Consider the following 57,671-nt stretch of genomic DNA (forward strand, 5'->3'; position numbering starts at 1 on the left):
TCATACTTTCGCCGGCTGGTTTACCTGCGCGATAGAACAGCGGCGGCATAACCAGCAGGGTGACCAGCATAATGCCGCCGAGCGTCAGCGCAAGGGTAACGTCGAGCAGGCTTAATCCGCAGGTGACCACTACAATCACCACCAGCGCGCCGACCAGCGGTGAAATCACCCGCAGGTAGAGATGATCCAGGGTATCGACATCGGCCACCACCCGGTTGAGCAGTTCACCCTGGCGAAAGCGCGCCAGCCCCGCGGGAGAGAGGGGGAGTAGTTTGCTGAAGGTGAAGACGCGCAGATGCTGCAGCACGCGGAAGGTCGCGTCATGACTGACCAGACGCTCGAAGTAGCGCCCGGCGGTACGGATAATCGCCGCGCCGCGGACGCCCGCGGCAGGCAGCATATAGTTAAAACTGTAGATCCCGGCGACACCCACCACCGCTGAGGCGGAGAGGAACCAGCCGGAGAGCGTCAGCAGGCCGATGCTGGCCAGCAGAGTCACGATGGCCAGCACGACGCCGAGCAGCAGCATCCATTTATGGCGTTTATAGAGCGCCAGATAGGGTAAAAGTGCGCGCATTTAAATCTCCTCCTGACGATGGGCCAGCAGCGCCGAGAAGACCCCACCGGCACGGGCCAGCGTGGCGTAGTCGCCTTGCTCGATAATCTGTCCGTCCTGCATGACCCAGACGGAATCCCAGTCAGCCAGTCCCTCGAGCTGGTGGGTGACCAGCAGCGTGGTTTGCTCGGTGGAGGCATGGGTCAGGGCCTGCATCACCCGTTGTTCGCTATGGGCGTCGAGGCTGGCGGCGGGTTCATCCAGCAACAGCAGGCGGCAGGGCACCAACAGCGCGCGAGCAACCGCGATACGCTGCGCCTGACCTACCGACAGACGACCCGCCTGATCGCCCACGGCGGTATGGATCCCGTCCGGCAACAGGGCGATAAACTCACTGACCCAGGCCTTGTCCAGCGCCAGCCGAAGCTGGGCATCGCTGGCTTCGGGCCATGCCAGCAGCACATTTTCCCGCAGCGTGGCGGCAGGTAGTTGAGGATTCTGTCCCACCCAGCTTAACAGGCGGCGCCAGCGATCGGCGTCCAGTTCGCGCAGCTCTGCGCCGTTCACCTTCAGCGAGCCCTCGTAGGGCAAAAAGCCGAGCAGTGTGTTCAGCAGCGAACTTTTCCCGGAGCCGCTCTGACCCACCAGCACAACGCGTGCGCCAGCAGGCAGTGAAAAGTTAAGCGGCCCGGCCAGGACTTTACCTTCCGGAGATTTGATCACCAGATCGCGCGCTTCCACGCCAATCAGATCGTTATCATTTAAGGTTTTTTCGCCGCGCTCCACCTGGGTCAATGGGGTTTCCATAAACGTTTTCAGGCTGTCTGCGGCGCCCACGGCCTGGGCTTTGGCATGGTAGAAAGTGCCCAGGTCACGTAACGGCTGGAAAAATTCCGGAGCGAGGATCAGCGTCAGGAAGCCTGCCATCAGCGTGACGCCCGCGCCATAGTGGCCGAAGTTCAGCTCGCCAAGGTAAGAGAAGCCAAAATAGACCGCCACCAGCGCAATGGAGAGGGAGGTGAAAAACTCCAGCACCCCGGAGGAGAGGAAGGCCAGACGCAGGACTTCCATGGTGCGTTGGCGAAAATCCTGCGAGGCGTCGCGAATATTATCGATTTCTGCCTGACCGCGGTGAAAAATACGCAGGGTTTCCATGCCGCGCAGGCGATCGAGGAAATGGCCGCTCAGGCGGGCCAGCGCCTGGAAGTTACGCCGGTTGGCATCGGCGGCGCCCATCCCGACCAGCGCCATGAAAAGCGGGATCAGCGGGGCGGTGCCGAGGAGGATCAATGCGGCGGCCCAGTTAATCGGGAAAATAGTGATAACGATCAGCAGCGGCACGCAGGCCGCCAGCGTCATCTGGGGCAGGTAGCGCGCATAATAATCGTGCATATCATCGATCTGCTCAAGGATAAGCGTTGCCCAACTGCCGGCCGGTTTGCCCTGGATCCAGGCGGGGCCCGCCTGCTGGAGGCGGTCGAGAACCTGACGGCGAATTTCATAGCGGATATGCTGCCCGGCCTGAAAACCAACCCGCTCACGCAGCCAGACCACCCAGGCGCGCAGCACAAAGACCAGTACCAGCAGCGTCAGCGGCAGCAGCAGGGCGGTTGCCGGAATATTTTCCATCACCATCCGGTGCAGGATCCGCGCCAGGAACCAGGCCTGCGCGACGATCAGCAGACCGCTTGCCACGCCAAGCAGGCGGGAAATCATCAACCAGCGACGGGAGATAATACTTTGCTGTTTTAACCAGCGGGTTAACTCTTGTTGACGGGTTTTATTCATTGCGCGCTTTGCAGGTATCGTTATGGGAATATTGGGCACGGCAATGTTACATCGCGGCAAAAATAAAGGCGACTTTTCGTCGCCTTCTTTACCTTTGTTACTGACTTGTAAAGATTATTTGCAAGCGTCGGCCAAACCGTCCAGGTAACGCTCGGCGTCCAGCGCCGCCATGCAGCCGGTGCCAGCGGAGGTGATCGCCTGACGATAGATATGGTCCATGACATCGCCAGCGGCAAATACGCCCGGGATACTGGTTTGCGTGGCGTTGCCGTGAATCCCGGACTGCACTTTGATATAGCCGTTTTCCAGTTCCAGCTGACCTTCAAAGATGGCGGTGTTCGGGCTGTGGCCAATGGCAACGAACAAGCCTGCCACTTCCAGAGACTCGACGTTGTCGCTGTTTTTGGTATCGCGCAGGCGCAGGCCGCTGACGCCCATCTGGTCGCCGGTCACCTCTTCGAGGGTGCGGTCGGTATGCAGCACGATGTTGCCGCTCGCCACTTTATCCATCAGACGTTTGATGAGGATTTTTTCCGCGCGGAAGGCGTCGCGGCGGTGGATCAGATGCACCTCAGAGGCAATATTGGACAGATACAGAGCCTCTTCAACCGCGGTGTTACCGCCGCCGATCACCGCCACTTTCTGATTGCGATAGAAGAATCCGTCACAGGTGGCGCAAGCTGAAACGCCACGGCCTTTAAACGCCTCTTCCGATGGCAGACCGAGGTAGCGCGCCGATGCGCCGGTGGCAATGATCAGCGCATCACAGGTGTACTCACCGCTATCGCCTGTCAGACGGAACGGACGGTTTTGCAGATCGACGCGGCTGATGTGGTCGAAAATAATTTCCGTTTCAAATTTCGCGGCATGCTCGTGCATGCGCTCCATCAGCAGCGGGCCGGTGAGATCGTTAGGATCGCCCGGCCAGTTTTCCACTTCCGTCGTGGTGGTCAGCTGACCGCCTTTTTCCATCCCGGTGATCAGCACCGGCTGCAGGTTGGCGCGTGCGGCATAGACCGCCGCGGTGTATCCCGCAGGTCCAGAACCAAGGATAAGCAGTTTACTGTGTTTGGCTGTGCCCATGAGATCCCCATAATAATTGGCATACATTGGGCAGAGATTGTAGGGAATTTGTTGTCGTAAAAAAAGAGCGCAGCGATTTTGTTAACGATGTGTGCAATAGAAGCGACCGATGAATTGGCGATTTTACCGGCAAAGAATATAACTATTTCTACTGTCAGCGGGACAATTATAAGACGAAAAAATGAGAATCAACTAGGGGGGATGATGAATATCTGGCATCTTGTACTAAAAATCGATGTTTTACTTTGACAATCCCCTGTGCTTTTGCGAAAACATTCATGGAAGAAGAAAAGCAGTATTTAGCGTGCGGCGAATTTTCATGCACGCAAATGCCATTTTTATCCGGGTTAACGAAATCTACGCATGGTGTGGACAGACGCCATGCGTGATGTCGGTGACTGCCGTCAGGCAACGGGCTTCTCACGTACCCCTGGGTTACCCATTGTCGTACGGGTAATAACAGGATGGGCTCTGGCAGTGAAGGCACAGAGCCGGAACAGGAGTAGGGAAGGAATACAGAGAGACAATAATAATGGTAGATAGCAAGAAGCGCCCTGGCAAAGATCTCGACCGCATTGATCGTAACATCCTGAATGAATTGCAAAAAGATGGGCGAATTTCTAACGTCGAGCTTTCTAAACGGGTGGGACTTTCTCCGACGCCTTGCCTTGAGCGCGTGCGTCGTCTTGAAAGACAGGGTTTTATTCAGGGCTATACGGCGCTGCTCAACCCGCATTATCTGGATGCATCACTTCTGGTATTTGTTGAGATTACTCTGAATCGTGGCGCACCGGATGTGTTTGAGCAATTTAACGCCGCAGTGCAAAAACTTGAAGAAATTCAAGAGTGTCATCTGGTTTCCGGTGATTTCGACTACCTGTTGAAAACCCGCGTACCGGATATGTCAGCGTATCGTAAATTACTGGGCGAGACCTTGCTGCGCCTGCCGGGCGTAAACGACACCCGTACCTACGTGGTGATGGAAGAAGTCAAGCAAAGTAATCGTCTGGTTATTAAGACGCGCTAACACGGAACAGGTGCAAAATCGACGTAGTTTGATTACACTCCTGTTAATCCATACAGCAACAGTGCCGGGGAGACCCGGCGCTGTTGTCCGTTTTAGCAGCAGGCAGGAAACAGCCTGATACCTGGAGAGCCTTTCTTGAGCCAGGAATACACCGAAGACAAAGAAGTCAAACTAACCAAACTCAGCAGCGGGCGCCGACTCCTTGAGGCGATGCTCATCCTTTGCTCCCTCTTCGCCATCTGGCTGATGGCGGCACTACTGAGCTTTAACCCCTCGGATCCAAGCTGGTCGCAGACGGCGTGGCATGAGCCTATTCATAATTTAGGCGGCGCCCCCGGTGCGTGGCTTGCCGATACCCTCTTTTTCATTTTTGGCGTCATGGCCTACACCATCCCGGTCATCATTATTGGCGGATGCTGGTTTGCCTGGCGGCATCAGGAAAACGACGAATACATTGATTATTTCGCCGTTTCCCTGCGCCTCATTGGCGCGTTAGCCCTGATCCTGACCTCCTGTGGTCTGGCAGCCATTAACGCCGATGATATCTGGTACTTTGCCTCGGGCGGAGTGATCGGCAGCCTGCTGAGCACCACGCTGCAACCGCTGCTGCACAGCAGCGGCGGCACCATCGCCCTGTTATGCATCTGGGCGGCCGGCCTGACGCTGTTCACCGGTTGGTCGTGGGTCAGCATTGCGGAAAAATTGGGCGGCGGGATCCTGTCGGTACTCACCTTTGCCAGCAACCGTACCCGTCGCGATGATACCTGGGTCGATGAAGGCGAATACGAAGATGACGATGAAGAGTACGACGACGAAGAGGCGGCAACCCCTCAGGAGTCGCGTCGTGCCCGTATTTTACGCAGCGCGCTGGCGCGACGTAAGCGTCTGGCCGAGAAGTTTACCAACCCCATGGGGCGTAAAACCGACGCGGCGCTTTTCTCCGGCAAACGGATGGATGACGGTGAAGAGGCGGTGCAATACAGCGCCAGCGGTGCGCCTGTCGCCGCCGACGATGTACTGTTTTCCGGCGCCAGCGCGGCACGTCCCACAGAGGATGATGTGCTGTTCTCCGGCGCCAGCGCCGCGCGCCGTGGAGATTTCGACCCTTACGATCCGTTGCTGAATGGTCATAGTATCGCTGAGCCCGTGGGCGCAGCGGCGGCGGCCACTGCCGCGCCACAGGCGTGGGCTGAATCCGCGGCTGGCCATCAGGGCGCTGCGCCTGCTTATCAGCCGGAAGCGGGTTACCCGCCGCAGGCGTACCAGCCAGAGCCGGCGCCGTATCAGCAGCCGGTTTATGCTTCGCATGCTGGTCAGCCTGCGCCGCAGGCGTATCAGCCAGAGCCGGCGCCGTATCAGCAGCCGACTTACGATCCGTATGCCGCTCAGCCTGCGCCGCAAGGGTATCAGCCAGAGCCGGCGCCGTATCAGCAGCCGACTTACGATCCGTATGCCGCTCAGCCTGCGCCGCAAGGGTATCAGCCAGAGCCGGCGCCGTATCAGCAGCCGACTTACGATCCGTATGCCGCTCAGCCTGCGCCGCAAGCTTATCAGCCAGAGCCGGCGCCGTATCAGCAGCCGACTTACGATCCGTATGCCGCTCAGCCTGCGCCGCAAGCTTATCAGCCAGAGCCGGCGCCGTATCAGCAGCCGACTTACGATCCGCATGCCGCTCAGCCTGCGCCGCAGGCGTATCAGCCGCAAAGCGCGCCAGTGCCGTCACCGGAGCCAGAACCAGAGGTTGCGCCGGAAGAGGTGAAACGTCCACCGCTCTATTACTTCGAAGAAGTCGAAGAGAAGCGGGCACGTGAACGCGAGCTGCTGGCCTCCTGGTATCAGCCAATTCCGGAGCCGGAAAGTCCGATTGCCACTAAACCGCTGACGCCGCCAGCCTCCTCGTCCAAACCGCCAGTGGAGACAACCGTGGTCTCTGCGGTCGCGGCAGGGGTGCATCAGGCAACGGCCGCCAGCGGCGGCGCGGCAGCGGCAACCTCGGCGACGGCCGCATCCGCTGCGGCTGCGCCATTGTTCAGCCCGGCATCCAGCGGACCGCGGGTCCAGGTGAAAGAAGGTATTGGTCCAAAACTACCGCGACCAAACCGCGTTCGTGTCCCGACGCGTCGGGAGCTGGCCTCTTACGGCATCAAGCTACCGTCGCAACGGGAGGCGGAACAGCGTGCGCGGCAGGCGGAGCGCGACCCCCATTATGACGATGAGCTGCTCTCGGATGAGGAAGCGGATGCTATGGAGCAGGATGAACTGGCTCGCCAGTTCGCCGCCACCCAGCAGCAGCGCTATGGCCATCGCTGGGAAGACGATAACGCGACTGATGACGATGACGCCGACACTGCGGCGGAAGCGGAGCTGGCGCGCCAGTTTGCCGCCACCCAGCAGCAGCGCTACGCCGCTGAGCAGCCGCCGGGCGCTAATCCGTTCTCGCCGGCGGATTATGAATTCTCGCCGATGAAAACGCTTGTCAATGAGGGGCCGAGCGAGCCGCTGTTTACGCCGATGCCGGAAGTCCAGCCGCAACAACCGGCCCCGCACTATCAACAACCGGCCGCCGCTCCGCAGCAGGGTTATCAACCTGCGCAGCACCAGCCGGTACACCCTCAGCCAGTGCCGCCGCAGCCTTACCAGACTGCACCGCAGCCCGTGCAGCAGCAACAGCCGGTTGTCCCGCAGGGGCAGCCTGCCGCGCCCGCGCCGCAGGAGAGCCTGATCCACCCGCTGCTGATGCGCAATGGCGATAGCCGTCCGCTGCAAAGACCGACCACGCCGTTGCCGTCGCTGGATCTGTTAACCCCACCACCCAGTGAAGTCGAGCCGGTGGATACCTTTGCTCTCGAGCAGATGGCGCGACTGGTGGAAGCACGTCTGGCCGATTTCCGCATTAAAGCGGATGTGGTGAACTACTCGCCGGGGCCGGTGATCACCCGCTTCGAACTGAATCTGGCGCCTGGCGTCAAAGCGGCTCGAATCTCTAACCTGTCACGCGATCTGGCGCGTTCGCTGTCGACGGTTGCCGTGCGCGTGGTGGAAGTGATCCCGGGTAAACCGTATGTCGGTCTTGAGCTGCCGAATAAAAAGCGTCAGACCGTCTATCTGCGTGAAGTGCTCGACAACGCCAAGTTCCGCGATAACCCATCGCCGCTGACCGTGGTGCTGGGTAAAGATATCGCTGGCGACCCGGTGGTAGCTGACCTGGCGAAAATGCCGCACCTGCTGGTTGCCGGTACTACCGGTTCCGGTAAGTCAGTCGGTGTGAACGCCATGATCCTCAGCATGCTCTACAAAGCGCAGCCGGAAGATGTGCGTTTCATCATGATCGACCCGAAAATGCTCGAGCTGTCGGTCTACGAAGGTATTCCGCATCTGCTGACGGAAGTGGTCACCGACATGAAAGACGCCGCCAATGCGCTGCGCTGGAGCGTCAACGAGATGGAGCGCCGCTACAAGCTGATGTCAGCGCTGGGCGTGCGTAACCTGGCGGGCTATAACGAGAAGATCGCCGAGGCCGCGCGCATGGGGCGTCCGATTCCGGATCCGTACTGGAAGCCGGGCGACAGCATGGATGCCGTACATCCGGTGCTGGAAAAACTGCCGTATATCGTGGTGCTGGTGGACGAGTTCGCCGACCTGATGATGACCGTCGGCAAGAAGGTGGAAGAGCTGATTGCCCGTCTGGCGCAAAAAGCGCGTGCGGCGGGGATCCACCTGGTGCTGGCGACGCAGCGTCCGTCGGTAGATGTTATTACCGGCCTGATTAAGGCCAACATTCCGACGCGCATCGCCTTTACCGTGTCGAGTAAAATTGACTCGCGTACCATTCTCGATCAGGGCGGCGCGGAATCGCTGCTGGGTATGGGGGATATGCTTTACTCCGGACCGAACTCTACCACGCCGGTGCGCGTCCACGGGGCATTTGTACGCGACCAGGAAGTCCACGCTGTGGTTCAGGACTGGAAAGCCCGCGGCCGTCCGCAGTACGTCGATGGCATTACCTCCGACAGCGAAAGCGAAGGCGGCGGCGGTGGTTTCGACGGTGGTGAAGAGCTGGACCCGCTGTTCGATCAGGCGGTCAGTTTTGTGACTGAGAAGCGCAAAGCGTCGATTTCCGGGGTCCAGCGTCAGTTCCGCATTGGCTATAACCGGGCAGCACGCATTATCGAACAGATGGAAGCGCAGGGGATCGTCAGCGAACAGGGCCATAACGGTAACCGCGAAGTGCTGGCGCCGCCGCCCTTTGAATGAGTGCAAAGTTGGGTAAATAAGCGCAAAATCAGCCAATTCTTCTGTTCCGCCGCCGTCGGCGGTCCTACATTAGGGACAGAAGAGGCTCCCGCGTCGGGAGTGACGCACATTAAGGAATAACAATGAAAAAACTCGCAATCACCTGTGCATTACTGTCTGGTATGGTCGTCAGCCAGGTCTGGGCAGATGCGGCCAGTGACTTAAAAAGCCGTCTTGATAAAGTGAGCAGTTTCCATGCCAGCTTCACGCAGAAAGTCACCGACGGCAGCGGTAACGCCGTCCAGGACGGACAGGGCGACCTGTGGGTAAAACGTCCGAACCTGTTTAACTGGCATATGACCCAGCCAGATGAAAGCGTTCTTGTCTCGGATGGCAAAACGCTGTGGTTCTACAACCCGTTCGTTGAGCAGGCTACGGCGACCTGGCTGAAAGATGCTACCAGCAACACGCCGTTTATGCTGATTGCCCGCAACCAGTCCAGTGACTGGCAGCAGTACAATATCAAACAAAACGGCGATGATTTTGTGCTGACGCCGAAAAGCGGCAGCGGTAACCTGAAGCAGTTCACGATCAACGTCGGTCGGGACGGCACCATCCATCAGTTCAGCGCCGTCGAGCAGGATGACCAGCGCAGCAGCTATCAGCTGAAGTCGCAGCAGAACGGCGCCGTCGACGCATCTAAGTTCACCTTTACGCCGCCGAAAGGGGTGACGGTGGACGATCAACGTAAGTAGAGGCGAAAGTGAGCAATCTGTCGCTCGATTTTTCCGACAACGCGTTTCAACCTCTGGCCGCTCGCATGCGGCCAGAAAATTTAGCGCAGTATATTGGCCAGCAGCATCTGCTGGCGCCGGGTAAACCCCTGCCGCGGGCGATTGAAGCCGGGCATCTGCATTCAATGATCCTCTGGGGGCCGCCGGGCACCGGCAAGACCACCCTCGCGGAAGTGATTGCCCGCTACGCCAGCGCCGATGTCGAACGGATCTCGGCGGTGACCTCAGGGGTGAAAGAGATTCGCGAGGCTATTGAGCGCGCGAGGCAAAATCGCAACGCCGGCCGGCGGACCATCCTGTTTGTTGACGAAGTGCATCGCTTTAATAAAAGCCAGCAGGATGCCTTTCTGCCCCATATTGAAGACGGCACCATCACTTTTATTGGCGCGACCACCGAAAACCCCTCCTTTGAGCTTAATTCAGCGCTGCTCTCCCGCGCCCGCGTCTACTTACTGAAATCGCTGACCACCGACGATATCGAGCGGGTGCTTGACCAGGCGATGAACGATAAGTCCCGCGGCTACGGCGGGCAGGATATTATTCTGCCGGAAGAGACCCGCAAGGCCATCGCCGAACTGGTGAACGGCGACGCGAGGCGGGCGCTGAATACCCTGGAAATGATGGCTGATATGGCCGAGAGCGATGACTCGGGCAAGCGGGTGCTGAAGGCGGAACTGCTGACCGAGATCGCTGGCGAGCGCAGCGCGCGCTTTGATAACAAAGGCGACCGGTTCTACGATTTGATTTCTGCTCTGCATAAGTCGGTGCGCGGTAGCGCGCCGGATGCGGCACTTTACTGGTATGCGCGGATCATCACCGCCGGCGGCGATCCGCTGTACGTTGCCCGCCGCTGTCTGGCGATAGCCTCGGAAGATGTCGGCAACGCCGACCCACGGGCGATGCAGGTCGCCATTTCGGCGTGGGATTGCTTTACCCGCGTCGGGCCGGCGGAAGGCGAACGGGCGATTGCCCAGGCCATTGTCTATCTGGCCTGCGCGCCGAAAAGCAACGCCGTCTACACCGCCTTTAAAGCGGCGCTGTCCGACGCGCGGGATCGTCCTGACTACGACGTTCCGGTGCATCTGCGCAATGCGCCGACGAAGCTGATGAAAGAGATGGGTTACGGACAGGAGTATCGTTACGCTCATGACGAACCCAACGCCTACGCCGCCGGCGAGCAGTACTTCCCGCAGGAAATGGCGCAAACGCGCTATTATCACCCGACAAACCGGGGGCTTGAGGGCAAAATTGGCGAAAAGCTCGCCTGGCTCGCTGAACAGGATCAAAATAGCCCGATAAAACGCTACCGCTAATTGAGGCGTTGCGGTAAGGTTATTACTCTATTTCCGTGGTCGTAGTCTGCGGCCACTTTTCTTTATTTAATTCGATAAGCACAGGATAAGCATGCTCGATCCCAATCTGCTGCGTACCGAGCCAGACGCAGTCGCAGAAAAACTGGCACGCCGGGGCTTTAAGCTGGATGTAGATAAACTTCGCGCGCTTGAAGAGCGTCGTAAAGTTCTGCAGGTGCAAACGGAAAACCTGCAGGCGGAGCGTAACTCCCGATCGAAATCCATTGGCCAGGCGAAAGCGCGCGGGGAAGACATCGAGCCATTACGCCTGGAAGTGAACAAACTCGGCGAACAGTTGGATGCTGCAAAGTCCGAGCTGGAAACGCTGCTGGCGGAAATTCGCGATATCGCGCTGGCGATCCCGAATATTCCTCATGATGATGTGCCGGTTGGCCGTGACGAAAACGACAACGTTGAAGTCAGCCGCTGGGGCACGCCGCGCCAGTTCGATTTTGAAGTGCGCGATCACGTGACGCTGGGGGAAATGCACGGGGGGCTGGATTTTGCCGCCGCCGTTAAGCTGACTGGTTCGCGTTTTGTGGTGATGAAAGGCCAGCTGGCCCGTCTGCACCGCGCCCTGGCGCAGTTCATGCTGGATCTGCACACCGAACAGCATGGCTATAGCGAAAACTATGTCCCGTACCTGGTGAACCAGGACACGCTGTATGGCACCGGCCAGTTGCCGAAATTCGCTGGCGACCTGTTCCATACTCGTCCGCTGGAAGAAGAAGCCGACAGCAGCAACTACGCGCTGATCCCGACGGCGGAAGTGCCGCTGACCAACCTGGTACGCGATGAAATCATCGACGAAGACGACCTGCCGATCAAAATGACCGCCCATACGCCGTGCTTCCGCTCTGAAGCCGGTTCCTATGGTCGCGACACCCGCGGTCTGATCCGCATGCACCAGTTCGACAAAGTTGAAATGGTGCAGATCGTGCGTCCGGAAGACTCCATGGCCGCGCTGGAAGAGATGACCGGTCACGCCGAGAAAGTGCTGCAGCTGCTGGGTCTGCCGTACCGTAAGGTCGCGCTGTGCACCGGCGATATGGGCTTCAGCGCCTGCAAAACCTACGACCTGGAAGTGTGGGTTCCGGCGCAGAACACCTACCGTGAAATCTCTTCCTGCTCTAACGTCTGGGATTTCCAGGCGCGTCGTATGCAGGCCCGCTGCCGCAGCAAGTCCGACAAGAAGACTCGCCTCGTTCATACTCTGAATGGTTCTGGTCTGGCGGTAGGTCGTACCCTGGTGGCGCTGATGGAAAACTATCAGCAGGCCGATGGCCGTATTGAGATCCCGGAAATTCTGCGCCCGTATATGCGTGGCCTCGAATATATCGGGTAATTTTTTCTTCCTCTCTTTTAAAAGCGCCTGCGGGCGCTTTTTTTACGCCCTTATTGATACCGGGCAATAATCCATTCTACGAATGCAGTGATACTCCCTTTGGATTAAATCAGCATAAAAAACCAATAATATTTCAAAGCAATATATATATGACTATATAGCGCTTGTCAGTTTATTGTGAGCAACCAAAGCGAGTATCCATGAAAATTAAAGCCCCCGATGCTTTACTGGCTGCTGAGGTAAGCCGCCGTGGTCTGATGAAAACCACGGCAATAGGCGGCCTGGCGCTGGCCAGCAACGCACTAACATTACCCTTTACCCGACTGGCGCATGCCGCCGATACGCCGGCACCCGCCAACGAGAAGGTGGTCTGGAGTGCCTGTACCGTCAACTGCGGCAGCCGCTGCCCGCTGCGCATGCACGTGGTGGATGGCGCGATTAAATACGTCGAAACCGATAATACCGGTGACGATAACTATGACGGTTTGCACCAGGTCCGCGCCTGCCTGCGCGGGCGTTCGATGCGCCGCCGCGTCTATAACCCGGATCGCCTGAAGTACCCGATGAAGCGCGTTGGCAAACGCGGGGAAGGGAAATTCGAGCAAATCAGCTGGGAAGAGGCGTTCGATACTATCGCCAGCAATATGCAGCGGCTGATTAAAGAATACGGCAACGAATCCATCTATCTGAACTACGGCACCGGTACGCTCGGCGGCACGCTGACTCGTTCCTGGCCGCCAGGAAAAACGCTGATTGCCCGTCTGATGAACTGCTGCGGCGGTTATCTGAACCACTATGGCGATTACTCTTCGGCGCAGATTGCCGAGGGCCTCAATTATACCTACGGCGGCTGGGCCGACGGCAATAGCCCATCGGATATTGAAAACAGCCAGCTGGTGGTGCTGTTCGGCAATAATCCCGGCGAAACGCGGATGAGCGGCGGCGGGGTGACGTACTACCTTGAGCAGGCGCGGCAGAAATCCAATGCCCGGATGATCATTATCGATCCACGCTATACCGACACCGGCGCCGGACGCGAAGATGAATGGATCCCGATTCGCCCCGGCACCGATGCGGCGCTGGTATCGGGTCTGGCGTGGGTGATGATCACCGAGAATCTGGTCGATCAGCCGTTCCTCGATAAATACTGCGTGGGATACGACGAGAAAACGCTGCCCGCCGATGCGCCAGCCAATGGTCACTACAAAGCTTACATTCTTGGCCAGGGCACGGATGGTATCGCCAAAACGCCGGAGTGGGCCTCGACGATTACCGGTATTCCGCGCGAACGCATTGTTAAACTGGCGCGCGAAATTGCCACCGCCAAACCGGCCTATATCAGCCAGGGTTGGGGGCCGCAGCGTCACGCCAACGGCGAAATCGCCACCCGGGCTATCTCGATGCTCGCTATCCTGACGGGTAACGTCGGGATCAACGGCGGCAACAGCGGCGCGCGCGAGGGCTCTTACAGCCTGCCCTTTGAGCGCATGCCGACGCTGGAGAATCCGGTTCAGACCAGTATCTCGATGTTTATGTGGACCGACGCTATCGAGCGTGGTCCGGAAATGACCGCCCTGCGCGACGGCGTTCGTGGCAAAGATAAGCTCGACGTGCCGATCAAAATGATCTGGAACTATGCGGGCAATTGCCTGATTAACCAGCATTCTGAGATCAACCGTACCCATGAGATCCTGCAGGACGACAAGAAGTGCGAGATGATCGTAGTCATCGACTGCCATATGACCTCGTCCGCGAAATACGCCGATATTCTGCTGCCGGACTGCACCGCCTCCGAGCAGATGGATTTCGCGCTGGATGCCTCCTGCGGCAACATGTCCTACGTCATCTTTGCCGATCAGGCCATCAAGCCGCGTTTCGAATGCAAAACCATCTATGAGATGACCACCGAGCTGGCAAAACGCCTCGGTGTGGAGCAGCAGTTTACCGAAGGCCGTACCCAGGAAGGCTGGATGCGCCATCTGTATGAACAGTCGCAGAAAGCGATTCCTGACCTACCAGATTTCGACACCTTCCGCCAGCAGGGCATTTATAAGCAGCGCGATCCGCAAGGACACCATGTGGCCTACAAAGCCTTCCGCGAGGATCCGCAGGCCAATCCGCTGACCACGCCGTCGGGCAAGATCGAAATCTACTCGCAGGCGCTGGCGAAAATCGCGGCCACCTGGGAGCTGCCGGAAGGGGATGTTATCGATCCACTGCCGATCTACACCCCGGGCTTCGAAAACTACAACGATCCATTGACGGCGAAATACCCGCTACAGCTGACCGGCTTCCACTATAAATCGCGCGTTCACTCAACTTACGGCAACGTCGATGTACTGAAGGCCGCCTGTCGGCAGGAGATGTGGATTAACCCGATCGACGCGAAGCAACGCGGCATTGCCAACGGCGATCGCATTCGCATCTTCAACGACCGCGGAGAAGTGCATATTGAAGCGAAGGTGACGCCGCGCATGATGCCGGGCGTTGTCGCGCTGGGGGAAGGGGCCTGGTATAACCCGGACGCTTCACGGGTGGATCAGGCGGGCAGCATTAACGTGCTGACCACCCAGCGTCCGTCGCCGCTGGCGAAGGGGAACCCGTCGCATACCAACCTCGTCCAGGTTGAGAAGCTGTAAGGAGTAACCGATGACAACTCAGTATGGATTTTTTATTGATTCCGCCCGTTGCACCGGTTGCAAGACCTGCGAACTGGCCTGTAAGGATTACAAGAACCTGACCCCGGAGGTCAGCTTCCGCCGCATCTATGAGTATGCCGGTGGCGACTGGCAGGAGGATAACGGTGTCTGGAATCAGAACGTTTTTGCTTATTACCTCTCCATCGCCTGTAACCACTGCGAAGATCCGGCCTGCACCAAGGTCTGTCCGAGCGGGGCAATGCACAAGCGTGAAGATGGTTTTGTTGTGGTCAACGAAGAGGTGTGCATTGGCTGCCGTTACTGCCATATGGCCTGCCCGTACGGCGCCCCGCAGTACAACGCCGACAAGGGCCACATGACCAAGTGCGACGGTTGCCATGAGCGCGTCGCCGAGGGGAAAAAGCCGATCTGCGTCGAGTCCTGCCCGCTGCGGGCGCTTGATTTCGGGCCGATTGCCGAGCTGCGCGCTAAGCATGGCCAGCTGGCCGCGGTAGCCCCGCTGCCGTCGGCGCACTTTACCAGGCCGAGTATCGTTATTAAACCTAACGCCAATGCCCGGCCGTGTGGCGATACCACCGGTTACCTGGCGAATCCGAAGGAGGTGTGAGATGGGAAACGGATGGCATGAATGGCCGCTGATGATCTTTACTGTCTTCGGCCAGTGCGTCGCGGGCGGGTTTATCGTCATGGCCCTGGCGCTGATGACGGGCAATCTTTCTCGCGAGCAGGAGCAGCGCGTGGTGGGGAGTATGTTTGGCCTGTGGGTATTGATGGGGATCGGGTTTATCGCCTCGACAATGCACCTCGGTTCGCCGCTACGGGCCTTTAACTCGCTGAATCGCGTGGGAGCCTCGTCGCTGAGTAATGAGATAGCTAGCGGGGCGATCTTCTTCGCCGTCGGCGGGATTGGCTGGCTACTGGCCGTGTGTAAAAAACTGCCTGCCGGCCTGCGTAGCCTGTGGCTGATAGTCACCATGGTGCTGGGCGTGATCTTCGTCTGGATGATGGTGCGGGTATACAACACCATCGACACGGTGCCGACCTGGTACACCGTCTGGACGCCGCTGAGCTTCTTCCTGACGCTGTTTATCGGCGGTCCGCTGCTGGGCTACCTGCTGCTGCGCGTGGCAGGCGTTGACGGCTGGGCGCTGCGCTTGCTGCCGGTGGTCACTTTGTTGGCGCTGCTGGCGAGTATTGTCGTGGTCCTGATGCAGGGGAGTGAACTCGCTACTATTCACAGTTCAATCCAGCAGGCCTCCGCTCTGGTGCCGGATTACGGGTTGCTTATGGCCTGGCGTATGGTGCTGCTGGCGCTGGCCCTGGCCTGCTGGTGCGTGCCGCAGATCCGCGGCCGCAAGCCGGCGGTCTCGCTGCTTAGCCTGGCGTTTGTTCTGGTGCTGGCGGGAGAGATGATTGGCCGCGGCGTATTCTATGGTCTGCATATGACCGTGGGGATGGCTATCGCCAGTTAATCGGCGTCATCATGCCGGCGGTCATACGCCGGCATGATGAAAACGTGCTGTCGATAGATGAAATTTTTCAACTGAAATCAACGTCGACATTTATTAATAAATTAAGAAAAACAACAGTGTATTATCTGTTGCCTCACCTTTACCCATTCTGTGGATAAAAAACTTCTATCGTAGCCTGCAAAACCGCATCACGCCTGATTTCAGGTGGATTGACAATGTTTTTAGCGGTGGCATGATGCGCTCGCGATCTGAACATTCCTCACGGTTTTTTACCCATGACCATCTACACCCGGCCAGTGCAAATGCTGCTCTGTGGCCTGCTTTTATTGACTCTGGCGATAGCGGTGCTGAATACGCTCGTCCCGCTCTGGCTCGCCCATGAAAATATGCCAACCTGGCAGGTCGGCATGGTGGGGTCATCCTATTTTACCGGCAACCTGGCCGGTACGTTGCTGGCTGGTTGGGTGATTAAGCGCCTTGGGTTTAACCGCAGCTATTATCTCGCGTCGTTAATTTTCGCCGTCGGCTGCGTAGGGCTGGGGATCACCGTTGGCTTCTGGACGTGGCTGAGCTGGCGGTTTATCGCCGGCGTAGGCTGCGCGATGATTTGGGTGGTGGTGGAAAGCGCGCTGGTCTGCAGCGGGACTTCCCGCAGCCGCGGCCGTCTGCTGGCGGCGTACATGATGGTCTATTATGTCGGTACCGTACTGGGCCAGCTGATGGTCAGTAAGTTACCTACCGATTTAATGAGCGTCCTGCCGTGGGTGACTGGCCTGGCGCTGGCGGCGATCCTGCCGCTGCTGTTTACCCGTATTATGGGACAGGCTGAAGAGCCGCACGAAACAGTTCGTATCTGGCCGATGCTGAAGCTGCGCCAGGCGCGCCACGGGGTCAATGGCTGTATTATCTCGGGGATTGTCCTCGGTTCGCTGTATGGCCTGATGCCGCTGTGGCTGAACCATCAGGGTGTGAGCGACGCCGGCATTGGCTTCTGGATGGCGGTGATGGTGAGCGCGGGGATCCTCGGCCAGTGGCCGGTAGGGCGCCTGGCTGACCGCTATGGCCGTCTGCTGGTGCTGCGGGTGCAGGTCTTTGTGGTCATTCTGGGCTGTATGGCGATGCTGAGTCAGGCGGCAATGGCCCCGGCGCTGTTTGTGCTTGGGGCATCCGGTTTCACGCTGTATCCGGTGGCGATGGCCTGGGCCTGCGAAAAAGTCGAACATCACCAACTGGTGGCGATGAATCAGGCGCTGCTGATGAGTTATACCATCGGCAGTCTGCTGGGCCCGACCCTGACAGCAATGCTGATGCAGAATTTCTCAGACAATCTGCTGTTTATCATGATCGCCAGCGTGTCGTTTATCTATCTGCTGACCCTGCTGCGTAAAGCCGGGCATCATCCGACGCCGGTGGCGCACGCATAACCATTCTGACGTGCAGCGAAGGCTGCACGTCATCTGTTTCTATCGCATGTTTTCCACTGCAGAGAGACGGCATTGCGCTTTTCATGAGGATCAACGGCGGGGCTGGAATGATTTCCAGTGTCGCTTCGGGCCGGCGTAAGCGCACCACCGACCCTGATGAGGCTCTTAGTACATCACCTTGTGACCATACTGCTCAAGAATGCCTTTCACCCGCTCCATGGTCTCTTTTTTCGGCGGATGAACGCCGTCCAGCTTGTACTCTTCGCCCATCGCTACCCATTTGTGTTTGCCCAGCTCATGGTAGGGCAGCAGTTCAATTTTCTCGACGTTGCCCATATCGCGGGTAAATTCGCCCAGGCGGTGCGCGGAGTCATCATCGTCTGACCAGCCCGGAACCACGACGTAGCGGATCCAGACATTGATATTCTTTTTCGCCAGATACTGGGCAAACTCGAGGGTGCGGTGGTTGGAAACGCCGACCAGGTTCTGGTGGATCTCATCGTTCATCTGCTTAAGATCCAGCATGACCAGGTCAGTCACCTCCAGCAGTTCGTCGATAACCGGATCGTAGCGACGGACAAAGCCGTTGGTATCGAGACAGGTATGAATACCTTCCTTTTTACAGGCGCGGAACCAGTCGCGAACAAACTCCGCCTGCAGGATCGCTTCGCCGCCTGATGCCGTGACGCCGCCGCCGGAGGCATTCATAAAGTGACGATAGGTCACTACCTCTTTCATTAACTCTTCAACGGTGATTTCTTTGCCGCCGTGGGTATCCCAGGTGTCACGGTTATGGCAGTACAGGCAGCGCATCAGGCAGCCCTGGAAAAAGGTAATAAAGCGGATGCCCGGGCCATCAACGGTGCCACAGGATTCAAAGGAGTGAATGCGACCAATAACTGACATTGCGGTGTTTTCTCCAGATGTGGCCCATCCGGGGCCGTGTTGGTGCACAGCTCAGCGGCTGCGTCGAGTCTGTTTTGACAGGTACCCAAAGTATAGATAACTGGCAAAGCAGGCTGGGGCGGGGATCACTTGTTAAAAAGGCCCCACTGATGTGGGGCCTTTATTGTACGCTTTTTCAGTCAGACTGGGAATTACATGGTCTGAGTGAAGGTACGGGTAATAACGTCCTGCTGCTGTTCTTTGGTCAGGGAGTTAAAACGTACGGCGTAGCCAGATACGCGGATGGTCAGCTGCGGATATTTTTCCGGGTTTTCCATCGCGTCGAGCAGCATTTCGCGGTTCATGACGTTCACGTTCAGGTGCTGGCCACCTTCGATGGACGCTTCGTGGTGGAAGTAACCATCCATCAGACCGGCCAGGTTGGTCTTACGAACTTCGTCATCTTTACCCAGCGCGTTCGGCACGATAGAGAAGGTGTAAGAGATACCATCTTTCGCGTAAGCAAACGGCAGTTTAGCAACGGAAGTCAGTGAGGCAACAGCACCTTTCTGGTCACGACCGTGCATCGGGTTAGCACCTGGTCCGAACGGCGCGCCAGCGCGACGACCGTCTGGGGTGTTACCGGTTTTCTTACCATATACCACGTTAGAGGTGATGGTCAGAACAGACTGAGTCGGGATAGCGTTGCGGTAGGTGTGCAGTTTCTGAATTTTCTTCATGAAACGTTCAACCAGGTCAACGGCCATGTCATCGACGCGAGCATCGTTGTTACCAAACTGCGGGTATTCGCCTTCGATTTCGAAGTCGATAGCCAGACCGTCTTCGTCACGAATCGGTTTAACTTTCGCATATTTGATAGCAGACAGGGAGTCAGCAGCAACGGACAGACCAGCGATACCACACGCCATGGTGCGGATAACGTCACGGTCGTGCAGCGCCATCAGAGAGGCTTCGTAGCTGTACTTGTCGTGCATGTAGTGGATGATGTTCAGCGCGGTGACGTACTGTTTCGCCAGCCAGTCCATGAAGTGATCCATGCGATCCATGACTTCGTCGAAGTTCAGGACGTCGCCTTTGATCGGTTCAGATTTCGGACCTACCTGCATTTTCAGTTTTTCATCCACGCCGCCGTTGATAGCGTACAGCATGGTTTTCGCGAGGTTAGCACGAGCACCGAAGAACTGCATTTGCTTACCAACAACCATCGGGCTTACGCAGCATGCGATAGCGTAGTCGTCGTTGTTGAAGTCCGGACGCATCAGGTCATCGTTCTCATACTGCAGAGAAGAGGTATCGATGGACACTTTAGCCGCGAATTTCTTGAAGCTCAGTGGCAGTTTTTCAGACCACAGGATAGTAATGTTCGGCTCCGGAGACGGCCCCATGGTGTACAGGGTGTTCAGGAAGCGGAAGCTGTTTTTGGTGACCAGAGTACGGCCGTCAACACCCATACCGCCGATGGATTCTGTTGCCCAAATCGGGTCGCCGGAGAACAGTTCATCATATTCCGGGGTACGCAGGAAGCGAACCATACGCAGTTTCATGACCAGGTGGTCAACCATTTCCTGCGCGTCTTGCTCGGTGATTTTACCGGCCTGCAGGTCACGTTCGATGTAGATATCCAGGAAGCTGGAGGTACGACCGAAGGACATTGCTGCGCCGTTCTGAGATTTCACGGCAGCCAGGTAACCGAAGTAGGTCCACTGGATAGCTTCCTGAGCAGTCGTTGCCGGACCGGAGATGTCGTAGCCATATTTAGCCGCCATCTCTTTGATCTGACCCAGTGCACGGTGTTGTTCAGAGATCTCTTCACGCAGACGGATGGTCGCTTCCAGATCTTCGCCGCTTTCCAGTTTTTCTTGCAGAGACTGGAACTGAGCGTATTTGTCTTTCATCAGGAAGTCGATACCGTACAGCGCAACGCGACGGTAGTCACCGATGATACGACCGCGGCCGTAAGCATCCGGCAGACCGGTCAGCACGCCGGATTTACGGCAGTTCAGGATGTCTTTGGTGTAAACATCAAATACGCCCTGGTTGTGGGTTTTACGGTACTCGGTAAAGATTTTTTTCAGCATCGGATCCAGCTCGCGATTGTACGCTTTGCAGGAACCTTCAACCATTTTAATACCACCGAACGGGATGATCGCACGTTTCAGCGGCGCTTCGGTCTGCAGACCAACGATTTTTTCCAGACCTTTCTCGATATAGCCAGCGTCGTGAGAGGTGATGGTGGAAGCCAGGGCAGTGTCAAAATCAACAGGCGCGTGAGTGCGGTTTTCCTGTTTTACACCTTCCATTACGGTGTCCCACAGCTTGGTGGTCGCTTCAGTTGCGCCAGCCAGGAAGGATTCGTCGCCTTCATATGGGGTGTAGTTTTTCTGAATAAAGTCACGGACGTTGACTTCATTCTGCCAGTCACCTTTCGCAAAACCTTCCCAGGCTGTGGCTAACTTTTCATTAAGCTCGGACATGTAACACCTACCTTCTTAAGTGGATTTTTTATTTACTGCCTGAAACAACCCTTAGTGATGGTCGTTGCCACGCAGGTAAATGACCCAGTATGTCAACCCGACCAGCAAACCTCCGCCGATAATGTTCCCGATAGTCACCGGAATCAGGTTATCAGTGATGAAGTTCATAACGGTCAAGTGTGAGAAACTTTCCGGAGTTGAACCGATAGCGGTCCAGAATTCCGGGCTCGCAAAATTGCGGATTACGATACCCATCGGGATCATAAACATGTTGGCGATGCTGTGCTCAAAGCCGCTGGCAACAAACATCGCTACCGGCAGGACCATGATCATCGCTTTATCCATCAGGCTACGACCGGAATAGCTCATCCATACGGCGAGACAAACCATCAGGTTAGCGAGGATACCCAGGCTCACGGCCTCCACAAAAGTATGGTGCAATTTGTGGTCAGCGGTCTGCAGGACGTTTAGCCCCCAACCGCCGTTGGCAGTCATATATTCGCCTGATAACCACATCAGCAGCACAAACAGCAGTGCGCCCACCAGGTTACCAAAATAGACGTTGAGCCAGTTTTTTGCCAGTTGCCCCCAGGTGATTCGACCGCTGGCTTTCGCCACCACGATCAGCACAGTAGAGGTAAAGAGGTCAGCGCCGCAGATAACGCACAGAATCAGACCCAGGGAAAAACAGACCCCACCGATAAGCTTGGCAATCCCAAAAGGCATCGCGGCAGTGCCGGTGGTCGCGGTGATATAGAATACGAAAGCGATGGAGATGAAAACGCCAGCGGTGATCGCCAGATAAAAGGTCTTCATCGGATGCTTCGTTGCTTTATAGACACCTGCTTCTTCGGCGACTTTCGCCATCGCGGCAGGGAGCAAAAGATCAAAAGGGTTGTCAGCTTTCACACTAACTCTCTCTTTATATAAGTTGGCGGTGAGATACTAACAAAGCATTATAGAAGGGAAATTGATATAGATCATATCTCACCGGAACTATATGCCTTTTTAGTGTGTGGTTTTTGCTTGTTTGATGCTTAACTATTTGAATTTTTTATGGAAAATAAATTTTAAAATTTATAAGTTATGTTGAATTTTTTCGTTTTTGCCCCAGTATTTGAGTTAATTAAAATGGAGTATTTTATTTTAAATTAACAATTGGTAAATGATATTAGTGCGATATTTACTATTAATTAACTTTACAACTACAAACTATAGTGGCTCCCTCGCCAGGTTAAAATAACGGAGCCGCATCGGGCTCCGTTGTTGGCAAGCATGTTGGCGTATGGGGGCTTATTTTGCCCAGAACGCCGCTTTCGCCCGCTGCAGCTTTTCATACGCTTTCAGCAGCGACTGATGAGCCGGGAAGGCTTGCAGATCGCTGTCGACAGCCTGAAGGCCATAGAACGGGGCTTCGCCGCTTAGCGCAGCGCTGGCGGCTTCGACCGCATCGGCGCCATACATACGGATGAAGGCGTTCAGATACTGCAGCGGCTGACGCTCCTCTTCCTGGCTCAGCAGCAGCAGGGTCTGCAGGCAGCGATAGTAGTTTGCGCGCTCAGGGCTGAAGACAGAGGCATTGAATTCCATGGTCCATTCGGTCCAGATCAGCGCCTGTTCCAGATCGCCGCCAGCCAGGGCCAGCATCGCTTTCAGCTCGCCGACGCGCAGGGTATACCAGCCGTTGTCTTTCCCGGTGGCAAGGCCCAGCAGTTCGCGAACGCGGGTGAAATCATCCAGGCCTTCGTCATCCATTTGTTCGATGAGCGCCAGATAATCTTCTTTTTCCCACTCGCTGCCCGGCAGAGACAGAATGGTGTCCCGCAGATGGGCGCCCATGCTGTTGTTTGCCAGCCACAGGTCTTCTGCCGGATAAATATCCGACATGCCCGGAACGATGATACGGCAGGCGTAAACGCCCAGATGCTCGTAGTCGGCAATGTACACTTCTTTATCTTCGGCCTTGAAGATGGCCATCAGGGTGGCGAACTCTTCTTCGGTGGTGCCGGAGAAACTCCAGTCAACGAACGGATAGTCGGCATCCTGCTTGAACATATCCCAGGAGATCAGGCCGCTGGAGTCGATGAAGTGGGTTTCGAGGTTCGCGTGCTCGGCGACTTCTTCGTCATCAAAGGTCGGCGGCGTAAAGACATCAAGGTCTTTCAGGCTGCGACCCTGCAGCAGTTCTGTGACGGTACGCTCCAGCGCCACGCCGAAGTCCGGGTGGGCGCCAAAGGAAGCGAAGCAGGTGCCGTTAGTCGGGTTAAACAGCACGACGCAGATAACCGGGTATTTGCCGCCCAGCGAACCATCGTAGGCGAAAATCGGGAAGCCTTCGGCTTCAAGTTTTGCGATCGACTCCACGACGCCAGGATAGCGCGCCATGACTTCCGCCGGGATCTCCGGCAGGCTGATGCTCTCTGCGATGATGCGGTTTTTTATGTGACGTTCAAAGACCTCTGACAGGCCCTGCACACGTGCTTCATTCGGGGTATTCCCTGCAGACATACCGTTGGATACGTACAAGTTGCCAACGATATTCATCGGAATATAGACGGTTTCGCCGTCGGACTGGCGGGTAAAGGGCAGGCCGCATACGCCGCGCTCATCGTTCCCCGACTGCAGATCCACCAGCATGCTGGCGGTCAGCTGATCGTCCGGATCGTAGAACGCGAGCAGACGGGCATCCAGCAGACCTTCCGGGACATCGTCGTTTTCGGTCAGCGGGAACCACTTTTCGTTCGGGTAGTGAACAAACGGGCCATTAGCGATAGTGTCGCCTAACCAGAAGTCGGCGAAGAAATAGTTGGTGGACAGGCGCTCGAAATATTCGCCCAGCGCGGAGGCCAGGGCTGCCTTTTTGGTGGCGCCTTTACCATTGGTAAAGCACAGCGCGCATTCTTTATCGCGAATGTGAACGGACCACACGTGCGGCACCGGGTTCAGCCACGAGGCCTCTTCGATATCAAATCCGAGGTCGAGCAATTTCTGCTGGAAGCGAGCGATGGAATCTTCCAGGGCGGCATCTTTGCCGGGAATAAACGTTTGGGTCATGGCGATCACTTTTGTCGTACGGAAAGCGCGCAATGATACGGCTTTTATCTGACAGGTGCTATCTCCATCATCTGGCTATGCTTAGAGGCAACTTATGACCCACAGGGAGATGATAGATGAAAGCCTTTGACTGGCAGCGGATGGCGCTCGATAAAGTGCCGGTGGAGTTTCTTGCCGAGGTGGCGTTGCGCAGCCTCTATACCTTCGTTCTGGTCTTTATTTTCCTCAAGATTACCGGACGGCGCGGCGTGCGGCAGATGTCGCTGTTCGAGGTGTTGATTATTCTGACCCTCGGTTCGGCGGCAGGGGACGTGGCGTTTTATGACGATGTACCGCTACTGCCGGTGCTGGTGGTCTTCATCACGCTGGCGCTGCTGTATCGCGGCATCATGTGGCTGATGGGGCACAGCGAAAAGCTGGAGGATCTCCTGGAAGGTAAACCTATCGTGGTGGTCGAGGAGGGGCAGTTGGCGTGGGAGAAGCTGCATGCGGAAAACATGACCGAATTCGAATTCTTTATGGAGCTGCGGGTCAACAGCGTCGAGCAGCTTGGCCAGGTCCGGCTGGCGATCCTTGAAACCAACGGGCAGATCAGCGTGTTTTATTATCCGGATGAAGAGGTCAGAGCGGGGTTGTCTATCCTGCCTACCCACTGTACCGCGCGTTACACCACGATTCCGCAGGAGGGGATCTATGCCTGCGTACGCTGCAGCATCGTGATGGCGATGCAGGCGGGAGAAAAGCGAATATGTTCCCGCTGCGCAAATGCAGAATGGTCGAAGGCCAGCCGAGCGAAACGACTCACCTGACAGCAAATATGTCGGTTTTATTACGTCAAGCCGATAGATTCTGTTGTGTGACGGTGGCCGCGTTTTACCGTCGGCGAGTTTTAGCCATTGCGGACCGTGTCACTGAATGATAAAACCGATAGCCACAGGAATAACTTATGCCCGCGGCGGTTCGCGGGCAAAACAACATAGCAACGTGGTGAGGGGAAATGGCTCAGGTCTATAACTTCAGTTCGGGCCCGGCAATGCTGCCGGCGGAAGTACTCAAACTGGCTCAGCAAGAACTGTGCGACTGGCACGGTCTGGGTACGTCGGTCATGGAGATCAGTCACCGTGGTAAGGAGTTTATCCAGGTGGCAGAAGAGGCAGAACAGGACTTCCGCTCTCTGCTGAATATCCCTTCCAACTATAAAGTTTTGTTCTGCCACGGCGGCGGCCGCGGCCAGTTCGCGGGGATCCCGCTGAACATCCTCGGCGATAAAAACGTCGCTGACTATGTGGACGCCGGCTACTGGGCCGCCAGCGCGGTCAAAGAGGCGAAGAAATACTGCACGCCGAACGTTATCGACGCGAAAATCACTGTCGATGGCAAGCGAGCTGTTACGCCGATGAGCGAGTGGCAGCTGACGCCGGGCGCGGCCTATCTGCATTACTGCCCGAACGAAACCATTGACGGTATCGCGATTGATGATACGCCGAATTTCGGCGACGACGTCATCGTCGCTGCTGATTTCTCCTCCACCATTCTGTCCCGCGAAATTGACGTCAACCGCTTCGGTGTAATCTACGCCGGCGCGCAGAAAAATATTGGCCCGGCAGGGCTGACGCTGGTCATCGTGCGTGAAGATCTGCTGGGCAAAGCCAGCGTGGCCTGTCCGTCGATCCTCGACTACACCGTGTTAAGCGAGAACGACTCGATGTTTAACACGCCGCCGACGTTCGCCTGGTATCTGGCTGGTCTGGTGTTTAAGTGGCTGAAACAGCAGGGCGGCGTCGCTGCGATGGATAAAATCAACCAGCAGAAAGCCGAACTGCTTTATGGCGTTATCGATAACAGCGGGTTATACCGTAACGATGTGGCGCAAGCCAACCGCTCACGCATGAACGTGCCGTTCCAGCTGGCGGACAGCGCACTGGACAAACTGTTCCTCGAAGAGTCGTTTGCCGCCGGGCTGCACGCGCTGAAGGGCCACCGCGTGGTGGGCGGCATGCGCGCCTCCATCTACAATGCGATGCCGCTGGACGGCGTGAAGGCGTTAACCGACTTTATGCTGGACTTCGAACGCCGCCACGGTTAATCGCCTGTTTCTTTCTTCCTCCCCGCGGCCTGTCTGCGGGGTTTTTATTCTGTTTGTTTGAGAGTGAAGTTTGATGGAATCCCTGACGTTACAACCCATCGCACGCGTAGAGGGCACCGTGAACCTGCCAGGTTCGAAAAGCGTCTCCAACCGCGCGCTGCTGCTGGCCGCTCTGGCCCGCGGCACGACGGTGCTGACCAACCTGCTGGACAGCGACGATGTGCGCCATATGCTGAATGCCCTGAGTGCGCTGGGGGTTCAATATACCCTGTCTGCCGACCGCACCCGCTGCGAAGTGACCGGCAACGGCGGCCCGCTGCGCGCTGCTGCGGCGCTGGAGCTGTTCCTCGGCAACGCCGGAACCGCGATGCGTCCGCTGGCGGCGGCCCTGTGCCTTGGCAGCAACGATATTGTGCTGACCGGCGAACCGCGGATGAAAGAGCGCCCGATCGGCCATCTGGTGGATGCCCTGCGTCAGGGCGGCGCTCAGATCGACTATCTTGAGCAGGAAAATTATCCACCGCTGCGCCTGCGCGGCGGTTTTCAGGGCGGGAACGTCGAGGTTGACGGCAGCGTCTCCAGTCAGTTCCTGACCGCGCTGCTGATGACCGCGCCGCTGGCGCTGCAGGATACCGTGATCGCCATTAAGGGCGATCTGGTGTCGAAACCCTATATCGACATTACGCTGCACCTGATGAAAACCTTCGGCGTTGAGGTGGACAATCAGTCTTATCAGCGTTTTGTGGTGCGCGGCAAGCAGCAGTATCAGTCGCCAGGGGATTACCTGGTGGAAGGCGATGCTTCCTCGGCCTCGTATTTCCTCGCCGCTGGCGCCATTAAGGGCGGCACGGTAAAAGTCACCGGTATCGGCCGCGGCAGTGTGCAGGGCGATATCCGTTTCGCCGACGTCCTGGAGAAAATGGGCGCTACCGTGACCTGGGGCGACGATTTTATCGCCTGCACCCACGGCGAGCTCAAGGCTATCGATATGGATATGAACCATATCCCGGACGCGGCGATGACCATCGCTACCGCCGCGCTGTTCGCGCAAGGGACCACTACGCTGCGCAATATCTACAACTGGCGGGTCAAAGAGACGGACCGTCTGTTCGCCATGGCGACCGAGTTGCGTAAAGTGGGCGCCGAGGTGGAAGAGGGTGAAGATTATATTCGCATCACCCCGCCGGCGACGCTGAAGTACGCTGAAATTGGCACCTATAACGACCACCGGATGGCGATGTGCTTCTCGCTGGTGGCGCTGTCTGATACGCCGGTGACCATCCTTGATCCCAAATGTACGGCCAAAACGTTCCCGGACTATTTTGAACAGCTGGCGCGGATCAGTACCCTCGCCTGAGTAAAACTTTGTCATCCCGCGGGCTGATGTCCTGTCAGCCCGCTATAATTGCGCAAAACTTCTGCTTTTCATTTCCTGTAGTCCGTAATTTACAAGCAATGCTCACTTTCCGGCGTATTGATGCGTATAATGCGCAGCGTTTATATTCCATGCGCCTTGCTGAAGGAGAAAAAGATGACGGCGAATATTCCGGTAATCACCATTGATGGGCCTGGCGGTGCGGGTAAAGGTACGTTGTGCAAGGCAATGGCGGAAGCGCTGGGCTGGCATCTGTTAGATTCAGGCGCGATCTACCGCGTTCTGGCGCTGGCGGCGCTGCATCATCATGTTGACGTAGAGTCCGAAGAGGCGCTGGTGCCCCTGGCGGCCCATCTTGACGTGCGCTTTATTTCTACTGACGGCACCCTGGAAGTGGTGCTGGAAGGGGAAGATGTCAGCGGCGAAATTCGCACTCAGGAGGTCGCCAATGCCGCCTCGAAAGTGGCCGCTTTCCCCCGCGTTCGCGAAGCGCTGCTGCGCCGCCAGCGTGCTTTCCGTGAACTGCCGGGGCTCATCGCCGACGGGCGCGATATGGGCACGGTGGTTTTCCCGGACGCGCCGGTGAAAATTTTCCTTGATGCCTCGGCCGATGAGCGGGCGCATCGCCGCATGCGGCAGTTGCAGGAAAAGGGCTTTGATGTTAACTTTGAACGTCTTTTGTCCGAGATAAAAGAGCGTGACGATCGCGACCGAAATCGCGCCGTGGCGCCGCTTGTCCCGGCTGCCGATGCATTAGTTCTCGATTCAACAGAACTAAACATTGAGCAAGTGATTGAAAAAGCGCTACAATATGCGCGCGAAAAATTGGCCGTTGCGTGAGCCTTAACCGGTAGCGCGCCGAAGCCTCCGAATTATAGCAGTACCCCGCGGCAATGGATGGTCAGCGGGTATGTGAAACAACCCCATCCGGCACGGAGCCAGGTGGACGTTAATATTAACCTGAAGATTAAACATGACTGAATCTTTTGCTCAACTGTTTGAAGAATCCTTAAAAGAAATCGAAACCCGCCCGGGTTCCATCGTTCGTGGTGTTGTTGTTGCTATCGACAAAGACGTAGTACTGGTTGACGCCGGTCTGAAATCTGAGTCCGCCATCCCGGCTGAGCAGTTCAAAAACGCCCAGGGCGAGCTGGAAATCCAGGTTGGTGACGAAGTTGACGTTGCTCTGGATGCAGTAGAAGACGGCTTCGGTGAAACTCTGCTGTCCCGTGAGAAAGCTAAACGTCACGAAGCTTGGATCACGCTGGAAAAAGCTTACGAAGACGCTGAAACTGTTACCGGTGTTATCAACGGCAAAGTTAAAGGTGGCTTCACTGTTGAGCTGAACGGTATTCGTGCGTTCCTGCCGGGTTCCCTGGTAGACGTTCGTCCGGTGCGCGACACGCTGCACCTGGAAGGCAAAGAGCTTGAGTTCAAAGTCATCAAGCTGGACCAGAAGCGTAACAACGTTGTTGTTTCTCGTCGTGCCGTTATCGAATCCGAAAACAGCGCAGAGCGCGATCAGCTGCTGGAAAACCTGCAGGAAGGCATGGAAGTCAAAGGTATCGTTAAGAACCTCACTGACTACGGTGCATTCGTTGATCTGGGCGGCGTTGACGGCCTGCTGCACATCACCGATATGGCCTGGAAACGCGTTAAGCATCCGAGCGAAATCGTAAACGTTGGCGACGAAATCACTGTTAAAGTGCTGAAGTTCGACCGCGAGCGTACCCGTGTATCCCTGGGCCTGAAACAGCTGGGCGAAGATCCATGGGTAGCTATCGCTAAACGTTATCCGGAAGGTACCAAACTGACCGGTCGCGTGACCAACCTGACCGACTACGGCTGCTTCGTTGAAATCGAAGAAGGCGTTGAAGGCCTGGTTCACGTTTCCGAAATGGATTGGACCAACAAAAACATCCACCCGTCCAAAGTTGTTAACGTTGGCGACGTTGTGGAAGTGATGGTTCTGGATATCGACGAAGAGCGTCGTCGTATCTCCCTGGGTCTGAAGCAGTGCAAATCTAACCCATGGCAGCAGTTCGCGGAAACCCACAACAAGGGCGACCGTGTTGAAGGTAAAATCAAGTCTATCACTGACTTCGGTATCTTCATCGGCCTGGACGGCGGCATCGACGGCCTGGTTCACCTGTCTGACATCTCCTGGAACGTTGCAGGCGAAGAAGCAGTTCGTGAATACAAAAAAGGCGACGAAATCGCAGCAGTTGTTCTGCAGGTTGACGCAGAGCGTGAGCGTATCTCCCTGGGCGTTAAACAGCTCGCGGAAGATCCGTTCAACAACTACGTTGCTCTGAACAAGAAAGGCGCTATCGTTGTTGGTAAAGTCACTGCAGTTGACGCTAAAGGCGCAACCGTAGAACTGGCTGACGGCGTAGAAGGTTACCTGCGTGCTTCTGAAGCATCCCGTGACCGCGTTGAAGACGCAACTCTGGTTCTGAGCGTTGGCGACGAAGTTGAAGCGAAATTCACCGGCGTGGATCGTAAGAACCGCGTAGTGAGCCTGTCTGTACGTGCGAAAGACGAAGCGGAAGAAAAAGACGCTATCGCTACCGTGAACAAGCAGGAAGACGCGAACTTCTCCAACAACGCTATGGCTGAAGCGTTCAAAGCAGCGAAAGGCGAGTAATCTTTGTCATTCAGGCAATAACAACCTGAATAGTGACGAGTTTACTTGACAGATTGCAGGATTCGTCCTGTAATCAAGCACAAAGGGCGGCTACGGCCGCCCTTGTTTAAGCTGTTAGCTAATTTTTGCCTTGAAGGAAACCGGAGGAATAATGACCAAGTCAGAATTGATTGAAAGACTTGCCAGCCAGCAATCTCACATTCCGGCGAAAGCGGTGGAAGATGCTGTTAAAGAAATGCTGGAACATATGGCCTCAACGCTTGCTCAAGGTGAGCGCATTGAAATCCGCGGTTTCGGCAGCTTCTCTCTGCACTATCGAGCACCTCGCACCGGACGTAACCCGAAAACTGGTGATAAAGTCGAACTGGAAGGTAAGTACGTTCCGCACTTTAAGCCCGGGAAAGAATTACGTGACCGCGCCAATATTTATGAAGAGTAAGTTGCACGACGTGCAACCTGCCTGATGATAAAAAAAGCACCTGCGGGTGCTTTTTTTGTGTCCGCGATTTACCTCCAGCTTCGCAAAAAAACCGTGCCTGACTGCAACAGATACGATTGTCTGGAAGGCGCTACGCACGCCTGAATTCAGCGGCGGGACGCCACCGTCGCTTTGCGTAACACTGCCTGCTCACAGGGAGGTGTTTATGCGTCTACCATGGCTTGCCGGATGCGCCAGCATCGCGATGCTGCCGCTACTCTGGCTACCCGTCTTGCCGGGCCCGCACGTTCTGGCGAGCGCGTGCCTTGCGGCGCTGTTGCTGACCCGCCTGCGCGGAACGGCCATGGCTTGTGTGGCGATGACGCTTCTGCTGATGATCTGGGGAGTATTGAGCGCGCATCAGGCGCTGTGGCCGACCCGGCACCTTACCGGCGCCATCCGGCAGGCGGAAGTGATCCTCAGCGAGACGGATGGCCAGGCCCTGCACCGTTGTCAGATTGTGCGCCTGGCGGGCCGCTACCTGTTTCCCCCGGTGGGCGTGACGCTGTACGGGGAACTTACACCTGCGCCCGCCTGTGCGGGTCAGCACTGGTTGATGACGCTGCGCCTGCGCCCGGTGCACGGGCAGCTCAACGACGGGGGCTTCGACAGCCAGCGTTATGCGCTGGCGCAGCACCGGCCGCTGAGCGGGGGGATTGTTGCAGCTTCCGCGCTGGATCCCCGCTGCAGCCTGCGCGCCCGCTACCTGGCGTCGTTGACCCGGCGTCTGGAGCCTTATCCCTGGCGTGCGGTGATGCTGGGATTAGGGATGGGGGAGCGACTGACCCTGCCGACGGCGATTAAGGTCCTGATGCAGAACACGGGCACCTCCCATCTGATGGCCATCTCTGGTCTCCATATCGCCCTCGCGGCTTCCCTTATCGTGCTCCTGCTGCGCGGCGTGCAGTATATTCTACCGGGCCGCTGGATCGGCTGGCGGTTGCCGCTGCTGGCCGGGCTGGTCGGCGCCGTCGGCTATGCCTGGCTGACCGGCATGCAGCCGCCGGCGCTGCGCACCTGCGTAGGGTTGGGCGTGTGCTGCGCCTTACGCTTGTCGGGCCAGCGCTGGACGGCGTGGCAGGTGTGGCTCTGCTGTCTGGGGGCGATACTCGTTACCGACCCGCTGGCGGTGCTGTCGCAAAGCCTGTGGCTATCCGCTTTCGCCGTGGCGGGGCTGATCTTCTGGTTTCAGTGGGTACCGCTGCCTGCCGGTCGCTGGCGCTGGCCATGGAAGGCACTGTTCGCCCTCGTTCATTTGCAGGCTGGCGTGACGCTGCTGCTGATGCCGCTCCAGCTCCTGCTCTTCCATGGCGTCAGCCTGACGTCCATGGCCGCCAATTTGCTGGCGGTACCCTTAGTGACCCTGCTGGCGGTGCCGCTTATTCTCGGCGCGATGCTGCTGCATCTCACGGGACCGGGGATGGTAGAGTCGCTGCTCTGGCTGGCGGCCGATCGCGTGCTGGCGCTGCTGTTCTGGGGATTACGACATTTACCGGACGGCTGGCTACCGCTGGACGCCCGCTGGCTCTGGATCAGTAGCCTGCCTTGGCTGCTGGTGATGGGCTGGCGTTTTCAGAGCTGGCGGCATTTCCCGGCCCTGTGTCTGAGCGTGCTGCTCCTGCTGATGCGGCCCTTCTGGAGGCCGTTTCCCGCGGACGAATGGCGGGTGACGATGCTGGATGTCGGGCAGGGGCTGGCGATGGTTATCGAACGTCACGGCAAGGCGCTCCTCTATGATACCGGGCCAGCATGGCCGCAGGGCGACAGCGGTCAGCAGGTGATTATCCCGTGGCTGCGCTGGCATCATCTGCAGCTGCAGGGCATTGTGCTAAGCCACGAGCATCTGGATCATCGCGGCGGCCTTAATTCAGTGCTACAGGCATGGCCGCAGGCGTGGGTGCGCAGCCCTTTAGGCTGGGCGCGTCATCTGTCGTGTCATCGCGGCGAGCGCTGGCAATGGCAGGGACTCAACTTCCAGGCCCTGTGGCCGCTGCCGGGCAGCACGGCAAAGGGTAATAATCACTCCTGCGTGGTGCGCATCGATGATGGTCGCTCCAGCATCCTGCTCACCGGCGATATAGAACGTCAGGCGGAGCAGGCGATGATCAGCCGTTACTGGCAGCATCTGACGTCTACACTTATCCAGGTTCCCCACCACGGTAGCAACACCTCCTCCAGCGAATTGCTGGTCCACCGGGTAGAGGGTGCGGCCGCGCTGGCATCCGCTTCGCGCTACAATGCGTGGCGGATGCCCTCGTACAAGGTGGTTCAGCGCTATCGCCAGCGGGGGTATCGCTGGTTCGCCACGCCGCAGCAGGGACAGATAACGGTGGTTTTTTCCGCAGAAGGGTGGCAAATCCATAGCTTACGGGATCAAGTTTTACCACGTTGGTATCATCAGTGGTTTGGCGCGCCCGCCGATAACGGGTAGAATATGCGGCTATTTCAACACAAGCTGGTTTATTGAATGCAGAACGATAAAGATCTCTCCACGTGGCAGACCTTCCGCCGACTTTGGCCGATTATTGCACCGTTTAAAGCCGGGCTAATCGTCGCGGCGGTGGCGTTAGTGCTTAACGCGGGCAGTGACACCTTCATGTTATCGCTTCTTAAACCGTTATTGGATGATGGTTTTGGTAAAACGGATCGCTCAGTGCTGCTATGGATGCCGCTGGTGGTTATCGGGCTGATGGTGCTGCGTGGGATCACCAGCTACATCTCGAGCTATTGTATCTCCTGGGTTTCCGGCAAAGTCGTGATGACCATGCGTCGTCGCCTGTTCGGCCACATGATGGGCATGCCGGTGGCCTTCTTTGACAAGCAGTCTACCGGGACGCTGCTGTCACGCATTACCTATGATTCTGAGCAGGTCGCCTCATCTTCCTCCAGCGCGCTGATCACCGTGGTCCGCGAAGGGGCATCGATTATCGGCCTGTTCGTGATGATGTTCTATTACAGCTGGCAGCTGTCGCTGATCCTGATCGTACTGGCGCCGATCGTGTCGGTAGCAATCCGCGTGGTCTCCAAGCGTTTTCGTAATATCAGTAAGAATATGCAGAACACGATGGGGCAGGTCACCACCAGCGCTGAGCAGATGCTGAAAGGGCACAAAGAGGTGCTGATGTTTGGTGGCCAGGAGGTGGAAACCAAACGTTTTGATAAGGTCAGCAATAAAATGCGTCTGCAGGGGATGAAGATGGTTTCTGCCTCGTCTATCTCCGACCCGATCATTCAGCTTATCGCGTCGCTGGCGCTGGCCTTTGTCCTGTATGCCGCCAGCTTCCCGAGCGTAATGGACACCCTGACCGCCGGGACCATTACCGTGGTCTTCTCCTCAATGATTGCGCTGATGCGCCCGCTGAAGTCGCTGACCAACGTCAATGCCCAGTTCCAGCGTGGGATGGCGGCGTGCCAGACGCTGTTTGCGATCCTCGATTCCGAGCAGGAAAAAGACGAAGGTACGCGGGTCATTGAGCGGGCCAAAGGCAATCTCAAGTTTGAGAACGTCACGTTCACCTATCCGGGGCGCGAAGTGGCCGCGCTGCGCAATATCAATCTCGATATCCCGGAAGGGAAAACCGTCGCGCTGGTGGGGCGCTCAGGGTCGGGTAAATCGACCATTGCCAGCCTGATCACCCGCTTCTACGATGTTGACGACGGCCAGATCCTGCTGGATGGTCACGACCTGCGCGAGTACAAGCTGAGCTCGCTGCGCGACCAGGTGGCACTCGTTTCACAGAACGTGCATCTGTTCAACGATACTGTCGCCAACAACATCGCCTATGCCCGTACCGAAGAGTACAGCCGCGAGCAGATTGAAGAGGCCGCGCGAATGGCCTACGCCATGGATTTCATCAACAAGATGGACAATGGTCTGGATACGATCATTGGTGAAAATGGCGTAATGCTGTCCGGTGGCCAGCGCCAGCGTATTGCTATCGCCCGTGCGCTGCTGCGTAACAGCCCGATCCTGATCCTTGATGAAGCCACCTCGGCGCTGGATACTGAGTCCGAGCGAGCCATTCAGGCGGCGCTGGATGAGCTGCAGAAAAACCGCACCTCGCTGGTTATCGCCCACCGTCTGTCGACCATTGAGCAGGCTGATGAAATCGTGGTGGTTGAAGATGGGCGGATCGTGGAACGCGGAACGCACCACGATCTGCTGGAGCATAAGGGCGTGTACGCCCAGCTGCATAAGATGCAATTCGGCGAATGATCGCGCGCATCTGGTCCGGGGAATCGCCGCTGTGGCGCCTGCTGCTGCCGCTCTCCTGGCTGTATGGCCTGGTGAGCGCGGTGATTCGCCTCAGCTATCAGCTAGGGTGGCAAAAAGCCTGGCGCGCGCCGGTGCCGGTGGTGGTGGTCGGTAACCTGACCGCCGGCGGCAATGGTAAAACGCCGGTGGTGATCTGGCTGGTGGAGCAGCTGCAGCAGCGCGGTATTCGCGTGGGGGTGGTCTCTCGCGGCTACGGCGGTAAAGCCGACCGCTACCCACTGGTATTAACTGACCGGACCAGTACGGCGCAGGCGGGTGATGAGCCGGTGTTAATTCATCAGCGTACCGGCGCGCCGGTGGCGGTTTCTCCGCTGCGCAGCGACGCGGTGAAAGCGCTGCTCAGCGCGCACGATCTGCAGATTATCGTGACCGACGACGGGTTGCAGCACTATAAGCTGGCGCGGGACAGAGAAATTGTCGTTATCGACGGCGTGCGCCGCTTTGGCAACGGCTGGTGGCTGCCTGCCGGGCCGATGCGCGAGCGGGCGTCGCGCTTGCAAAGCGTTGATGCGGTTATCGTTAACGGTGGCGTGGCGCGTCCGGGGGAGATCCCGATGCAACTGCGTCCAGGGATGGCGGTTAACCTGCTTACCGGCGAACGTCGCGATGTCTCGACTTTCACGAACGTAGTGGCGATGGCCGGCATCGGCCATCCGCCGCGCTTTTTCGCCACCCTTGAAAGCTGTGGCGTCCAGCCGGTCAAAACCGTGGCGCTGGCAGACCATCAGGCGCTGAGCCAGGCCGATGTCGCCGCCCTGGTAACCACCGGGCAGACGCTGCTGATGACCGAGAAAGACGCGGTGAAATGTCGCGATTTCGCCGCCGCAAACTGGTGGTATTTACCGGTCGACGCCATAATGGCCGATGAACGCGCACAGCGGTTGCTTGCGGACTTAGCGACGTTGGCGCAACGTTAACTGACGCGCCGGCTTTGCTCGCCGCTGTGCTGGAATTCCTGACGGAGAACCTGCATGTCGGTATTGCAATTATCGCTTAACGAGGTGCGCCACCTCCATCTCGCGGCGCAGGGGTTGTTAAAGAAGCCCCGACGTCGCGCTCGCCCGAAAGACATTCTTTCCACCATCCAGCAGATGTCGCTGCTGCAAATCGATACCATCAACGTGGTGGCCCGCAGCCCCTATCTGGTGTTGTTCAGCCGCCTCGGCAGCTATCCGCAGCACTGGCTGGATGAGTCGTTGCGCAGCGGCGAGCTAATGGAATACTGGGCGCATGAAGCCTGCTTTCTACCGCGCAGCGATTTCGCCCTGGTGCGCCATCGCATGTTGAATCCCGACAATATGGGCTGGAAATACCATCGCGCGTGGATGGAGGAGCATGCCGGGAGTATTGCAGAGCTGCTGGCGCATATCGGGCAAAACGGCCCGGTTCGCTCGGCGGATTTTATCCACCCGCGCAAAGGCGCCAGCGGCTGGTGGGAGTGGAAACCGTATAAGCGCCATCTGGAAGGGCTGTTTACCGCCGGCGAAGTGATGGTGGTGGAACGACGCAATTTTCACCGCGTGTATGATTTAACCCAGCGGGTGATGCCGGACTGGGATGACGAACGCGACGCGCTGTCCCGCGAAGACGCAGAGGCCATCATGCTGCGCAACAGCGCCCGCAGCCTCGGTATCTTTCGTCCCCAGTGGCTGGCCGATTACTATCGCTTGCGCCAGCCGTCGCTACCGGGTCTGCTGGCTGCCTGGCAGGAAGAGGGCCTGGTGGTGCCGGTTAACGTGGAAGCACTCGGCGAGATGTGGTTGCATCGCGACGCGCTGGCGCAGCTTGAGTCAGCGCCTGGCGGTAAGCTGATCGCCAGCCATAGCGCCGTGCTCTCTCCTTTTGACCCGGTGGTCTGGGATCGGAAACGCGCGGAGCAACTCTTCAACTTCAGCTATCGCCTGGAGTGCTATACCCCAGCGCCGAAGCGGCAGTATGGCTACTTCGTACTGCCCCTGCTGCACCAGGGAAAACTGGTTGGGCGGATGGACAGTAAAATACATCGCAAAAGCCAGGAGCTGGAGATCTTCTCCCTGTGGCTGGAGGAGGGGGTGAAGATCACCCGTGGCCTTGAGCAGGGGCTGCGCCGGGCGATTAACGACTTCGCGCGCTGGCAATCGGCGGAGCGGATCCTGTGCCGAGGCTTGCCGGAAGGGCTGTTTGTCGGCCAGGAGCAGGGGTGGGAAATCAACGCCGATTGATCCCGGCGCCGACCTTCCTGTGATATGCTGCTGTGAAATCTATCCGGTCCATCAGGAGGAAACATGGATCACCGTTTACTTGAAATCATCGCCTGCCCGGTCTGTAACGGTAAGCTGTATTACAGTCAGGATAAGCAAGAACTTATTTGCAAACTTGATAGTCTGGCGTTTCCGCTGCGCGATGGTATTCCTGTGCTGCTGGAGACAGAGGCCCGAGCGCTGACGGTTGAAGAGAGTCACTCATGAGTTTCGTGGTTATTATTCCTGCGCGTTTCGCCTCTACGCGCCTGCCGGGAAAACCACTGCAGGACATTAACGGCAAACCGATGATTGTCCATGTGCTGGAGCGCGCGCGCGAATCCGGCGCGGATCGCATTATTGTCGCCACCGATCATCCGGACGTGGCCAGCGCCGTTGAAGCGGCGGGTGGTGAAGTGTGCATGACCCGCGCCGATCATCAGTCCGGCACTGAACGGCTGGCGGAAGTGGTGGAGAAGTGCGCATTCAGCGATGACACTATCATCGTCAATATTCAGGGCGATGAGCCGATGATCCCCCCGGCGATCGTCCGCCAGGTGGCGGAGAATCTGGCGTCCAGCAGCAGTGGAATGGCGACGCTGGCGGTACCGATCCACGATGCGGAAGAGGCGTTTAATCCAAATGCGGTGAAAGTGGTGATGGATGCCCAGGGCTATGCGCTCTATTTTTCACGCGCCACCATTCCGTGGGATCGCGATCGCTTTGCCCACTCCCGCGAGACCATCGGTGATTCCCTGCTGCGTCACATCGGCATTTATGGCTACCGCGCTGGCTTTATTCGCCGCTATGTCAGCTGGGCGCCGAGCCCGCTGGAGCAGATTGAAATGCTCGAGCAGCTGCGGGTGCTGTGGTATGGCGAGAAAATCCATGTTGCCGTGGCGGCAGAAGTGCCCGGCACCGGTGTGGATACCCCGGAAGATCTGGAGCGCGTCCGCGCTGAACTGCGTTAATCCCCTGTCCCCTCCTTGCAGGGGGGATATCCCCGCCGGTTTTTCGCTTTTTTTGTCCCTTTTTGATCTTATTCGATGACAACCCAGGTGCGGGCGCTCATTATGAAACCAGTAGTGTTCATAGGGGTAATCGACAATGGAACAGTTGCGAACCGAACTCAGTCACCTGCTTGGCGAAAAGCTGAGCCGGGTGGAGTGTGTCAGTGAAAAACCCGCTACGGCGCTGTGGTCCCTGTACGACGCGCAGGGAAACCCGATGCCGCTGCTGGCGCGCAGTTTCACCACGCCCGGTGTGGCGCGGCAACTGGCATGGAAGATCTCCACCCTCGCGCGCAGTGGTACAGTGCGCATGCCGGTGGTTTACGGCGTGATGACGCATGAAGAGCATCCCGGGCCGGATGTGCTGCTGCTTGAGCGCTTGCGCGGCGTTCCGGTGGAGGCCCCCACGCGCACACCAGCGCGTTGGGAGCAACTGCAGGAGCAAATCGTCGAGGCGCTGCTCGCCTGGCATCGTCACGACAGCGGCGGCTGCGTAGGAATGGTCGACAATACCCAGGACAATCTGTGGTCGAACTGGTACCGCCAGCGGGTAGAGATGCTGTGGAGCACCCTGAACCTGTATCAGGATACCGGCCTGACGATGCAGGATAAGCGTATTTTGTTCCGCTCCCGCGAGTGCCTTCCGGAGCTGTTTCGCGATTTCAATGACAATGCCGTGCTGGTACACGGTAATTTCACCTTGCGCAGTATGCTGAAAGACCCACGCAGCGATCAGCTGCTGGCGATGGTGGGCCCGGGGATGATGCTGTGGGCGCCACGCGAGTATGAACTGTTCCGCCTTGCAGAAGGCGGCCAGGCGGAACAGTTGCTGTGGCGCTACCTGCAGCAGGCGCCAGTTTCCGAGGCCTTTGTCTGGCGGCGCTGGCTCTATCTGCTGTGGGATGAGGTGGATAATCTGGTCAATACCGGGCGCTTTGACCGCGCCCGTTTCGACCTCGCGACAAAATCACTCCTGCCCTGGCTCGCCTGAGCCACCTTTCAGCCATTGCCAGACGCGACCGAGGGTTTCATAGCCGACCCGGTCGCTGTGCATCAGCCATACCGGGGAGGGGATGGCTCGCTCCCACGGATTAAGCGGCGAGGTCACCGCTAACTGATTTGCCGGCGCGGGCAGGGGATCCAGACCGGCATGACGAAAGAAAATCATCGCCCGTGGCAGGTGGGACGCCGAAGTGACCAGCAGGAAGGGCGCATCGCCGATGGCGCGCTTCACCGCCTGCGCTTCCTCTTCTGTATCTTTCGGCCGATCGAGCACGATGATATCGCTGCGTGGTACGCCGAGGCTCTCGGCCACTCTCGCCCCAGCTTCTGCCGTGCTGACGGGATTCGTTTTCGCTGCCGCGCCGGTGAAGATCATTTTCGACCCGGGATTCGCCTGCCACAGGCGAATGCCCTCCGTCAGGCGCGGCAGGCTGTTATTGATAAGATTAGAGCTTGGCGCCCACTCCGGATTCCAGGTATAGCCGCCGCCCAACACCACCACGTAGCTCACCGGCTGCTCGCCGCGCCAGGTGGGGTAGCTATCTTCAATCGGTTTCAACAGGCTGTCGGCCACCGGTTGCAGGCTCAGCAGCGCCAGCAGCAGCCAGCCGAGGCTCACGCATAGCTTGCCGGTACGTTGAAAGCGGCTGAACCATAACAGCGCGATCCCGATCCCGATCAGCAACAGCAGGGCGGGAAGCGGCAACAGCAGACCGCCGACGATCTTTTTTAGCGTGAAAAGCATGCCAGATGGTTCCTTTTTTAACCATATAACCAAAGTTATGTTCGGATCTTATAACAGATCGCTTCATTCTCGGCGTGGGTATGACAAAATAGCGGTTTTGTGTTGGCTTGTGGAGTCGCCCGTGCAGGATCGCAATTTCGATGACATTGCTGAAAAGTTTTCGCGCAATATTTACGGCACCACAAAAGGTCAGCTGCGCCAGGCGATCCTCTGGCAGGATCTGGAACCGCTGCTGGCGCAGCTGGGGCCGGGACCGCTGAGGGTGCTGGATGCCGGCGGCGGCGAAGGGCAAACAGCCATTAAAGTGGCGCAACTGGGCCATCACGTGACGCTGTGCGATCTCTCCGCTGAAATGGTGGCGCGCGCCCGCCAGGCGGCCGTCGATAAAGGTGTGATCGACAACATGCATTTTGTACAATGCGCGGCTCAGGATATTGCGCAGCATTTGGAAAGCCCGGTTGATCTGGTACTGTTTCATGCGGTGCTGGAGTGGGTGGCGGAGCCCCAGGAGGTGCTGCGTACGCTGTGGTCGACACTGCGTCCTGGCGGTGGGCTGTCGTTGATGTTCTACAATGCTAACGGCCTGCTGATGCACAATATGGTGGCCGGTAATTTCGATTACGTACAATTGGGCATGCCAAAAAAGAAAAAACGCACGCTGTCGCCGGATTATCCGCGTGAGCCGCAGCAGGTTTATCACTGGCTGGAAGAGATTGGCTGGCAGATTGTCAGCAAAACCGGCGTGCGGGTGTTTCATGATTATCTGCGTGAAAAACGCCAACAGCATGACAGCTATGCGGCGCTGCTGGAGCTGGAAACGCGCTACTGTCGTCAGGAGCCGTATCTCAGCCTGGGCCGTTATATTCATGTCACCGCGCTTAAGAGCCAGGCTCATAGCCGCAGATGCAAGGATAAAGTATGAGTGAATTTTCCCAGACAGTCCCCGAACTGGTTGCCTGGGCCAGGAAAAATGATTTTTCTATCTCGCTGCCGGTCGACAGACTCTCTTTTCTGCTGGCGGTCGCCACGCTGAACGGCGAACGGCTGGAAGGGGAAATGAGCGAGGGAGAACTGGTGGATGCGTTCCGCCACGTCAGTGATGCGTTTGAGCAGACCAGCGAAACCATCAGCCAGCGCGCCAATAATGCGATCAACGATTTGGTGCGCCAGCGTCTGCTGAACCGCTTTACCAGCGAAATTACCGAAGGCAATGCGATCTATCGCCTGACGCCGTTGGGGATCGGGATCACCGATTACTATATCCGTCAGCGTGAATTCTCGACGCTGCGTCTCTCGATGCAGCTGTCGATCGTCGCCGGCGAGCTGAAGCGTGCGGCGGATGCGGCAGAAGAGGGCGGGGATGAGTTCCACTGGCATCGCAATGTTTTCGCTCCGCTGAAATATTCCGTGGCGGAAATTTTCGACAGCATCGACCTGACGCAGCGCATTATGGATGAGCAGCAGCAGCTGGTGAAAGACGATATCGCACAGTTGTTAAATAAAGACTGGCGCGCGGCGATTTCCAGCTGTGAACTGCTGCTATCGGAAACCTCTGGCACCCTGCGCGAACTGCAGGATACGCTGGATGCGGCGGGGGATAAACTGCAGGCGAATCTGCTGCGCATTCAGGATTCGACCATGGCGCGCGACGATTTGCATTTTGTCGACCGGTTGGTATTCGACCTGCAAAGCAAACTCGACCGCATCGTCAGCTGGGGTCAGCAGGCGATTGACCTGTGGATCGGCTACGACCGCCATGTGCACAAGTTTATCCGTACCGCTATCGATATGGATAAGAACCGCGTCTTCGCCCAGCGTCTGCGCCAGTCGGTACAGACCTATTTTGATGAACCGTGGGCGCTGACTTACGCCAACGCCGACCGTCTGCTGGATATGCGCGATGAAGAGATGGCGCTGCGCGATGAAGAGGTCACCGGCGAACTGCCGGCGGATCTCGAATTTGAAGAGTTTAACGAAATTCGCGAGCAGCTGGCGGCGCTGATCGAAGCGCAGCTGGCGGTCTATAAAGAGAAGGGAATACCGCTGGACCTCGGCCTGGTGGCGCGGGAGTTCCTGGCGCAGTATCCGCGCGGACGTCACTTCGACGTGGCGCGGATCGTCGTGGATCAGGCGGTACAGCTGGGCGTCGCCCAGGCAGATTTCACCGGACTGCCGGCAAAATGGCAGCCGATTAATGATTACGGAGCCAAGGTACAGGCGCATGTCATTGACAAATATTGAACAAGTGATGCCGGTTAAGCTGGCGCAGGCGTTGGCCAATCCGTTATTTCCGGCGCTGGACAGCGCCCTGCGCGCGGGCCGTCATATCGGTCTCGACGAGCTGGATAATCACGCATTTTTGATGGATTTCCAGGATTACCTGGAAGAATTTTACGCTCGCTATAACGTCGAGTTGATCCGCGCACCGGAAGGGTTCTTCTATCTGCGCCCGCGCTCCACCACGCTGATTTCGCGCTCGGTGCTGTCGGAGCTGGATATGATGGTGGGCAAAATTCTTTGCTATCTCTATCTCAGCCCGGAGCGCCTGGCAAACGAAGGGATTTTCACCCAGCAGGAGCTCTATGACGAACTGCTGACCCTGGCGGATGAATCCAGGCTGCTGAAGCTGGTGAACAATCGTTCCACCGGTTCGGATCTGGACCGCCAGAAGCTGCAGGAAAAAATGCGCGCGTCGCTAAACCGCCTGCGCCGTCTGGGGATGGTGTGGTTTATGGGCCATGACAGCAGCAAGTTTCGCATTACCGAATCGGTATTCCGCTTTGGCGCCGATGTGCGCGCCGGCGACGACCCGCGCGAGGCGCAGCGCCGCCTGATCCGCGACGGGGAAGCAATGGCTCTGGAAAATCACCTGCAGCTCAATGATGAGAATGAAGAAAACCAGCCGGATAGCGGGGAGGAAGAGTAATGATTGAACGCGGTAAGTTTCGCTCGCTAACGCTGGTTAACTGGAACGGTTTCTTTGCCCGGACCTTTGATCTTGATGAACTGGTGACCACCCTCTCCGGGGGGAACGGCGCGGGTAAGTCCACGACCATGGCGGCTTTCGTCACGGCGCTGATCCCGGATTTAACCCTGCTGCACTTCCGTAACACCACTGAAGCGGGGGCCACCAGCGGCTCACGCGATAAAGGCCTGCATGGTAAGCTGCGCGCCGGGGTGTGTTACTCGGTACTCGATGTGATCAACTCCCGCCACCAGCGCGTGGTGGTCGGCGTGCGCCTACAACAGGTCGCCGGACGCGATCGTAAAGTCGATATTAAGCCGTTCGCCATTCAGGGACTGCCGACCTCTATCCTGCCGACCCAGCTGTTGACCGAAACGCTGAACGATCGTCAGGCGCGCGTGGTCAGTCTCAATGAGCTGAAAGACAAACTCGAGGCGATGGAAGGCGTCCAGTTTAAACAGTTCAACTCGATCACCGAATATCACTCGCTAATGTTCGATCTGGGCGTGGTGGCGCGTCGTCTGCGTTCCGCCTCCGATCGTAGCAAATACTACCGCCTGATTGAGGCCTCGCTGTACGGCGGGATCTCCAGCACCATTACCCGCTCGCTGCGCGACTACCTGCTGCCGGAAAACAGCGGCGTGCGTAAAGCGTTCCAGGATATGGAAGCGGCGCTGCGGGAAAACCGCATGACGCTGGAAGCCATTCGCGTAACCCAGTCTGACCGCGATCTGTTTAAACACCTGATCAGCGAAGCCACCAACTACGTGGCGGCGGACTATATGCGTCACGCCAACGAGCGGCGCATTCACCTGGATAAGGCGCTGGAGTATCGTCGCGATCTCTTTACCTCGCGTTCGCAGTTGGCGGCCGAGCAGTATAAGCACGTCGAGATGGCGCGCGAGCTGCAGGAGCACAACGGCGCGGAGGGCGATCTGGAAGCCGATTACCAGGCCGCCAGCGATCACCTGAACCTGGTGCAGACCGCCCTGCGTCAGCAGGAAAAAATTGAGCGCTACGAAGCGGATCTCGATGAGCTGCAGATCCGTCTGGAAGAGCAGAATGAAGTGGTGGCGGAAGCCACCGACCAGCAGGAAGAGAACGAAGCCCGCGCCGAAGCCGCCGAACTGGAAGTGGATGAGCTGAAAAACCAGCTCGCCGACTATCAGCAGGCGCTCGACGTCCAGCAGACCCGCGCCATTCAGTATAACCAGGCGCTGCAGGCGCTGGAGCGCGCGAAGGCGCTGTGCCATCTGCCTGATCTGACGCCAGAGAGCGCCGACGAGTGGCTGGAAACCTTCCAGGCGAAAGAGCAGGAAGCGACGGAGAAAATGCTGTCGCTGGAACAGAAAATGAGCGTGGCGCAAACCGCGCACAGCCAGTTCGAACAGGCGTACCAGCTGGTGGCGGCGATTAACGGCCCGCTGGCGCGTAATGAAGCCTGGGACGTGGCGCGCGAATTGCTGCGCGACGGCGTTAACCAGCGCCATCAGGCCGAGCAGGCGCAGGGGCTGCGCAGCCGTCTCAACGAGCTGGAACAGCGTCTGCGCGAGCAGCAGGACGCCGAGAGTCAGCTGGCTGAGTTCTGCAAACGCCAGGGCAAACGCTACGATATCGACGATCTGGAAACGCTGCATCAGGAGCTGGAAGCGCGCATCGCGTCGCTGGCCGACAGCGTCTCTAACGCTCAGGAACAGCGCATGACCCTGCGTCAGGAGCTGGAGCAACTGCAGTCGCGCACCCAGACGCTGATGCGCCGGGCGCCGATTTGGCTGGCGGCGCAAAACAGCCTCAACCAGCTGTGCGAGCAGAGCGGCGAACAGTTTGAGTCCGGCCAGGAGGTCACCGAATACCTGCAGCAGCTGCTGGAGCGTGAGCGTGAGGCTATCGTTGAACGTGACGAAGTCGGCGCCCGCAAGCGTGCCATCGACGAAGAGATCGAGCGACTCAGTCAGCCGGGCGGCTCTGAAGACCCGCGTCTGAACGCGCTGGCGGAGCGCTTTGGCGGCGTCCTGTTGTCGGAAATTTATGACGACGTTAGCCTCGAAGATGCGCCGTACTTCTCCGCGCTGTATGGCCCATCGCGCCATGCGATCGTGGTGCCGGATCTGTCGCAGGTGGCGGAGCAGCTCGAAGGGCTGGAAGATTGTCCGGAAGACCTGTATCTGATCGAAGGCGATCCGCAGTCCTTCGACGACAGCGTGTTCAGCGTTGACGAGCTGGAAAAAGCGGTGGTGGTGAAGATTGCCGACCGCCAGTGGCGTTATTCACGTTTCCCAACGCTGCCGCTGTTTGGTCGCGCGGCGCGCGAAAATCGCATCGAAACACTGCATGCTGAGCGTGAGAGTCTCTCCGAGCGTTTCGCGACCCTGTCGTTCGACGTGCAAAAAACCCAGCGCTTGCACCAGGCCTTCAGCCGCTTCATTGGCAGCCATCTGGCGGTGGCTTTCGAGGACGATCCGGAAGAAGAGATCCGCAAGCTTAACAGCCGCCGCGGCGAGCTGGAGCGTGCGCTGAATGCCCATGAGAGCGATAACCAACAGAACCGCGTGCAGTATGAGCAGGCGAAAGAGGGCGTGTCGGCGCTCAACCGCCTGCTGCCGCGCCTGAACCTGCTGGCGGATGATACGCTGGCTGACCGCGTGGACGAGATCCAGGAACGTCTGGACGAAGCGCAGGAGGCAGTGCGCTTTATTCAGCAGCATGGCAATCAACTGGCGAAGCTGGAGCCGATCGTCTCGGTATTGCAGAGCGATCCGGAGCAGTTTGAGCAGCTGAAAGAAGATTACGCCTATGCGCAGCAAACCCAGCGCGATGCGCGTCAGCAGGCCTTTGCGCTGGCGGAAGTCGTGCAGCGCCGGGCCCACTTCAGCTACTCCGATTCGGCGGAGATGCTCAGTGGCAACAGCGATCTCAACGAGAAGCTGCGCCAGCGTCTGCAACAAGCGGAATCTGAGCGTAGCCGCGCGCGCGAAGCGATGCGTAGCCACGTTGCGCAGTTGAACCAGTACAACCAGGTGCTGGCGTCGCTGAAGAGCTCGTATGACACCAAAAAAGAGCTGCTCAACGATCTGTATAAAGAGCTGCAGGATATCGGCGTGCGCGCCGATGCCGGGGCGGAAGAGCGCGCGCGTCAGCGTCGTGACGAGCTGCACACGCAGCTGAGCAACAACCGCTCCCGTCGCAATCAGCTGGAAAAAGCGTTGACCTTCTGCGAAGCGGAAATGGACAACCTGACCCGTAAACTGCGCAAGCTGGAACGCGATTACTGCGAAATGCGTGAGCAGGTTGTCAGCGCCAAGGCGGGCTGGTGCGCGGTGATGCGTCTGGTGAAAGACAACGGCGTCGAACGTCGTCTGCATCGCCGCGAGCTGGCCTATCTCTCTGCTGACGAACTGCGTTCGATGTCGGATAAGGCGCTCGGTGCGCTGCGTCTGGCGGTTGCCGATAACGAACATCTGCGCGACGTGCTGCGTATATCGGAAGATCCGAAACGTCCGGAGCGCAAAATCCAGTTCTTCGTCGCCGTCTATCAGCATCTGCGTGAGCGTATCCGTCAGGATATTATTCGTACCGATGACCCGGTGGAAGCGATCGAGCAGATGGAGATCGAGCTCAGTCGTCTGACCGAAGAGCTGACCAACCGCGAACAGAAGCTGGCGATCAGTTCCCGCAGCGTGGCGAACATTATTCGCAAAACCATTCAGCGTGAGCAGAACCGTATCCGGATGCTCAACCAGGGACTGCAGAGCGTCTCGTTCGGCCAGGTCAACAGCGTGCGTCTGAACGTTAACGTGCGTGAGACCCACTCGACGCTGCTGGATGTCCTGTCTGAACAGCATGAGCAGCATCAGGATCTGTTTAACAGCAATCGCCTGACCTTCTCGGAAGCGCTGGCCAAGCTGTATCAGCGCCTGAACCCGCAGATCGACATGGGGCAGCGCACGCCGCAAACCATCGGCGAAGAGCTACTCGACTACCGCAACTATCTGGAGATGGAAGTGGAAGTTAACCGCGGCTCCGACGGCTGGCTGCGCGCGGAGTCCGGCGCGCTGTCGACCGGGGAAGCGATCGGTACCGGGATGTCGATTCTGGTAATGGTGGTGCAGAGCTGGGAAGATGAGTCTCGTCGCCTGCGCGGCAAGGATATCTCGCCTTGCCGTCTGCTGTTCCTCGATGAAGCGGCGCGTCTCGACGCCCGCTCCATCGCCACGTTGTTCGAGCTGTGCGAACGTCTGGAGATGCAGCTGATTATCGCGGCGCCGGAAAATATCAGCCCGGAAAAAGGCACGACCTATAAACTGGTGCGTAAAGTGTTTAATAATCACGAACACGTACACGTTGTCGGCCTGCGCGGTTTTGCCGCGCCGGTACCGGAAGCACTGCCGGGAACGGCCGACGCCTCCTGAGGCTGCGGCTACATTCTGGCGGCTAAGCGCTGAAAAGGGCAACGTTAAGTTGCCCTTTTTGCTATCCAGCCTGGTATGCCTGGGTGGTATAATCTTTAAGCTTCTTTACATTAGGTAAGGCAAAAGCCTTTCCGTCTTTATATACTGTGATAAAGCCCACTAATTTGTGGGCGGCAATGTGTGACAACAGGGGGCAAGGGATGTTGCTAAAGAAACGGTATGGTCGTCCATTGTCAGCGCTCAGCCTGAGCCTGGCACTGGCATTTGCTCCGCTGTTCAATGTCCAGGCCGCAGAGCCTGAAGTCGTACCTGGTGATAGCTCCGCTACGCCTGGAGAGCTTTCCGTCGCGCTGACGCAAAGCGATGGGCAATCGCCGGCGGTCGCGAAGCTGGCCGGTGAGCAGCCGCTGTCGATGGAGGCGGCGGCAAACAGTCGCGCCCAGATCGAGGCGCTGTTGCCGGCAGGGTACAAACCTGTCTTTATCAATCCTCTGGTGTCGCTGTACGCCGCCAGGGATATGAAACCGATGTGGGAGAACCGCGAGGCGGTGCAGGCGTTCCAGCAGCAGCTGGCGGAGATCGCCATCGCCGGTTTTCAGCCGCAGTTTACCACCTGGGTCAGCCTGCTGACCGATCCCGCCGTCAGCGGCATGGCGCGCGATGTGGTGTTGTCGGATGCCATGATGGGCTATTTGCACTTTATCAGCGGCATCCCCACCCAGGGGACCCGCTGGCTATATAGCTCGACGCCGTACAAGATGGCGACCCCGCCGCTATCGGTGATTAACCAGTGGCAGCTGGCGCTGGACAATGGCTCCCTGCCGGCGTTTATCGCTGGCCTGGCGCCGCATCATCCGCAGTATGAGGCCATGCACCAGTCGTTGTTGGCGCTGGTGGCTGATTCTCGCCCGTGGCCGCAGATGACCGGTAGCGGCTCGCTGCGCCCCGGCGAATGGAGCAATGATATCGGTGCCCTGCGCGAGATCCTCCAGCGTACCGGGATGCTGGACAATACCGCCAATATCGTTCTGCCCGGCGATGTGGTGAGCCCGTCGGCGAAGAAAAAGAGCAAACCCGCGGCGCGCGGCGTGTACGATCGCCAGCTGGTGGAGGGGGTTAAGCGCTTTCAGGCCATGCAGGGGCTGGGTGCGGATGGCGTCATTGGCCAGTCCACCCGCGACTGGCTCAACGTCTCTTCCGCGCAGCGTGCGGGGGTGCTGGCCTTGAATATTCAGCGTTTACGCCTGCTACCGGGCAAACTGTCGACCGGCATTATGGTGAATATTCCCGCTTTCTCGCTGGTCTATTACCAGGATGGCAGCCAGGTGCTGGCCTCGCGGGTGATCGTCGGGCGTCCGGACCGCAAAACGCCAATGATGAGCAGCGCGCTGAACAACGTGGTGGTCAATCCACCGTGGAACGTGCCGCCGACGCTGGCGCGCAAAGATATCCTGCCGAAGGTGCGTAACAATCCAGGCTATCTGGAGCAGCATGGCTACACCGTGATGCGCGGCTGGAACAGTAAAGAGACCATCGATCCTTATCGGGTCGACTGGTCGACCATCACCGAGAATAATTTACCGTTCCGTTTTCAGCAGGCGCCTGGAGCGCGTAACTCACTGGGCCGCTACAAGTTTAATATGCCGAGTTCAGATGCTATTTATCTGCACGATACGCCGAACCATAATCTGTTCCAGAAAGATGTTCGCGCGCTCAGCTCCGGCTGCGTACGCGTCAATAAGGCCTCGGAGCTGGCCAATATGTTGCTGCAGGACGCGGGCTGGAACGACACGCGTATTTCCGATGCCCTGAAGCAAGGGGACACGCGCTATGTCAATATTCGGCAAAATATACCGGTGAATTTATATTACTTAACGGCTTTTGTGGACGCTGATGGACGTACACAATATCGAACAGATATTTACAATTACGATCTCACCGCGCGATCCAGTGCACAAATTCTGACGAAAGCTGAACAATTAATCAGGTAAATGAAGTAGTTCAATGGATTTTGTTGTCCTAGCACTGGGTAAAAAAGGGCGCTGCTCCTCTGCAGCGCCCGATTTTCCTGGGGTGAGGCTGCCTTGACGTTGGCAATAATGCCCGGTAAGGTGCCTTTCGTGCGCCAGAAGTGCATATACATATCATTCCGCTCAATGCGTAGCGCGGTCAGCGCGAACGCTCTCCTTTGCCGGACAGCATCACGGCTGTGGCGAGCGATGGCGAGCTGGCGGTTAGCCTCGCGCGATGCGGAAAAAGTATATAACGATTCATTGACTGTAGACCTGATTATCATGGACAAATTTGACGCTAATCGCCGCAGATTGCTGGCGTTGGGTGGTGCTGCGCTGGGTGCTGCCGCCATTCTCCCTGCGCCGGCATTTGCCACCCTCTCGACCCCCCGTCCGCGTATTTTGACGCTGAATAACCTGCATACCGGTGAATCGCTCAAGGCGGAGTTTTTCGATGGCAGAGGCTATATTCAGGATGAATTAGCAAGACTTAATCATTTTTTCCGTGATTACCGCGCGAATAAAATTAAGTCCATCGATCCAAATCTGTTCGATCATCTTTATCGGTTGCAGGGATTGCTTGGCACCAACAAACCTGTCCAGCTTATTTCTGGTTATCGTTCCCTCGATACCAATGATGAGCTTCGCGCACGAAGCCGTGGTGTGGCAAAACACAGCTATCACACCAAGGGGCAGGCAATGGATTTCCATATTGAAGGTATTTCGTTAAGCAATATTCGCAAAGCGGCGTTATCTATGCGCGCAGGTGGTGTAGGATATTACCCACGTAGTAACTTTGTGCATATTGATACCGGTCCCGTAAGGCACTGGTAACGAAAGGAGCGTCATGAACTATCGTATTATTCCGGTTACCGCGTTCGCGCAGAACTGTTCTCTCATCTGGTGCGAACAAACCCGCCTGGCGGCGCTGGTCGATCCTGGCGGCGATGCTGAACGTATCAAAGCGGTGGTGGCGGAGGCGGGCGTCACGCTGATGCAGATCCTGCTGACGCATGGCCATATCGATCACGTCGGCGCCGCTGCGGAACTGGCGCAGCATTATGGCGTACCGGTTATTGGTCCGGAAAAAGAAGATGAGTTCTGGCTGGAAGGATTGCCGGCGCAAAGCCGGATGTTCGGCCTGGAGGATTGCCAGCCGCTGCGTCCGGATCGCTGGCTCAATGAAGGCGATGTGGTCAATGTAGGGAATGTGGCGCTGCAGGTACTGCACTGTCCGGGCCATACGCCGGGTCACGTTGTCTTCTTTGATGACGCTTCCCGATTGCTCATTTCCGGAGACGTGATTTTTAAAGGCGGGGTGGGGCGCAGCGATTTTCCACGCGGCGACCATGGACAGTTGATTGCGGCCATTAAGGATAAGCTGTTGCCGCTGGGCGATGACGTGACCTTTATTCCCGGCCATGGTCCGCTGTCGACGCTGGGTGAGGAACGTCGTAACAACCCGTTCCTGCAGGATGAGATGCCGGTCTGGTAACAGACATGACGCGAACACATAAAAAAGGCCGCATTCGCGGCCTTTTTCTTTTATCTCGCTTAGAGCACGCTGTCGCTTACAGTACTGCGACGATGGCTTCGCACAGCGGCGCCATATTGTCAGGCGTCATCCCGGCCACGTTGATACGTCCGGAAGCAACCGCATAGATGGCGAACTCTTCACGCAGGCGCAGCACCTGCTCTTTAGTCAGGCCGCTGAATGAGAACATGCCGTTCTGCTGGCTGATAAAGCTGAAGTCGCGGCTCGCGCCTTTCTCCTGCAGGGTGTTGACGAACAGCAGGCGCATACGCTGGATGCGCTGGCGCATATCGGTCAGCTCCTGCTCCCAGATCGCACGCAGCGCATCGTTGCTCAGAATGGTGGCGACCACGGAGGCGCCATGCGCAGGCGGGTTGGAGTAGTTGGCACGGATCACCGATTTCATCTGACTGAACGCGCGGTCCACGGTCTCCTGATCGGCGGCGACCAGTGTGCAGGCGCCGACGCGCTCGTTGTACAGGCCAAAGTTTTTCGAGTAGGAGCTGGCGACCAGCAGCTCTTTGTGCAGCGCAGCAAAGGCGCGCAGCCCTTCAGCATCTTCTTCCAGACCGCGGGCGAAGCCCTGGTAGGCGAAATCAAACAGCGGGAGCCAGCCTTTTTCCACTGACAGCTGCGCCAGCTGCTGCCACTGGTCGAGCGTCGGATCGATTCCGGTCGGGTTGTGGCAGCAGCCGTGGAACAGCACCACGTCGCCGGCCTGGGCTTCGGTCAGGCTGGCCAGCAGACCCTCAAAGTCCAGCGCATGGTTAGCGGCGTCGTAGTAGGTATATTCGCGCACTTCCAGCCCGGCAGAGGTAAACACGCTCTTGTGGTTCGGCCAGCTTGGGTTGCTCACCCACACGCGTTTCACGTCGGTGTTTTTGGCGAGGAAGTCAGCCGCGACACGCAGAGCGCCAGTACCGCCAGGGGTCTGCGCAGTGCGGGCGCGTTTATCAGCGATAATCGCATTGCCTTTACCGAACAGCAGCTCCTGGGTGCAGCGACCAAATTCAGGAATACCATCGATGCCCAGATAGTTTTTAGTCGTTTCATTTTCCAGCAGGTACTGCTCTGCTTTCTTGACGCTGGTCAGAACGGGTGTTTTACCGGTTTCATCCTTGTAAACACCAATTCCGAGGTTAATTTTTTCAGGGCGGTCATCGGCACGAAACAGATCGGCCAGACCTAAAATCGGGTCGGCTGGGGCGGCGGTAATGTTCTCAAACATGACGAGGTTCCATTGTGATTACTGAAGGGAAATCCGCTATCAGGTTAACGGGAGAATAACGAATTGCCAACCGTTTGCGACAAAAAGCGAGAAGGTTTTCGAAAGATACGATCTTTGCCTCACGAATACAGAAAAGCAGGACCGAAGTCCTGCTTTGAAGGCATATCACGAAGGGGTGTACTGCAGATTAGAACTGGTAAACGATACCCACGGCCGCCTGGTCGTCGGTGGCTACGCCAGCCGCTTTGGTGTAATCGTTGTCGTCCAGCTGGTTGAATTTATACGCAGCGTAGACGTTCATGTTCTTGTTGAAGTAGTACCAGGTACCCACTTCGATGTATTTAACCAGATCCGCATCGCCGCCGGAGAAGCCAGCACGTGACTGCAGGTCTTTACCTTTGGTCTGCACGTAACCGATGGACGGACGCAGGCCGAAGTCGAACTGATACTGTACGACAGCTTCAAAGTTCTGGGTTTTGCCCGCGAAGTGGTTATCTTCTTCCGGAGTCATGTTGTAGGTCTGAGAGTACATGACCGCTGCATAGACGTTGTTGGCGTCATATTTTGCAGAGGTTGCCCAGGCTTCGGCTTTGTCGCCATTGCCGTCAGCTTTCTGATCGACGCTACGGTTGGAGCCGGAGTAGCCTGCAGACAGTGCGATACCGTTGTCGAACGCGTAAGTGGCTGCGGTGCTGAAGCCGTCGCCATTCTGCTTGCGAACCGCACGGTCGTGGTCGTTTTTACCCTGGTACTGCAGCGCGAAGCTCAGGCCGTCAACCAGACCAAAGAAGTCAGAGTTACGGTAGGTTGCCACGCCGTTGGTACGGCCGGTCATGTAGTTGTCGGTGTAGTTCCAGCCGTCGCCGCCCCATTCAACCAGCATATCGGTTGCTGCTTCGACGTCGTAGATCGCGCCGTAGTTACGGCCGTAGTCGAATGAACCGTATTCGCCCGCTTTCAGACCCGCGAACGCCAGACGGGTTTTCGTCGGCTGGGAACCTTCAACATTGGACGCATCCATGTTGTATTCCCACTGGCCGTAACCGGTCAGCTGATCGTTGATCTGAGTTTCGCCTTTCAGGCCGATACGGGCATAGGTGGTATCGTCGCTGCTGGTGTCGCCATTGGTGGTCCAGACGTGCTCGCCGACCATTTTCCCATAGAAGTCCAGTTTGTTGCCGTTTTTGTTATAGATTTCTGCAGCGTTGGCTGCACCGGCTACCAGCAGGGCAGGGATCACCACTGCCAGAATATTGCGCTTCATCATTATTTATTACCCTCATTAATATTTTTTATATGAACACGTGCCACTGCCGTCAATAAGTTCTGTCAATAAAAACTTACAGAACCATTGATGAGAGTTTGGTGTCTGAAGGCATCTTTCCATCCGCGACAACGTTTCGCTAGCCGGAAAATGCTACGAATATCTCATATGAGTAACAAAACGAAAAATCATGTAACTAAATGTGTATTTTGGGGAACTTTGTGAACTTAATCAAAATTCCGTTCCACCTGATGAGGTAAAACGTCATTGCTTATCTATCTATATGAATTATTTATGATTAATTTGGATAAGCGGCAATTCGTTCATTTTATGTGTTGAATTCGTCTTCTTTTTATTCAGCCTCTGTCTTGGCAAGACGTGCGGCACATGGTTAAAAAATGAGCAAATTTATCAGGGGTTTTGCTCTGATATGAACATAAAGTGCGATCTGCATCACCGGTGTGCACCGAAACAGTGCGTAACATAAATGTGATTTCCAGGCCTTGATGTTTAAGTTTGTTGAATTTTGCTAACAGTAATTGACATAAAAAAAGGCCAGCTTGCGCTGGCCTTTCAGGTTTATGTCAGAAAAATTTAGAATGTCGCGTTGCGCGGGGTACGCGGGAACGGAATGACATCGCGGACGTTCTGCACGCCGGTGACGTAAGCGATCAGACGTTCGAAGCCCAGACCGAAGCCGGAGTGCGGTACGGTGCCGTAGCGGCGCAGGTCGCGATACCACCAGTAGTCTTCTTTGTTGAGCCCCATCTCTGCCATACGCGCGTCCAGCACGTCGAGACGCTCCTCACGCTGGGAACCACCGATGATCTCGCCGATGCCCGGCGCCAGCACGTCCATTGCCGCGACGGTTTTACCGTCTTCGTTAAGGCGCATGTAGAAGGCCTTAATGTCTTTCGGATAGTTTTTCACCACGACCGGCGCTTTGAAGTGTTCTTCAGCCAGATAACGCTCGTGCTCGGAGGAGAGATCCACGCCCCAGTAAACCGGGTTCTCAAACTGCTTGCCGCAGTTTTCCAGGATAGTGACGGCATCGGTGTAATCCACCTGAGCAAAATCAGCGGAGACGAAACGCTGCAGACGGTCGATAGCGTCTTTGTCTACGCGCTCGGCGAAGAACTGCATGTCATCCGCACGCTCTTCCAGTACCGCCTTGAAGACGTACTTGAGCATCGCTTCCGCCAGACCAGCAACATCGTTCAGGCTCGCGAAGGCGACTTCCGGCTCCAGCATCCAGAACTCCGCCAGGTGGCGGCTGGTGTTGGAGTTTTCGGCGCGGAAGGTTGGGCCGAAGGTGTAGATTTTCGACAGTGCGCAGGCATAGGTCTCGCCGTTCAGCTGGCCGGATACGGTCAGGAACGACTCTTTACCAAAGAAGTCTTTATCGAAGTCGACTTTGCCCTGATCGTTACGCGGCAGGTTTTCCAGATCCAGCGTCGACACGCGGAACATTTCGCCGGCGCCTTCGGTATCGGAAGCGGTGATCAGCGGGGTGGAAACCCAGAAGAAGCCCTGTTCGTCGAAGAATCGGTGCAGCGCCTGCGCCAGGGTATGACGCACGCGAGCTACCGCGCCAATCAGGTTGGTGCGCGGACGCAGGTGCGCTACTTCACGCAGATACTCGATGCTGTGGCGCTTGGCCGCCATCGGGTAGGTGTCCGGGTCTTCCACCCAGCCGGTGACTTCCACGCTGGTCGCCTGGATCTCAAAGCTTTGACCCTGGCCCTGGGAAGCCACGACTTTACCGGTGACAATCACCGAGCAACCGGTGGTCAGACGCAGCACTTCCTGATTGTAATTGGGCAGAGAATTATTAATAACGGCCTGTACAGGATCAAAGCAGGAACCGTCATAGACGGCGAGGAATGAAAAGCCAGCTTTAGAATCTCGGCGGGTACGCACCCATCCGCGGACCGTGACTTCGCTGTCAACGGCAACGCGGCCCTGGAGTACGTCGGCTACAGGCACAACGCTCATAATAATCTCTCTATGTAGTCCAATAAAAAAGTCTCTTCCCCCTACAGCGGGGGGATATCTATGTTACCTGTCATCTTCCATCAGACAAGTAGATTTCGCACAGGGAAGGGTGGATTTCGGAAATAAATACACCTCCGGGGCGTTCTTTGGCTCCCCATTTCGACTTTTACACGACTTACTCGATAATGACCGTCATTTCCTGCTTCGCATTTTGCATCGACACGATGGTCTGGAAAGACTTGATATTTCCCGAGGCAAAAAAGAGTTCACGGGTTAGCGCTTCGTATTCCGCCATATCACGGACGTTGATCACGAGCAGAAAATCGAAGTCGCCAGTGACATAGTAGACCTGCTGCACTTGCGGACAGGTTACGAAACGCTGTTTATCTTCCTCAAGCAGATCGAGACGTTCATTCTCAATGGTCACCTGCACCATAATGGTGATTGGTCTTCCCACTTTACTGGCGTCCACTAAGCTAACACTGCCTTTAATCACCCCTGCATCCTCCAGTGCAGCGATACGCCGATTGACTGCCGAAGGAGACAGGCAGATCCGATCGGCGATCTCCCGTTGCGACAAGCGATTATTACGCTGCAAGAGCGTAAGAATTTTTTTATCCCATGCGTCAAGTTTCATCATATATCTCGTCCTGCAAGCCTGTGATCAACCTCACTAATGCAACGTTGTTGCGTGAGAATGATAAAACAGAGTGAAAATTGCGGCGAGATGGGCAACTTTGCGCCAATTAACCGCCGGGCGCAGTGTACCATCACAGGCAGTGGGAAAGCGGTATATCGCGACAAAAAGCCTCTCACATTCTGACTTAACCAATTTAAAGCGACCGTCCTGTCTCAGGCCGCACGGATCCGTGCACCCGTCGTTTAGGCGGAATGGTCGCAAATAACGTTATCGTCGCAGGACGATATGAAAATAGAGGTGCCTGAATAGTGGACACAATTAAATATCAACTTAACGCCCGGCGGCAGCCCTATGGCCATGGAGCAGACTTGAGTCTGCTGAATGAAAGCGTGGGGAACGAAGTGCTGGCATTCCATCAAAAATTTCCTGATTACCGGGTCACGCCGCTGCGTAAGCTGGAATTTTTAAGCCAGCGGCTAGGGCTGGGATCGATCCATATAAAAGATGAAGCGCAGCGATTCGGTTTGAATGCGTTTAAAGGACTAGGCGGGTCCTATGCGATGGGGAAATATCTCGCCGCTCTGCTTGAGCGAGATATTAATACGTTGAGCTTTGCCGAGCTTAATTCACCAGTGATTAAGGCGCGTATCAAGGACATCGTATTTGTGACTGCTACCGACGGTAACCACGGACGTGGCGTGGCGTGGGCGGCTGAGCAGCTTGGGCTGCGTGCGGTGGTGTATATGCCAAAGGGCTCGTCGCCGGTACGCGCGCAGAATATTCGCCGGCATGGCGCCGAATGCACGATTACTGAACTGAACTACGACGACACAGTTCGGCTGGCGGCCAAAACCGCGCGCGAGCAGGGATGGGTTCTACTCCAGGATACCGCCTGGCAGGGCTACAAGCAGATCCCCACATGGATCATGCAAGGCTATACGACCCTCGCTGTTGAAATCTGGCAGCAACTGGCAGAAAGCGGAGCGCCGATGCCGACGCATCTGTTTTTACAAGCCGGGGTCGGGTCGTTTGCCGGTAGCATCATGGGATATTTCATCGAAAAGATGCAGCAGCAGGCTCCCACCATCATCATCGTTGAGCCGCACAAGGCGAACTGCCTGTATCGCTCGGCAACCATTAATGACGGACTGCCGCACAGCGTCGGCGGGGATATGTCAACTCTGATGGCCGGGCTTGCCTGTGGTGAACCTAACATCACCAGCTGGCCAATGCTCCGCGACCATGCCACCTGTTTTATTTCCGCCGACGATTGTCTGGCCGCCAATGGCATGCGCCTGTTGGCCGCTCCGCGACCAGGTACTGACGAACCTTTTGTCTCCGGGGAATCCGGCGCTATTGGCACAGGAGTGCTTTATGCGCTGATGACTCAACCGGCGTATCGCGAGCTTGCCGAATCGCTGCGCCTGAATGCCGATGCACAGGTTCTGTTAATCAGCACGGAAGGAGATACATCACCCGATGTCTATGAAGACATCGTCTGGTTTGGCCGTAATGGTTGAGCGCTATCGACAATAACAAGGGGGCCATCTTACCTACCCTACAAGCCCTCGGTATGACAAGCGTTCTGACTCATAACGAAAACATACGCGCTTTCGCG

At 57.1% G+C, this 57,671-nt stretch carries 42 protein-coding genes (1 of these 42 cut by a window edge); 30 read left to right on the plus strand and 12 right to left on the minus strand.

Going from position 1 to position 57,671, the window contains the following annotated elements:
* The 3 genes from cydC to trxB all read right to left on the minus strand — a co-directional run.
* Positions 1-577 carry the start of a heme ABC transporter ATP-binding protein/permease CydC gene (gene cydC, locus A1WC_RS17455; protein ID WP_016160559.1) on the minus strand. The gene continues 1,145 nt to the left of window position 1, outside the view, so 577 of the gene's 1,722 nt are visible here — the first part of the coding sequence; the start codon lies at positions 575-577; its stop codon lies off the left edge, out of view.
* A complete protein-coding gene (gene cydD, locus A1WC_RS17450) occupies positions 578-2,344 on the minus strand; it encodes a heme ABC transporter permease/ATP-binding protein CydD (RefSeq protein WP_016160560.1) in 1,767 nt (588 codons plus the stop codon).
* 114 nt (positions 2,345-2,458) lie between these two features.
* Positions 2,459-3,427 carry a thioredoxin-disulfide reductase gene (trxB, locus tag A1WC_RS17445; RefSeq protein ID WP_012542328.1) on the minus strand — a complete coding sequence of 323 codons (969 nt, stop codon included), beginning with the start codon at positions 3,425-3,427 and terminating at the stop codon, positions 2,459-2,461.
* A 532-nt stretch (positions 3,428-3,959) separates the two neighbouring features.
* Between trxB and lrp the strand changes: the two genes are divergently transcribed.
* The 9 genes from lrp (at position 3,960) to A1WC_RS17400 (ending at position 17,734) form a co-directional block, all read left to right on the plus strand.
* Positions 3,960-4,454, plus strand: a complete 495-nt coding sequence (gene lrp / locus A1WC_RS17440) for a leucine-responsive transcriptional regulator Lrp (RefSeq protein ID WP_000228469.1) — start codon at positions 3,960-3,962, stop codon at positions 4,452-4,454.
* A gap of 135 nt (positions 4,455-4,589) precedes the next feature.
* Entirely contained in the window at positions 4,590-8,708 is a 4,119-nt protein-coding gene (ftsK, locus tag A1WC_RS17435) for a DNA translocase FtsK (protein WP_016160561.1), read from the plus strand.
* A gap of 122 nt (positions 8,709-8,830) precedes the next feature.
* Positions 8,831-9,442: an outer membrane lipoprotein chaperone LolA gene (lolA, locus tag A1WC_RS17430; RefSeq protein WP_004201368.1), complete on the plus strand. Its 612-nt coding sequence runs from the start codon at positions 8,831-8,833 to the stop codon at positions 9,440-9,442.
* A gap of 8 nt (positions 9,443-9,450) precedes the next feature.
* Positions 9,451-10,794, plus strand: a complete 1,344-nt coding sequence (gene rarA / locus A1WC_RS17425) for a replication-associated recombination protein RarA (RefSeq protein ID WP_012542326.1) — start codon at positions 9,451-9,453, stop codon at positions 10,792-10,794.
* 91 nt (positions 10,795-10,885) lie between these two features.
* Entirely contained in the window at positions 10,886-12,178 is a 1,293-nt protein-coding gene (serS, locus tag A1WC_RS17420) for a serine--tRNA ligase (protein ID WP_008805848.1), read from the plus strand.
* A 200-nt stretch (positions 12,179-12,378) separates the two neighbouring features.
* On the plus strand, positions 12,379-14,817 hold the full coding sequence (gene dmsA / locus A1WC_RS17415) for a dimethylsulfoxide reductase subunit A (RefSeq protein ID WP_016160562.1): 2,439 nt from the start codon (positions 12,379-12,381) through the stop codon (positions 14,815-14,817).
* A gap of 10 nt (positions 14,818-14,827) precedes the next feature.
* Positions 14,828-15,445 (plus strand): DMSO/selenate family reductase complex B subunit, encoded by a 618-nt coding sequence (locus A1WC_RS17410; RefSeq protein WP_004201375.1) that lies wholly within the window; start codon positions 14,828-14,830, stop codon positions 15,443-15,445.
* 1 nt (position 15,446) lies between these two features.
* Complete coding sequence (locus tag A1WC_RS17405; protein ID WP_012968620.1) at positions 15,447-16,310, plus strand: dimethyl sulfoxide reductase anchor subunit family protein; 864 nt, start codon at positions 15,447-15,449, stop codon at positions 16,308-16,310.
* A gap of 275 nt (positions 16,311-16,585) precedes the next feature.
* Positions 16,586-17,734 carry an MFS transporter gene (locus tag A1WC_RS17400; RefSeq protein WP_008805851.1) on the plus strand — a complete coding sequence of 383 codons (1,149 nt, stop codon included), beginning with the start codon at positions 16,586-16,588 and terminating at the stop codon, positions 17,732-17,734.
* A 165-nt stretch (positions 17,735-17,899) separates the two neighbouring features.
* Here A1WC_RS17400 and pflA read toward each other — a convergent pair whose 3' ends face one another.
* The 4 genes from pflA to ycaO form a co-directional block, all read right to left on the minus strand.
* A complete protein-coding gene (pflA, locus tag A1WC_RS17395; RefSeq protein ID WP_002898145.1) occupies positions 17,900-18,640 on the minus strand; it encodes a pyruvate formate lyase 1-activating protein in 741 nt (246 codons plus the stop codon).
* Positions 18,641-18,831: 191 nt separating this feature from the next.
* Positions 18,832-21,114, minus strand: coding sequence for a formate C-acetyltransferase (gene pflB / locus A1WC_RS17390; RefSeq protein WP_008805852.1), 2,283 nt, complete (start codon positions 21,112-21,114; stop codon positions 18,832-18,834).
* Positions 21,115-21,165: 51 nt separating this feature from the next.
* Positions 21,166-22,023 (minus strand): formate transporter FocA, encoded by an 858-nt coding sequence (gene focA, locus A1WC_RS17385; protein ID WP_008805853.1) that lies wholly within the window; start codon positions 22,021-22,023, stop codon positions 21,166-21,168.
* A 384-nt stretch (positions 22,024-22,407) separates the two neighbouring features.
* Positions 22,408-24,168, minus strand: coding sequence for a 30S ribosomal protein S12 methylthiotransferase accessory factor YcaO (gene ycaO, locus A1WC_RS17380; protein ID WP_012968619.1), 1,761 nt, complete (start codon positions 24,166-24,168; stop codon positions 22,408-22,410).
* A 116-nt stretch (positions 24,169-24,284) separates the two neighbouring features.
* On the opposite strand from ycaO, the gene A1WC_RS17375 reads away from it, so the two are divergent.
* The 13 genes from A1WC_RS17375 to A1WC_RS17315 all read left to right on the plus strand — a co-directional run bounded on the left by A1WC_RS17375 (position 24,285) and on the right by A1WC_RS17315 (position 39,250).
* Positions 24,285-24,977: a DUF421 domain-containing protein gene (locus A1WC_RS17375; protein WP_012542321.1), complete on the plus strand. Its 693-nt coding sequence runs from the start codon at positions 24,285-24,287 to the stop codon at positions 24,975-24,977.
* A gap of 188 nt (positions 24,978-25,165) precedes the next feature.
* Positions 25,166-26,254 carry a 3-phosphoserine/phosphohydroxythreonine transaminase gene (gene serC / locus A1WC_RS17370; RefSeq protein ID WP_016160563.1) on the plus strand — a complete coding sequence of 363 codons (1,089 nt, stop codon included), beginning with the start codon at positions 25,166-25,168 and terminating at the stop codon, positions 26,252-26,254.
* Between the two features lie 73 nt (positions 26,255-26,327).
* The gene (gene aroA / locus A1WC_RS17365; RefSeq protein WP_016160564.1) at positions 26,328-27,611 is read left to right on the plus strand and encodes a 3-phosphoshikimate 1-carboxyvinyltransferase; all 1,284 of its coding nucleotides are present in this window, start codon (positions 26,328-26,330) and stop codon (positions 27,609-27,611) included.
* Between the two features lie 174 nt (positions 27,612-27,785).
* Positions 27,786-28,469 (plus strand): (d)CMP kinase, encoded by a 684-nt coding sequence (gene cmk, locus A1WC_RS17360; RefSeq protein ID WP_012542319.1) that lies wholly within the window; start codon positions 27,786-27,788, stop codon positions 28,467-28,469.
* 133 nt (positions 28,470-28,602) lie between these two features.
* Positions 28,603-30,276, plus strand: a complete 1,674-nt coding sequence (rpsA, locus tag A1WC_RS17355) for a 30S ribosomal protein S1 (protein WP_002898162.1) — start codon at positions 28,603-28,605, stop codon at positions 30,274-30,276.
* Between the two features lie 151 nt (positions 30,277-30,427).
* Positions 30,428-30,715: an integration host factor subunit beta gene (gene ihfB, locus A1WC_RS17350; RefSeq protein WP_004100704.1), complete on the plus strand. Its 288-nt coding sequence runs from the start codon at positions 30,428-30,430 to the stop codon at positions 30,713-30,715.
* A 205-nt stretch (positions 30,716-30,920) separates the two neighbouring features.
* Positions 30,921-33,185 (plus strand): ComEC family protein, encoded by a 2,265-nt coding sequence (locus tag A1WC_RS17345; RefSeq protein ID WP_016160565.1) that lies wholly within the window; start codon positions 30,921-30,923, stop codon positions 33,183-33,185.
* Between the two features lie 36 nt (positions 33,186-33,221).
* Positions 33,222-34,970: a lipid A ABC transporter ATP-binding protein/permease MsbA gene (gene msbA / locus A1WC_RS17340; RefSeq protein WP_004201387.1), complete on the plus strand. Its 1,749-nt coding sequence runs from the start codon at positions 33,222-33,224 to the stop codon at positions 34,968-34,970.
* A complete protein-coding gene (gene lpxK, locus A1WC_RS17335) occupies positions 34,967-35,947 on the plus strand; it encodes a tetraacyldisaccharide 4'-kinase (protein WP_016160566.1) in 981 nt (326 codons plus the stop codon). Before msbA ends, lpxK begins: the two co-directional genes overlap by 4 nt.
* Positions 35,948-36,001: 54 nt before the next feature.
* Positions 36,002-37,231 (plus strand): winged helix-turn-helix domain-containing protein, encoded by a 1,230-nt coding sequence (locus tag A1WC_RS17330; protein ID WP_016160567.1) that lies wholly within the window; start codon positions 36,002-36,004, stop codon positions 37,229-37,231.
* Between the two features lie 63 nt (positions 37,232-37,294).
* On the plus strand, positions 37,295-37,477 hold the full coding sequence (gene ycaR, locus A1WC_RS17325; protein WP_012542316.1) for a protein YcaR: 183 nt from the start codon (positions 37,295-37,297) through the stop codon (positions 37,475-37,477).
* Positions 37,474-38,220, plus strand: coding sequence for a 3-deoxy-manno-octulosonate cytidylyltransferase (gene kdsB, locus A1WC_RS17320; protein ID WP_012542315.1), 747 nt, complete (start codon positions 37,474-37,476; stop codon positions 38,218-38,220). Before ycaR ends, kdsB begins: the two co-directional genes overlap by 4 nt.
* Positions 38,221-38,356: 136 nt before the next feature.
* Positions 38,357-39,250 (plus strand): YcbJ family phosphotransferase, encoded by an 894-nt coding sequence (locus A1WC_RS17315; protein ID WP_016160568.1) that lies wholly within the window; start codon positions 38,357-38,359, stop codon positions 39,248-39,250.
* Here A1WC_RS17315 and elyC read toward each other — a convergent pair.
* Entirely contained in the window at positions 39,227-40,006 is a 780-nt protein-coding gene (elyC, locus tag A1WC_RS17310) for an envelope biogenesis factor ElyC (protein ID WP_008805864.1), read from the minus strand. The two genes, A1WC_RS17315 and elyC, sit on opposite strands and share 24 nt — an antisense overlap.
* A gap of 121 nt (positions 40,007-40,127) precedes the next feature.
* Between elyC and cmoM the strand changes: the two genes are divergently transcribed.
* From cmoM to A1WC_RS17275, 7 genes are all read left to right on the plus strand, one after another.
* Positions 40,128-40,928 carry a tRNA uridine 5-oxyacetic acid(34) methyltransferase CmoM gene (gene cmoM, locus A1WC_RS17305; RefSeq protein WP_016160569.1) on the plus strand — a complete coding sequence of 267 codons (801 nt, stop codon included), beginning with the start codon at positions 40,128-40,130 and terminating at the stop codon, positions 40,926-40,928.
* Positions 40,925-42,247, plus strand: a complete 1,323-nt coding sequence (mukF, locus tag A1WC_RS17300; protein ID WP_008805866.1) for a chromosome partition protein MukF — start codon at positions 40,925-40,927, stop codon at positions 42,245-42,247. Before cmoM ends, mukF begins: the two co-directional genes overlap by 4 nt.
* Positions 42,228-42,932, plus strand: a complete 705-nt coding sequence (gene mukE / locus A1WC_RS17295; protein WP_004150840.1) for a chromosome partition protein MukE — start codon at positions 42,228-42,230, stop codon at positions 42,930-42,932. The genes mukF and mukE overlap by 20 nt, the downstream gene beginning before the upstream one ends.
* A complete protein-coding gene (mukB, locus tag A1WC_RS17290; RefSeq protein WP_016160570.1) occupies positions 42,932-47,380 on the plus strand; it encodes a chromosome partition protein MukB in 4,449 nt (1,482 codons plus the stop codon). The genes mukE and mukB overlap by 1 nt, the downstream gene beginning before the upstream one ends.
* 200 nt (positions 47,381-47,580) lie before the next feature.
* On the plus strand, positions 47,581-49,371 hold the full coding sequence (gene ldtD / locus A1WC_RS17285; RefSeq protein WP_012542312.1) for a L,D-transpeptidase: 1,791 nt from the start codon (positions 47,581-47,583) through the stop codon (positions 49,369-49,371).
* A gap of 303 nt (positions 49,372-49,674) precedes the next feature.
* On the plus strand, positions 49,675-50,226 hold the full coding sequence (locus A1WC_RS17280) for a YcbK family protein (protein ID WP_004201403.1): 552 nt from the start codon (positions 49,675-49,677) through the stop codon (positions 50,224-50,226).
* 13 nt (positions 50,227-50,239) lie between these two features.
* Complete coding sequence (locus A1WC_RS17275) at positions 50,240-50,887, plus strand: MBL fold metallo-hydrolase (protein ID WP_016160572.1); 648 nt, start codon at positions 50,240-50,242, stop codon at positions 50,885-50,887.
* 76 nt (positions 50,888-50,963) lie between these two features.
* On the opposite strand, the gene A1WC_RS17270 is transcribed toward A1WC_RS17275, so the two are convergent.
* The 4 genes from A1WC_RS17270 to A1WC_RS17255 all read right to left on the minus strand — a co-directional run bounded on the left by A1WC_RS17270 (position 50,964) and on the right by A1WC_RS17255 (position 56,050).
* Complete coding sequence (locus A1WC_RS17270; RefSeq protein ID WP_008805871.1) at positions 50,964-52,154, minus strand: amino acid aminotransferase; 1,191 nt, start codon at positions 52,152-52,154, stop codon at positions 50,964-50,966.
* Between the two features lie 187 nt (positions 52,155-52,341).
* A complete protein-coding gene (gene ompK35, locus A1WC_RS17265) occupies positions 52,342-53,421 on the minus strand; it encodes a porin OmpK35 (RefSeq protein WP_008805872.1) in 1,080 nt (359 codons plus the stop codon).
* Positions 53,422-54,012: 591 nt separating this feature from the next.
* Positions 54,013-55,413, minus strand: coding sequence for an asparagine--tRNA ligase (asnS, locus tag A1WC_RS17260; RefSeq protein WP_012542310.1), 1,401 nt, complete (start codon positions 55,411-55,413; stop codon positions 54,013-54,015).
* A 175-nt stretch (positions 55,414-55,588) separates the two neighbouring features.
* Positions 55,589-56,050 carry an Lrp/AsnC family transcriptional regulator gene (locus A1WC_RS17255; protein WP_032691349.1) on the minus strand — a complete coding sequence of 154 codons (462 nt, stop codon included), beginning with the start codon at positions 56,048-56,050 and terminating at the stop codon, positions 55,589-55,591.
* Positions 56,051-56,361: 311 nt separating this feature from the next.
* On the opposite strand from A1WC_RS17255, the gene dpaL reads away from it, so the two are divergent.
* Entirely contained in the window at positions 56,362-57,573 is a 1,212-nt protein-coding gene (gene dpaL, locus A1WC_RS17250) for a diaminopropionate ammonia-lyase (protein ID WP_016160574.1), read from the plus strand.
* The last annotated feature ends 98 nt before the right edge of the window (positions 57,574-57,671 follow it).

It is taken from the genome of Klebsiella sp. KTE92 (assembly GCF_000398905.1).
GTDB classification, from domain to species: Bacteria; Pseudomonadota; Gammaproteobacteria; order Enterobacterales; family Enterobacteriaceae; genus Klebsiella; species Klebsiella variicola.

What these genes read in the sequence shown, in the direction of transcription:
- cydD (WP_016160560.1), bottom strand. Translation starts at nt 2,344, where the DNA reads ATGAATAAAACCCGTCAACAAGAGTTAACCCGCTGGTTAAAACAGCAA.
- trxB (WP_012542328.1), bottom strand. Translation starts at nt 3,427, where the DNA reads ATGGGCACAGCCAAACACAGTAAACTGCTTATCCTTGGTTCTGGACCT.
- lrp (WP_000228469.1), top strand. Translation starts at nt 3,960, where the DNA reads ATGGTAGATAGCAAGAAGCGCCCTGGCAAAGATCTCGACCGCATTGAT.
- lolA (WP_004201368.1), top strand. Translation starts at nt 8,831, where the DNA reads ATGAAAAAACTCGCAATCACCTGTGCATTACTGTCTGGTATGGTCGTC.
- serS (WP_008805848.1), top strand. Translation starts at nt 10,886, where the DNA reads ATGCTCGATCCCAATCTGCTGCGTACCGAGCCAGACGCAGTCGCAGAA.
- dmsA (WP_016160562.1), top strand. Translation starts at nt 12,379, where the DNA reads ATGAAAATTAAAGCCCCCGATGCTTTACTGGCTGCTGAGGTAAGCCGC.
- A1WC_RS17410 (WP_004201375.1), top strand. Translation starts at nt 14,828, where the DNA reads ATGACAACTCAGTATGGATTTTTTATTGATTCCGCCCGTTGCACCGGT.
- A1WC_RS17405 (WP_012968620.1), top strand. Translation starts at nt 15,447, where the DNA reads ATGGGAAACGGATGGCATGAATGGCCGCTGATGATCTTTACTGTCTTC.
- A1WC_RS17400 (WP_008805851.1), top strand. Translation starts at nt 16,586, where the DNA reads ATGACCATCTACACCCGGCCAGTGCAAATGCTGCTCTGTGGCCTGCTT.
- pflA (WP_002898145.1), bottom strand. Translation starts at nt 18,640, where the DNA reads ATGTCAGTTATTGGTCGCATTCACTCCTTTGAATCCTGTGGCACCGTT.
- pflB (WP_008805852.1), bottom strand. Translation starts at nt 21,114, where the DNA reads ATGTCCGAGCTTAATGAAAAGTTAGCCACAGCCTGGGAAGGTTTTGCG.
- ycaO (WP_012968619.1), bottom strand. Translation starts at nt 24,168, where the DNA reads ATGACCCAAACGTTTATTCCCGGCAAAGATGCCGCCCTGGAAGATTCC.
- A1WC_RS17375 (WP_012542321.1), top strand. Translation starts at nt 24,285, where the DNA reads ATGAAAGCCTTTGACTGGCAGCGGATGGCGCTCGATAAAGTGCCGGTG.
- serC (WP_016160563.1), top strand. Translation starts at nt 25,166, where the DNA reads ATGGCTCAGGTCTATAACTTCAGTTCGGGCCCGGCAATGCTGCCGGCG.
- aroA (WP_016160564.1), top strand. Translation starts at nt 26,328, where the DNA reads ATGGAATCCCTGACGTTACAACCCATCGCACGCGTAGAGGGCACCGTG.
- cmk (WP_012542319.1), top strand. Translation starts at nt 27,786, where the DNA reads ATGACGGCGAATATTCCGGTAATCACCATTGATGGGCCTGGCGGTGCG.
- rpsA (WP_002898162.1), top strand. Translation starts at nt 28,603, where the DNA reads ATGACTGAATCTTTTGCTCAACTGTTTGAAGAATCCTTAAAAGAAATC.
- ihfB (WP_004100704.1), top strand. Translation starts at nt 30,428, where the DNA reads ATGACCAAGTCAGAATTGATTGAAAGACTTGCCAGCCAGCAATCTCAC.
- A1WC_RS17345 (WP_016160565.1), top strand. Translation starts at nt 30,921, where the DNA reads ATGCGTCTACCATGGCTTGCCGGATGCGCCAGCATCGCGATGCTGCCG.
- msbA (WP_004201387.1), top strand. Translation starts at nt 33,222, where the DNA reads ATGCAGAACGATAAAGATCTCTCCACGTGGCAGACCTTCCGCCGACTT.
- lpxK (WP_016160566.1), top strand. Translation starts at nt 34,967, where the DNA reads ATGATCGCGCGCATCTGGTCCGGGGAATCGCCGCTGTGGCGCCTGCTG.
- A1WC_RS17330 (WP_016160567.1), top strand. Translation starts at nt 36,002, where the DNA reads ATGTCGGTATTGCAATTATCGCTTAACGAGGTGCGCCACCTCCATCTC.
- ycaR (WP_012542316.1), top strand. Translation starts at nt 37,295, where the DNA reads ATGGATCACCGTTTACTTGAAATCATCGCCTGCCCGGTCTGTAACGGT.
- kdsB (WP_012542315.1), top strand. Translation starts at nt 37,474, where the DNA reads ATGAGTTTCGTGGTTATTATTCCTGCGCGTTTCGCCTCTACGCGCCTG.
- A1WC_RS17315 (WP_016160568.1), top strand. Translation starts at nt 38,357, where the DNA reads ATGGAACAGTTGCGAACCGAACTCAGTCACCTGCTTGGCGAAAAGCTG.
- elyC (WP_008805864.1), bottom strand. Translation starts at nt 40,006, where the DNA reads ATGCTTTTCACGCTAAAAAAGATCGTCGGCGGTCTGCTGTTGCCGCTT.
- mukF (WP_008805866.1), top strand. Translation starts at nt 40,925, where the DNA reads ATGAGTGAATTTTCCCAGACAGTCCCCGAACTGGTTGCCTGGGCCAGG.
- mukE (WP_004150840.1), top strand. Translation starts at nt 42,228, where the DNA reads ATGTCATTGACAAATATTGAACAAGTGATGCCGGTTAAGCTGGCGCAG.
- mukB (WP_016160570.1), top strand. Translation starts at nt 42,932, where the DNA reads ATGATTGAACGCGGTAAGTTTCGCTCGCTAACGCTGGTTAACTGGAAC.
- ldtD (WP_012542312.1), top strand. Translation starts at nt 47,581, where the DNA reads ATGTTGCTAAAGAAACGGTATGGTCGTCCATTGTCAGCGCTCAGCCTG.
- A1WC_RS17280 (WP_004201403.1), top strand. Translation starts at nt 49,675, where the DNA reads ATGGACAAATTTGACGCTAATCGCCGCAGATTGCTGGCGTTGGGTGGT.
- A1WC_RS17275 (WP_016160572.1), top strand. Translation starts at nt 50,240, where the DNA reads ATGAACTATCGTATTATTCCGGTTACCGCGTTCGCGCAGAACTGTTCT.
- A1WC_RS17270 (WP_008805871.1), bottom strand. Translation starts at nt 52,154, where the DNA reads ATGTTTGAGAACATTACCGCCGCCCCAGCCGACCCGATTTTAGGTCTG.
- ompK35 (WP_008805872.1), bottom strand. Translation starts at nt 53,421, where the DNA reads ATGATGAAGCGCAATATTCTGGCAGTGGTGATCCCTGCCCTGCTGGTA.
- asnS (WP_012542310.1), bottom strand. Translation starts at nt 55,413, where the DNA reads ATGAGCGTTGTGCCTGTAGCCGACGTACTCCAGGGCCGCGTTGCCGTT.
- A1WC_RS17255 (WP_032691349.1), bottom strand. Translation starts at nt 56,050, where the DNA reads ATGAAACTTGACGCATGGGATAAAAAAATTCTTACGCTCTTGCAGCGT.